General features: G+C 34.6%; 44 protein-coding genes (1 of these 44 running past the window's edge). 14 read left to right on the forward strand and 30 right to left on the reverse strand.

The window, feature by feature from the left end:
* Positions 1 to 306: 306 nt before the first annotated feature.
* The 3 genes from ABYT26_RS06370 to kduI all read right to left on the reverse strand — a co-directional run bounded on the left by ABYT26_RS06370 (position 307) and on the right by kduI (position 3,385).
* A complete protein-coding gene (locus ABYT26_RS06370) occupies positions 307 to 1,575 on the reverse strand; it encodes a DUF4861 domain-containing protein (RefSeq protein ID WP_372752058.1) in 1,269 nt (422 codons plus the stop codon).
* 136 nt (positions 1,576 to 1,711) lie between these two features.
* Positions 1,712 to 2,503: a gluconate 5-dehydrogenase gene (locus tag ABYT26_RS06375; protein WP_372752059.1), complete on the reverse strand. Its 792-nt coding sequence runs from the start codon at positions 2,501 to 2,503 to the stop codon at positions 1,712 to 1,714.
* 42 nt (positions 2,504 to 2,545) lie between these two features.
* On the reverse strand, positions 2,546 to 3,385 hold the full coding sequence (kduI, locus tag ABYT26_RS06380) for a 5-dehydro-4-deoxy-D-glucuronate isomerase (RefSeq protein WP_372752060.1): 840 nt from the start codon (positions 3,383 to 3,385) through the stop codon (positions 2,546 to 2,548).
* Positions 3,386 to 3,709: 324 nt separating this feature from the next.
* On the opposite strand from kduI, the gene ABYT26_RS06385 reads away from it, so the two are divergent.
* Positions 3,710 to 4,735, forward strand: a complete 1,026-nt coding sequence (locus ABYT26_RS06385) for a LacI family DNA-binding transcriptional regulator (RefSeq protein WP_372752061.1) — start codon at positions 3,710 to 3,712, stop codon at positions 4,733 to 4,735.
* Positions 4,736 to 4,762: 27 nt separating this feature from the next.
* On the opposite strand, the gene ABYT26_RS06390 is transcribed toward ABYT26_RS06385, so the two are convergent.
* A complete protein-coding gene (locus tag ABYT26_RS06390) occupies positions 4,763 to 5,053 on the reverse strand; it encodes a tetratricopeptide repeat protein (protein ID WP_372752062.1) in 291 nt (96 codons plus the stop codon).
* A gap of 130 nt (positions 5,054 to 5,183) precedes the next feature.
* Between ABYT26_RS06390 and ABYT26_RS06395 the strand changes: the two genes are divergently transcribed.
* Positions 5,184 to 5,783, forward strand: a complete 600-nt coding sequence (locus ABYT26_RS06395) for a flavin reductase family protein (protein ID WP_372752063.1) — start codon at positions 5,184 to 5,186, stop codon at positions 5,781 to 5,783.
* A gap of 99 nt (positions 5,784 to 5,882) precedes the next feature.
* Here the strand turns inward: ABYT26_RS06395 and ABYT26_RS06400 are convergent, their stop codons facing one another.
* From ABYT26_RS06400 to ABYT26_RS06410, 3 genes are all read right to left on the reverse strand, one after another.
* Positions 5,883 to 6,344 carry a DUF4293 domain-containing protein gene (locus ABYT26_RS06400; protein ID WP_372752064.1) on the reverse strand — a complete coding sequence of 154 codons (462 nt, stop codon included), beginning with the start codon at positions 6,342 to 6,344 and terminating at the stop codon, positions 5,883 to 5,885.
* A gap of 187 nt (positions 6,345 to 6,531) precedes the next feature.
* Complete coding sequence (locus ABYT26_RS06405; RefSeq protein ID WP_372752065.1) at positions 6,532 to 8,961, reverse strand: DUF5916 domain-containing protein; 2,430 nt, start codon at positions 8,959 to 8,961, stop codon at positions 6,532 to 6,534.
* Between the two features lie 216 nt (positions 8,962 to 9,177).
* Positions 9,178 to 9,990, reverse strand: a complete 813-nt coding sequence (locus ABYT26_RS06410) for a prohibitin family protein (protein ID WP_372752066.1) — start codon at positions 9,988 to 9,990, stop codon at positions 9,178 to 9,180.
* Positions 9,991 to 10,173: 183 nt separating this feature from the next.
* Here ABYT26_RS06410 and ABYT26_RS06415 point away from each other — a divergent pair, with 183 nt between their 5' ends.
* Both ABYT26_RS06415 and ABYT26_RS06420 read left to right on the forward strand, forming a co-directional pair.
* The gene (locus ABYT26_RS06415) at positions 10,174 to 11,055 is read left to right on the forward strand and encodes a nucleoside phosphorylase (protein WP_372752067.1); all 882 of its coding nucleotides are present in this window, start codon (positions 10,174 to 10,176) and stop codon (positions 11,053 to 11,055) included.
* Positions 11,056 to 11,136: 81 nt separating this feature from the next.
* Positions 11,137 to 11,997: a transglutaminase family protein gene (locus tag ABYT26_RS06420; protein ID WP_372752068.1), complete on the forward strand. Its 861-nt coding sequence runs from the start codon at positions 11,137 to 11,139 to the stop codon at positions 11,995 to 11,997.
* Positions 11,998 to 12,049: 52 nt separating this feature from the next.
* On the opposite strand, the gene rny is transcribed toward ABYT26_RS06420, so the two are convergent.
* The 3 genes from rny to ABYT26_RS06435 form a co-directional block, all read right to left on the reverse strand.
* Positions 12,050 to 13,585, reverse strand: a complete 1,536-nt coding sequence (gene rny, locus ABYT26_RS06425; RefSeq protein WP_372752069.1) for a ribonuclease Y — start codon at positions 13,583 to 13,585, stop codon at positions 12,050 to 12,052.
* Between the two features lie 186 nt (positions 13,586 to 13,771).
* Positions 13,772 to 14,062 carry a cell division protein ZapA gene (locus ABYT26_RS06430; RefSeq protein WP_372752070.1) on the reverse strand — a complete coding sequence of 97 codons (291 nt, stop codon included), beginning with the start codon at positions 14,060 to 14,062 and terminating at the stop codon, positions 13,772 to 13,774.
* A 10-nt stretch (positions 14,063 to 14,072) separates the two neighbouring features.
* Positions 14,073 to 14,366: a hypothetical protein gene (locus ABYT26_RS06435; protein WP_372752071.1), complete on the reverse strand. Its 294-nt coding sequence runs from the start codon at positions 14,364 to 14,366 to the stop codon at positions 14,073 to 14,075.
* 139 nt (positions 14,367 to 14,505) lie between these two features.
* Here ABYT26_RS06435 and ABYT26_RS06440 point away from each other — a divergent pair, with 139 nt between their 5' ends.
* From ABYT26_RS06440 to rplS, 3 genes are all read left to right on the forward strand, one after another.
* Positions 14,506 to 16,236, forward strand: a complete 1,731-nt coding sequence (locus tag ABYT26_RS06440; RefSeq protein ID WP_372752072.1) for a M23 family metallopeptidase — start codon at positions 14,506 to 14,508, stop codon at positions 16,234 to 16,236.
* Between the two features lie 139 nt (positions 16,237 to 16,375).
* Positions 16,376 to 18,088: a dipeptidase gene (locus ABYT26_RS06445; RefSeq protein WP_372752073.1), complete on the forward strand. Its 1,713-nt coding sequence runs from the start codon at positions 16,376 to 16,378 to the stop codon at positions 18,086 to 18,088.
* Between the two features lie 262 nt (positions 18,089 to 18,350).
* Entirely contained in the window at positions 18,351 to 18,698 is a 348-nt protein-coding gene (gene rplS / locus ABYT26_RS06450; protein WP_372752074.1) for a 50S ribosomal protein L19, read from the forward strand.
* Positions 18,699 to 18,779: 81 nt separating this feature from the next.
* Here rplS and ABYT26_RS06455 read toward each other — a convergent pair whose 3' ends face one another.
* The 16 genes from ABYT26_RS06455 to folP all read right to left on the reverse strand — a co-directional run bounded on the left by ABYT26_RS06455 (position 18,780) and on the right by folP (position 41,356).
* A complete protein-coding gene (locus tag ABYT26_RS06455) occupies positions 18,780 to 20,309 on the reverse strand; it encodes a carboxypeptidase regulatory-like domain-containing protein (RefSeq protein ID WP_372752075.1) in 1,530 nt (509 codons plus the stop codon).
* 28 nt (positions 20,310 to 20,337) lie between these two features.
* On the reverse strand, positions 20,338 to 20,736 hold the full coding sequence (locus ABYT26_RS06460) for a hypothetical protein (protein ID WP_372752076.1): 399 nt from the start codon (positions 20,734 to 20,736) through the stop codon (positions 20,338 to 20,340).
* Between the two features lie 292 nt (positions 20,737 to 21,028).
* Complete coding sequence (locus ABYT26_RS06465) at positions 21,029 to 22,678, reverse strand: hypothetical protein (RefSeq protein WP_372752077.1); 1,650 nt, start codon at positions 22,676 to 22,678, stop codon at positions 21,029 to 21,031.
* 340 nt (positions 22,679 to 23,018) lie between these two features.
* Positions 23,019 to 24,650, reverse strand: a complete 1,632-nt coding sequence (locus ABYT26_RS06470; protein ID WP_372752078.1) for a hypothetical protein — start codon at positions 24,648 to 24,650, stop codon at positions 23,019 to 23,021.
* 340 nt (positions 24,651 to 24,990) lie between these two features.
* On the reverse strand, positions 24,991 to 26,460 hold the full coding sequence (locus tag ABYT26_RS06475) for a CsgG/HfaB family protein (protein ID WP_372752079.1): 1,470 nt from the start codon (positions 26,458 to 26,460) through the stop codon (positions 24,991 to 24,993).
* A gap of 26 nt (positions 26,461 to 26,486) precedes the next feature.
* Positions 26,487 to 26,900 carry a curli assembly protein CsgF gene (locus ABYT26_RS06480; protein WP_372752080.1) on the reverse strand — a complete coding sequence of 138 codons (414 nt, stop codon included), beginning with the start codon at positions 26,898 to 26,900 and terminating at the stop codon, positions 26,487 to 26,489.
* Positions 26,901 to 26,926: 26 nt separating this feature from the next.
* Complete coding sequence (locus ABYT26_RS06485) at positions 26,927 to 27,346, reverse strand: CsgE family curli-type amyloid fiber assembly protein (protein WP_372752081.1); 420 nt, start codon at positions 27,344 to 27,346, stop codon at positions 26,927 to 26,929.
* Between the two features lie 268 nt (positions 27,347 to 27,614).
* Positions 27,615 to 28,634 (reverse strand): type IX secretion system membrane protein PorP/SprF, encoded by a 1,020-nt coding sequence (locus ABYT26_RS06490; RefSeq protein ID WP_372752082.1) that lies wholly within the window; start codon positions 28,632 to 28,634, stop codon positions 27,615 to 27,617.
* A gap of 1 nt (position 28,635) precedes the next feature.
* Entirely contained in the window at positions 28,636 to 33,408 is a 4,773-nt protein-coding gene (locus tag ABYT26_RS06495; protein ID WP_372752083.1) for a gliding motility-associated C-terminal domain-containing protein, read from the reverse strand.
* Between the two features lie 203 nt (positions 33,409 to 33,611).
* Positions 33,612 to 33,800, reverse strand: a complete 189-nt coding sequence (locus ABYT26_RS06500) for a helix-turn-helix domain-containing protein (protein ID WP_372752084.1) — start codon at positions 33,798 to 33,800, stop codon at positions 33,612 to 33,614.
* 157 nt (positions 33,801 to 33,957) lie between these two features.
* Entirely contained in the window at positions 33,958 to 34,383 is a 426-nt protein-coding gene (locus ABYT26_RS06505; RefSeq protein ID WP_372752085.1) for a hypothetical protein, read from the reverse strand.
* A gap of 299 nt (positions 34,384 to 34,682) precedes the next feature.
* The gene (locus tag ABYT26_RS06510) at positions 34,683 to 36,068 is read right to left on the reverse strand and encodes a sigma-54-dependent transcriptional regulator (RefSeq protein ID WP_372752086.1); all 1,386 of its coding nucleotides are present in this window, start codon (positions 36,066 to 36,068) and stop codon (positions 34,683 to 34,685) included.
* Between the two features lie 22 nt (positions 36,069 to 36,090).
* On the reverse strand, positions 36,091 to 38,559 hold the full coding sequence (locus tag ABYT26_RS06515) for an ATP-binding protein (RefSeq protein ID WP_372752087.1): 2,469 nt from the start codon (positions 38,557 to 38,559) through the stop codon (positions 36,091 to 36,093).
* A 201-nt stretch (positions 38,560 to 38,760) separates the two neighbouring features.
* Positions 38,761 to 39,627 (reverse strand): TIGR01777 family oxidoreductase, encoded by an 867-nt coding sequence (locus ABYT26_RS06520; protein ID WP_372752088.1) that lies wholly within the window; start codon positions 39,625 to 39,627, stop codon positions 38,761 to 38,763.
* Between the two features lie 10 nt (positions 39,628 to 39,637).
* Positions 39,638 to 40,429 carry a diadenylate cyclase CdaA gene (gene cdaA, locus ABYT26_RS06525; RefSeq protein WP_372752090.1) on the reverse strand — a complete coding sequence of 264 codons (792 nt, stop codon included), beginning with the start codon at positions 40,427 to 40,429 and terminating at the stop codon, positions 39,638 to 39,640.
* A 51-nt stretch (positions 40,430 to 40,480) separates the two neighbouring features.
* The gene (gene folP / locus ABYT26_RS06530) at positions 40,481 to 41,356 is read right to left on the reverse strand and encodes a dihydropteroate synthase (protein ID WP_372752092.1); all 876 of its coding nucleotides are present in this window, start codon (positions 41,354 to 41,356) and stop codon (positions 40,481 to 40,483) included.
* A gap of 100 nt (positions 41,357 to 41,456) precedes the next feature.
* Between folP and ABYT26_RS06535 the strand changes: the two genes are divergently transcribed.
* The 5 genes from ABYT26_RS06535 to ABYT26_RS06555 all read left to right on the forward strand — a co-directional run bounded on the left by ABYT26_RS06535 (position 41,457) and on the right by ABYT26_RS06555 (position 49,655).
* Positions 41,457 to 41,999: a DUF1599 domain-containing protein gene (locus ABYT26_RS06535; RefSeq protein WP_372752094.1), complete on the forward strand. Its 543-nt coding sequence runs from the start codon at positions 41,457 to 41,459 to the stop codon at positions 41,997 to 41,999.
* 10 nt (positions 42,000 to 42,009) lie between these two features.
* Positions 42,010 to 43,266, forward strand: coding sequence for a BT_3928 family protein (locus ABYT26_RS06540; protein ID WP_372752096.1), 1,257 nt, complete (start codon positions 42,010 to 42,012; stop codon positions 43,264 to 43,266).
* Positions 43,263 to 44,018 (forward strand): triose-phosphate isomerase, encoded by a 756-nt coding sequence (gene tpiA, locus ABYT26_RS06545; RefSeq protein ID WP_372752098.1) that lies wholly within the window; start codon positions 43,263 to 43,265, stop codon positions 44,016 to 44,018. Before ABYT26_RS06540 ends, tpiA begins: the two co-directional genes overlap by 4 nt.
* A 195-nt stretch (positions 44,019 to 44,213) precedes the next feature.
* Positions 44,214 to 45,056: a 50S ribosomal protein L11 methyltransferase gene (gene prmA, locus ABYT26_RS06550; RefSeq protein WP_372752100.1), complete on the forward strand. Its 843-nt coding sequence runs from the start codon at positions 44,214 to 44,216 to the stop codon at positions 45,054 to 45,056.
* 129 nt (positions 45,057 to 45,185) lie between these two features.
* Positions 45,186 to 49,655, forward strand: a complete 4,470-nt coding sequence (locus ABYT26_RS06555) for a hypothetical protein (protein WP_372752101.1) — start codon at positions 45,186 to 45,188, stop codon at positions 49,653 to 49,655.
* Positions 49,656 to 49,702: 47 nt separating this feature from the next.
* Here the strand turns inward: ABYT26_RS06555 and ABYT26_RS06560 are convergent, their stop codons facing one another.
* Positions 49,703 to 49,903: a YwbE family protein gene (locus ABYT26_RS06560; protein ID WP_372752103.1), complete on the reverse strand. Its 201-nt coding sequence runs from the start codon at positions 49,901 to 49,903 to the stop codon at positions 49,703 to 49,705.
* Between the two features lie 314 nt (positions 49,904 to 50,217).
* Between ABYT26_RS06560 and ppk1 the strand changes: the two genes are divergently transcribed.
* Positions 50,218 to 52,329, forward strand: coding sequence for a polyphosphate kinase 1 (ppk1, locus tag ABYT26_RS06565; RefSeq protein WP_372752105.1), 2,112 nt, complete (start codon positions 50,218 to 50,220; stop codon positions 52,327 to 52,329).
* A gap of 33 nt (positions 52,330 to 52,362) precedes the next feature.
* Entirely contained in the window at positions 52,363 to 52,872 is a 510-nt protein-coding gene (locus ABYT26_RS06570) for a histidine phosphatase family protein (RefSeq protein ID WP_372752107.1), read from the forward strand.
* Between the two features lie 27 nt (positions 52,873 to 52,899).
* Here the strand turns inward: ABYT26_RS06570 and ABYT26_RS06575 are convergent, their stop codons facing one another.
* From ABYT26_RS06575 to ABYT26_RS06585, 3 genes are all read right to left on the reverse strand, one after another.
* Positions 52,900 to 55,263, reverse strand: coding sequence for a DNA topoisomerase 3 (locus ABYT26_RS06575; protein ID WP_372752109.1), 2,364 nt, complete (start codon positions 55,261 to 55,263; stop codon positions 52,900 to 52,902).
* A gap of 92 nt (positions 55,264 to 55,355) precedes the next feature.
* A complete protein-coding gene (locus tag ABYT26_RS06580) occupies positions 55,356 to 55,760 on the reverse strand; it encodes a response regulator (protein WP_372752111.1) in 405 nt (134 codons plus the stop codon).
* 59 nt (positions 55,761 to 55,819) lie between these two features.
* Positions 55,820 to 57,671, reverse strand: partial view of a BamA/TamA family outer membrane protein gene (locus ABYT26_RS06585; RefSeq protein WP_372752113.1) — the 3' portion only. The gene runs 1,778 nt beyond the window's last position; 1,852 of the gene's 3,630 nt are visible here — the last part of the coding sequence; its start codon lies off the right edge, out of view — the gene reads right to left on this strand; its stop codon occupies positions 55,820 to 55,822.

The raw sequence follows: 57,671 nt of genomic DNA on the forward strand, positions 1-57,671 counted from the left end.
ATTGTACAAGAATAGAAGATATTAAAAATCTTAATCATCTCACCCTAAAATAAGATAATAAAAAGAAGCATACAGTAAATGATAAAACAGAACAACTAGCTAGTCTTCCATCAAAATTCTAATCTTTTTTTTCTGGGATAAACTTTGACTAACCAAATCAATGTATAACAAACAAGTACTCGCGCAACTTGGAATCCAAAGCTAGATGTTCGTGCTAAAATTATATAATCCTTTTGCTTTACAGTGCAAAATACATAGAAAGCACGTTCTTTAACAGAGACTTGCCTTCTATTTTCTGTAAAAATATTATTTAATTTCAATCTGAATCGGCGAACTTAATTCGTCGGCCTGATTCTTTATTAAATCTTCGAAATTTTTCTGATCGGCCCACTTTTCATTTTCAAGTTCCCATGCGGCAAAAAAGTAATGTCGAACACTTGAATTATCACTGATTTTCTGACTCACAAAATGAGTTTGTCCAACGGGTTGATTGTAACGGCTACCCGATATAATCTCTTCACTTAAGACTGGAGCATCACCAGTTCCAAGTTTAGAATTGGCAGGCAATAAAATTCCCATGCCTAAATAATCGTCGTTTAAAGATTGTACATCGTGAGTAGCAACGGCCTCGAAATCCTTATTCGCCGAAAATGAGAAAGCTTTTTTATCTTTCAAATAACTTGTTACAATTCCAATAGCCAATTGCGAATCCTGATCTAATCCCATGATAGTAACATCACTTTGAAACCAATATTTTCCTGGCCAAATGGAAATTCTTTCCTGTGCAGATAGCTCTTTATCCTCAACCTTCCAACCACGATAGTTAAGATCAAAAACAGAACGAACCGGACCTTTAGCAACCAACTGGTATTCGAACTCCTTTGTAGAACCTAATCGATACAAGGAATCGTTCTGAAATAGAGCCAAACCACCAGATCCTAGAGAAGGACCAACATGTAAAACATCCATTCCCCACGAACTTAACTCATGGTAACTTCCACTTTCAATAGTTCCTATTTTATCCATAAGCATATCAGGAATTAATTTTCCGAATAAATCTTTTGCATTTCGACAATCAAAATAGTCACGAAAACCCATCACATCATTTTCCCAAGCTACACTTTCCGATTGATAGGCCATAGGAATTCCAACAAAACCTTCTGGTGAAAATGCATGATCTGTTGCTTTAAAACCTGTTTCCATATTTCCAAGTCCCAAATGAACATTTGTGCGTATTTCAAATTTTGGCTTCTCATTAGAACCTACAAAATGAACGTTTAATTTTTTCACTTCCTTAGCTGCAAAATCACAAACGAACACTAATTCATCCCAAATACCATCCTTATCTAAATCATCTGCCTGAGAAGCAATCAAACTTCCTTTTTCATCGGTAACAAGAGGTACTTTCTCAAGTGGAACTTCACCTACCAATTTTTCAACATCTGCTCTTTGCAGTAGAATAGGAGCATCTTTTCGAGCCCGATCCATATCATTCTTAACCACAAGCATTGGAGACGAGCTACAAGCACCTAAAAAAAAAGTGAATACAGCAAGTATAAAACAATATCTTTTCATATACTTAATTTTAAATCGTACAAATGAACTAACAGAATAAAAAAATAGGAAGAGATTAAATAACGCACAAGCACTATTCCAATTGGGCTACTCTTCCTATATTCCTTCCTATCACTATTTACTAATCTAACTAAACTTATTTTTCATTGGATGGTTTTCCGATAGTAGCTAAAATACCACCATCTACATAAACCACATGTCCATTTACAAAATCGGATGCTTTTGAAGCAAGAAATACAGCTGTACCACCTAAATCTTCAGGATCACCCCAACGAGCAGCTGGCGTAAGGTTGATAATAAATTCATTAAATGGGTGACCATCAACACGAATAGGTTCTGTTTGTGATGTAGCAAAATACCCAGGACCAATGCCATTGGTTTGAATATTGTATTTACCCCACTCTGTAGCCATATTTTTTGTCAACATTTTCAAACCACCTTTAGCTGCTGCATAAGCACTCACACTATTACGGCCCAATTCACTCATCATAGAGCAAATATTAATGATTTTACCTTCTCGACGTTCAATCATTCTACGGCCAACATATTTGGCCATAATGAAAGGTCCAACCAAATCAACGTCTATCACTTGACGATAATCACTAACTTCCATATCTTCCATAGCAACACGCTTAATAATTCCGGCATTATTCACCAAAATATTAATGGCTCCCACTTCTTCTTCTATTTTGGCTACATTAGCAATTACCTGATCCTCATTGGTTACATCAAAAACATAACCTTTAGCATCGATACCTTTACTCGCATAATCGGCAATTGCTCGATCCATATTTTTCTTGGAACTTCCGTTCACGACCAACTGAGCTCCTGCTTCGGCCAAAGCTGTAGCCATAGCCATTCCTAATCCGTGAGTAGCACCAGTTACTAGCGCAACCTTACCCTCTAATTTAAACAGATCTAATATCATGGTTTTAAATATATTATGTTCAAATACAACAATTCTATTTTCTTAACGCATCTCATCTGGCTGGCAAACATCCATATCGCCATAGTTTAGGTTCTCACCAGCCATACCCCAAATAAATGTATAGTTACTAGTTCCTGCAGCAGAATGAATCGACCATGTAGGAGATAGTACTGCTTCCTCATTTCCCATCCAAATGTGTCTTGTTTCTTTCGGATCGCCCATGAAATGACAAACAGCCTGTCCTTTGGGCACTTCAAAATAAAAATAAGCTTCCATACGTCGACTATGGGTGTGCACTGGCATAGTATTCCATACACTTCCCGGATGCAATTCGGTCATTCCCATTTGCAATTGATTGGTTTTGATTGTGTCTGAAACTATTAATTTGCGTAAAGTTCTTCGATTGGAATTTTCAGCCTCACCTAACTCAATTACAATAGCTTCTTCCCTTCCTACTTTTACAATTGGGAATACCTCATGAGCTGGAGCCGAATTCAAGTAGTAGTGAGCAGGTTGAACAGCATCAGCACTCGCAAAAACAATCTCCTTGCTCCCTTTTCCAACGTATAAAGCTTCTCTGTACTCCAATTCATAAATTACGCCATCAACGCTAACACTTCCTTTTCCACCTACATTAACAATTCCAAGTTCTCTTCGTTCTAGAAAATAATCGGCTTTCAAAGGATCAATTGATTCTAAATGTAATGATTGTTTGGTAGGAACCACACCGCCTACAATTAATCGATCGTATTGCGAATAAGTAAGTTTAATCTGTCCTTCTTCCATTAAGTTCTGAATGAGAAATTCGTCTCTTAATCTTGTAGTGTCATAATTTTTTGCATCTGCTGGATGCGTAGCATATCTTTCTTCGTATTTAATCATGGCTTTATTTTTTTTTAATAATATATTACCTTTTAATTGAATATTTGATCCTTACAAAATTTCAATTTAACTACTGCAAAGTAATAAAATGTAATTGATTTGTGCAATCGATTGTCTGTTTTTTTATCACGAAATTAATAAATTAAGAAGAATACTAGATGATACTCTTCCACCAACCACAGTCACAACGCTGTATTTCAATTAAATTTACAAAGAATAAACCCCACGCAATTGAGCAATCGATTGCTTTTTATTTCAATTTACCCCTCCTATTCTAAAAAAAATATGCATCTTTGCATGGAATTAATTCGTTGATAACAAAATATGAAAAAAGAGAGTAATATAACCATTCATGATATCGCAAAAGCCTTAAAAATATCGGGTTCAACAGTTTCTAGAGCTCTCAACGATAATTCCAGAATTAGCGATAAAACCAAAAAAGCAGTTCATGAAATGGCTAAGAAACTGGGTTATCGACCCAATGCCTTAGCATCTAATTTGCGCACCAGTTGCACAAATACAATAGGAGTAATTATTCCCCGAATTAGCCGTTACTTCTTTTCTTCGGCCATTTCTGGAATTGAAGAACTTGCCCGATCAAAGGGTTACAACGTTATTATTTGTCAATCGAACGACCAAGAAGCAAGGGAATCGGATTGCGTGCAGGCGCTTTTTGCCAGTCGTGTAGATGGAGTTATTTCATCAATAGCTATTAATACAGAAAATTTTGAGCACTACAAAACATTTACCGATCGGAACATTCCTTTGGTATTTTTCGATCGCGTATGTGACGAATTAGAAACTAGCCAGGTTGTAGTAGATGACTTTAAAGGAGGCTTTTTAGCTGCCGAACATTTAATTTCTAAAGGCTGCAAGAGAATCGCACACATTAGTGGCCCTCAGCATCTTAATATTTACATAAATCGTCTACAAGGATATTTAAAAGCACTAAGAAAACACAGCATTGAGATTGATGAGAATCTTATTACAGAAAGCCTTTTAACACGTGAAGAGGGTAAAGCTTGTGCAAAAAAACTACTAGATTCTCCTCACCGACCTGATGCCATTTTTGCTGCCAACGATACCACTGCTCTGAGTATCATTCTTTATGCCAAAGAAATTGGCCTTCGCATTCCTGAAGATTTAGCTGTAGTTGGGTTTAGCAACGAACCATTCTCCGAATTTGTAAGTCCATCCATCACTACAATTGAGCAATCGGGTTTTGATGTAGGCACAAAAGCAACCGAACTTCTCATTGATATTATTACTAAAAGAACTGGAAATCATCAGGAAACCATAGTTCTTCCCATTAAATTAATTGAAAGAGAATCAAGCAACCGACTTCAATAAATAACTTAACATATTAATTCCTTACGCTCAAGGATTAATCATATCTTTATTGTAGTAATTTAAAATCGAGAGAATCATTTGAACTTTTACATTGGCTTTTTTATGCTCTTCATCCAAATCAGTAACTCGAATATAAGCACTTAATGCTTCAGGCAATTCACCTAATTGATGATGCATTTCTCCTTGTCTGAATAATGCTTCTACATTTTCCTTATCAGCGTCCACAATTTGTTGATATTTAGCCAATGCAGCACGAAACTCTCCTAATCCTTCCAACCGAAATGCTTCAGCTTTTGTTTTCTCTACATCTATAGTCATTATCGTATAATATTTATCGATTGTTGTGAAAAACAAATGTAGGTAATTTTCGGATCCAATAGAATAAATAACGTAGTTTGGATGCAAAAAGAATGAGATATTTGTATTTTTAAGGCCTAAACTTACACCTATGACAAAACAAAACTGGAGACCAGGAACTATGCTTTATCCCTTGCCTGCTGTAATGGTAAGCTGCGGAAGCACTCCTGAAAATTACAACATTATTACAATTGCCTGGACAGGGACGATCTGTTCCGATCCAGCCATGTGCTATATTTCTATCCGCAAAAACCGACACTCCTACAATATCATAAAAGAAAGTGGAGAATTTGTCATCAACCTAACGACTAAAGATTTGGCCTATGCCACCGATTGGTGCGGCGTAAAATCGGGTAAAGATTTCGACAAGTTTAAAGAGATGAATTTAACTCCTGGAAAATCAAAAGAAATATCTGCACCTATTATCGAAGAATCGCCATTGAGTATCGAATGCAAACTCACACAAATCGTAGAACTAGGCTCACACGATATGTTTATGGCTGAAGTAGTAAATGTGCAAGCTGATGAGCGATTTATTAATGAAAAAGGAGAATTTTCATTAGCTAAATCGGGTTCCATTGCCTATTCTCATGGTCATTACTTCGAATTGGGCAAATTGGTAGGGCGATTCGGCTACTCAGTAATGAAAAAGAAAACCAAGGAAAAAATTAATAAGAAAAATAAAGGTTAAAATACAAATAGAGTTATAAGACTAATGGCTATATTGAAATCTAATTAAACACAAAAAAACCGGCTTAAAAAGCCGGTTTTTATTTTATTTTTTAATTCCTTATCGAATTCTATCCATCGAACGAATTAATGCTTCATCTTTTCCAATTTCACGAATTGCCAAATAACACAAAACCAATGCTACCAATGGGAATGCATTGATAATACTATAATCAGTGATTGCAGCTAATTCTTTTGTCTGAGAACTGATACTATAGTAAATTAAACCCATTGCACCAATCATGCAAATCATATTAAATACTGTTAATCGTACCTGCAGCATTCTTTTCTTAAATAAGAAAATACTCACAAGACTGATTAATGCAATAATACTCAACAAAATTGCCACTGGCATGGCATTAAAAACAGCCTGCTCACCCTCTTGCAGTGCTGGTATTCCACGGTATAAGAATTGGTAAACTGTGCCTGACGCATCCACCAACTCGGCCAAAGGAAAAAAGAACATAATTGCTATCAAAACAAAACTCCCAAACAGGTATAAAGACTGAATTCTTTGTATCATCGTATATTTAGTTTTTTGTTGCAAATTTAATCTTAAATACAAAATCAGCAAATTTTCATCTGCTGCTTTTTACCACTTTTACATTCTTACAACTACACTCACTTGCCGAAAACTCATTTTCATTACTGAATTCCAATATCAAAAATCATTTTTTTCTGCAAACTAATGGATAAGTCAACCATTTGAATTAGATTTTTCCTTTCAAGGACATATAATCGATATAATAAATCACTTTAACAGATAAACTGTTAAACTGCACTTCATCAAACATATCTTTCAAATTTCTCATGAAGCGATGTGCAATTTCATCCTCCTCATGATAGATCGTATTTTTCCATACCACCGCCAATTCACTTCCAGGAGCAAATCTCCAGCTGTAAAGCATATCAACACTAAAACGATTAAAATTAACATCGTTATTTTCGCTATAATCCGTATCTGATAATCGACCATCTGCTTGCAAACGATAAAAACTATTATATTCAGCTTTTGCCCAATAATGCCTAATTTTTAAACTTAACGAACTTTTGTTGTTAAAAATATAACTTCCCGATAATTTATTTTCCAAATAGGTCCTGTTCCTGTCTCCTATGTATACAACCGATTCCTCGTCAATTTCTTCATCATCAACATAACCCAAATCATTTAACTGTCTGCCCCAATCCAATTCAAAATCCATTACAAATCGATCGTTAAAACGATAACGAGGCTCTATTTCAATTTCAAACTCTTTTAAATGATCGTTGGATAATCTTTTTCCATACTCACCACTAATATCAATAGCAAAATCCTTTCTGTAATCAGATGACAGCCAAACACCCGAGAAAGCCGACGAACCTTTTCTCAACTTCATTCCATCCACCCTAGGCTCATCCCAATCGTATTGATGCAAGGGTACAAAATTGCCATAAATACCAATAGCAAAATAACTCTTAAATTTTAACCAGGCATTGTAATAAATCGTAAAATTGGAAAATCTCTTTGGTAAATATCGTGCCTCATGATTCAATTGGACATTACCATTACGCTCCAAAATATTCCCCTTAGGATCAGAATTATTGTAGTAAAAGTTAAGATCATTATTAATTACATTGTTGCGACTTAAATACCCCATGTCGTTAGGATTGTATTGATCGGAGATCATTCGGTGATAAAAATTCCAATTTAACTTACCTTTGATACGCCCAAACTCCAATTCATGGTAATGACCAATTTCATCCGATTCATTCCTCTCGTATCGTTGCGAAAGCATTCCTTTTCCCTTCAAACTGTAGGACCGATCGCCATTACGAACTTCAAATTCAGCTCCACTTACATTGGCCACATAATCCCAATTTGGCACATACATATTTGTATTAAAAAGACTAACATACGATTCATTTTTTAAACTCTGATCGAAAACCAACATATTATAATTGGAAAAAGCCTGGGTTTTCACTTTCCTGTTTTCATTCAAAACAGTATCCTGAATATGAGCATAAGTATTTTTGGTCATAGCATTAAACACACCTATTCCCAAACCATTTGCATCCCTTCCCGAAACCTTAGTTGCATTAATGATTTGTGTCTCTAATGGATTTTCGGTAATCTTCTCATTCTCTTCCAATTGATCTTCAACATCACCTAAAAGCATAGGCTCACCACCAATTCTTCTCGAATAAAATATCTCTCCCCTATCAAATAATTCCGTTGCCTCCGTAAAAAACTGTCTATTCTCATCAAATTTTACTTCGTAAGGTGATAAATTCAAAACTTCATCATCAGACTGTACCTGACCAAAATCAGGAACCAACATCATATCTAAAGTATAACTCTCATTGATCCCATATTTAACATCCATTCCTCCCCGATAGCTCACATCAACCGAGGACTCATCTGTAGATTTATTGAAATAAGCCGAAAAATAGGGAGTAAAAGATAAGCGAACCGGCGGATTCACATTTTCAATTCCTAATAAAACCCCACTTTGATTCACCCAACCAGCTTCTTCCTTATCAATAAAATTCCAAGTGCTTTTTTCCCTAACCGACTGAATATTTCGAATGATATTAATTCCCCATAACTGTATATCTTTAGCAGGAAAACGAAGAGCAGAATAGGGAATTTCTATTTCTACACTCCATCCAAATTTGTTTATCCTTGCAGCACTATTCCAAACAGCATCCCAGCTTGAGTCTTCATCTCCCTTCACCACCTTTGCATCCCACTGAACACCTACTGGAGTCACTATAAATTCAAATGCATCCAAACCATTATTAAAGGGATCAATCAGTAAGGATAAATAATCTGTATTATTCAGATCATCTCTTTTGCTCATTGTTTTAAAAATTTTGTTGGGATTATCATCATACATCATCACCCCTACAATTATTGCATGATCTGTATAGATAAATTTAGCTTCCGTTTTATAATGAGATGGTTCGCCATTAGCAGGTTCAAATTGAATAAAATTGCCTGCAACAGGAATCCCGTGCCACACTGTATCTGTAAGGTTTCCATCAATCACAGGTTTATTATGAACCCTGCGGGCAACAATCTCTTTTTTAGAAACCATGCCATAAGCAGAATAAAAATTGGAAAATAAAACGAAACAAATAAGAAATATCAATCTACTCATGTTGATAATCAGCTTTTAGGTAGTTGAGCAAAAAATATAGTTTACATCAATCGTGCTAACACAATTCATGCCACTTACAAATATCGTTTAATTCACAAACACTTGCCAATTTAAATTAAAAGTAATACTGAACCCTGATGGAACAGACTTGTTCAAATACGGACATAAAAAAAAACCGCTTGATCTCTCAAGCGGTTTTTATATTCTATAAATATTTTAATTATTCCCTAAAATCAATGGCATTCCATCATCACCACTGCCAATTATAACCACTTTTGAGTTTGGCGATTCAGAAAGTTTTATAGTAGCCTCAATTCCTCTCATTTTTAACAAAGCAGTAGTTAAACTACTATTAATAATCTTATTAGCTTTTGCCTCTCCTTCGGCAGCAATTCTTTTTCTTTCCGCTTCACTTTTCTCTTTATCTAATCGAAACTGATAGGCGAGAGCCTCTTGTTCTTGCTGTAATTTACTTTCAATAGCAGTCTTAATTTTATCAGGAAGATTGATAGAACGAATCAATAATGCTTTCATTTGAATATTATTCTTCTTGAGAATAGTAGAAGTTTCTTGGATGATCGCATCTTCTACTTCTTTTCTTCGAGTTGAATAAATTTCTTCAGCATTGTATCTACCTGCAACCTGTCTAACCGATGATCGAACCTCAGGGATTACCAATTGGTTGATGTAGTCTTTACCAAAAATCTCGTGCAAATATCCAATTTTATTGTAAACTGGATTAAATCGAACAGAAACATCAATATTTACAGATAAACCACTCTTATCTAATACATCCATGGTTTCTTCACTTTTCTGTTCACGTACTACATAAATAAACATTTTATTCCAAGGGGCAATGATATGAAAACCGGGCTGATCTACATTTTCTTTATCTAATCCTCCAGAAAATTTACGGAATATTACTCCTCGCTCTCCAGGTTCAAGAGTAACAAACATACTCGAACCTGACAAGACCAAAATAACGGCTATAATTCCTAGAATAACTATAAAATAGGGTTGTTTCTTCATGATTTTGCATTTATATAAATTAAATTTCATTTAAAGATAATATAATATTATTAAATCGACGAGCTTCTCTCTTCGCGAAATTTAAAATTTAATCTAAGTATAAAAATAAAGCAATTACTTCGTTTGCGAATTATTTATTTTTATATACTTTAGGCTTCTTGCTCTTGTAAATTTTAAAAAATTATGGAAAAAATTAAATCTTCAGAATTAATCATTAATCCTGATGGAAGTGTTTTTCACTTACACCTTAAACCAGAACATCTTGCCGATACTGTTATATTGGTAGGTGACCCTGGACGCGTTGAACTTGTAGCTAGTTTTTTTGACCATGTAGAATTCACTATTTCAAATAGAGAGTTTGTTACTAAAACTGGAACTTACCAAGGAAAACGATTTTCGGTACTTTCCACTGGAATTGGAACCGATAATATAGATATTGTTGTTAATGAACTTGATGCTTTAGTAAATATTGATTTGGAGAAACGGACTCCTAATAAGGAACACAAAAGCTTAAACCTGGTTCGAATAGGAACCTCAGGAGCATTACAAGGCAATATTCTTGTCGACTCATTTCTTCTATCAAACAAATCGATCGGCTTCGACGGAATGTTAAACTTTTATGCTGATAGAGATTCTGTGTCCGACCTAGAATTTGAAGAAGCTTTTAAACGCTTTGTTGATTGGGATCAAAAGCTAGCATCGCCTTATGTTGTGCCAGCCTCAGAAAAGCTAGTAAACATTCTAGATGGAGAAGATATGACCAAAGGAGTTACCATTTCGGCCAATGGATTTTACGGTCCGCAAGGAAGGGTTCTTCGCCTACAAACTCTTGACCCTAGCCTAAACGACAAAATTGAAAAGTTCGAACACAAAGGAGAAAAAATCACCAATTACGAAATGGAGAGCTCTGCAATATTCGGACTGTCAGCCATGCTAGGACATGAATCGGCAGCAGTTTGCGCAATTATAGCAAATAGAATCAACAAAGACGCAAGTAAAGATTATCACCCAACGATTAAAAAGTTAATCAAGACTGTTTTAGATCGACTAAGCAAATCTAAATAATCTTCATTATGAGTCACACAACCCACAAGATTGGTTTTTCTTGTGGGTTTTACTATATTTAATGATAACAAAAACATTGATATGAATGAGAATAAATTAGCAGCTCTATTATCCTTATTGGCTGATCCTGATAAAGAAATTCAAAAACATATTGAACAAGAATTAATAGAGTTACCTGTAAACATCATCCCACAACTAGAGGATTACTGGCTAGAATCTAAAAGCCCTCTTTTCCAGGAACGCCTGGAGATAATCATTAATAAGATCCGGTTTAATAATGTAAAAAGAGAACTTATCAACTGGAGCAAATCAGAAAACCCAAAGCTGATAGACGGTGCAATACTAGTAAACAAAAGCTATAATCCGAATATTTTAATTGATTCGATTCGAAAAAGTATCGACAAAATAAAACAGGATGTACAACTAGAATTAAACGATCAACTCACACCTCTCGAAAAAATTAAAATCCTAAATAATTTTTTCTTCAACATTTACAACTATCAAGCCATTTCACCCAATCAATTAAGTAATTGGGACGGCGATATAGGCACAGTGCTATCGCAAAAACATGGTAATTATATAATCATATCAATTATTTACGCTGGCATTGCACAAGAACTAAATATTCCGATTTACGGAATCAACCTCCCAGGAAGCATACTTCTATGCTACAAAGATGATTCGAACAAGCAGATGAATCAAAAAAACACCGACTCCATTGTATTTTATATTAACCCTGTAGATAAGGGATCAGTTTTTAGTAGAGACGATTTACAACACATTATGGAGGTTAAAAACATCGAGGCTAAAAGTAAATATTACAAATCAACCTCAAACACAAGCATGATTAAAAGATTGGTTAAACATGATATTAGCGTGTATAAAAAACTGAATTTAGATAGTTTTATTCCAAACTTTAAAGATTTATTTAAATCTTTATAATTAAAAAGCCCGTTTCTTGCGAAACGGGCTTTTTACTATCAAAACTATTAAATTACTTGGCGTAATTAATAGCTCTTGTTTCTCTGATTACAGTAATCTTCACCTGTCCTGGATAAGTCATCTCATCCTGAATTTTCTGAGCAATATCCAAAGATAATGTTTCAGCTTCTTTATCAGTAACCTTATCGCTACCAACAATTACACGTAATTCTCTACCCGCCTGTATTGCATAAGTTTTAAGTACACCTGGATGCGATAGAGCTAAGTTTTCAAGATCTTTCAATCTCTTAATATAAGATTCTACAATTTCACGTCGAGCTCCAGGACGAGCTCCAGAAATCGCATCACAAGCCTGAATAATAGGAGAAATCATCGATGTCATCTCTATCTCATCATGATGCGCTCCAATTGCATTACAGATATCAGGTTTTTCCTTGAACTTCTCAGCTAATTTCATTCCTAAAATTGCGTGTGGCAATTCTGGCTCTTCATCAGGCACTTTACCTATATCGTGCAACAGACCAGCACGCTTCGCTCTTTTGGCATTCAAACCAAGTTCAGTAGCCATTATCGCACAAAGATTAGCAGTTTCACGCGAGTGCTGCAATAGGTTTTGCCCATAAGAAGAACGATACTTCATTTTACCTACCAAACGAATCAACTCAGGATGCAAACCATGAACACCCAAATCGATAGCAGTACGTTTTCCTGTTTCAATAATTTCCTCTTCAATTTGCTTGCGAACTTTAATTACCACTTCCTCAATTCGAGCAGGGTGAATACGACCATCAGTTACTAACTGATGCAAAGCTAATCGAGCAATTTCACGTCTTACCGGATCAAAACCCGAAAGAACAATTGCCTCAGGTGTATCATCTACAATAATTTCAATTCCCGTTGCAGCCTCTAAAGCACGAATATTTCGACCTTCTCGTCCAATAATTCTACCTTTTATCTCATCCGATTCAATATGGAAAATGGTTACTGAGTTTTCGATTGCTGTTTCTGTAGCTACTCGCTGAATGGTTTTTACAACCACTTTTTTAGCTTCCATATTAGCAGTCATTTTCGCCTCTTCCATAATCTCATTCACATACGACATGGCTTCGGTTTTAGCAACATCTCGCATTGAATCGATCAATTGAGTTTTGGCCTCATCTCCTGATAATCCGGAAATTTTTTCCAACTGTTCAATTTGCTGTCTTTTTGCCTTCTCTAATTCATCCGATTTTCTTTCTACTAAATCGATCTGTACCGATAAATTTTCGCGAACAACATCAACTTCTTTCTTTTTTCTTTGAAATTCGTCGATTCGTTGAGTTAAAGCATTTTCTCTTTGCTTAAATTTTGTTTCAGCCGAAAGCAATTTATTATTTCTTGAATTAATTTGTTTTTCATGTTCGGTTTTCAACTGAAAAAATTTCTCTTTTGCTTGCAGGATCTTATCTTTTTTAATTACCTCTGCCTCCGATTGCGCATCCCTAATTATTGAGCTACTCTTGGTTTTAAGAGCTTTTTGCAAAACAAAGTAAGAAACAACGCCACCACCAACAAATGCAATGGACCCTACTATTATTATTTCAATCATATCATAGAATATTAAGTCAATATTAGTATATATATAACGTAACCCGCACCATCACTCAGGCCTACAACAATTTCGATTTTCAGCTATTAACTTTATCCTAGGATAAAAGAAAAACAAACATAAAACCGTTACTGTTACTAGCTCAAGAAATAATGCGGGCTACTACTTTCTTTATTAGAATGTAAATTATTCTTTATCTAAAAATTCCCTCAACGACTGCTCCATGGCCTTCACCTCTTCTAAAACTGGTGAAACATCCGTTTTATTTTCCGCCTCAATAACCTTTATCACATATTGCAACGAGGCCATAGCCAGAAAATCCTGAGTATCTTTATCTTTATATCTTTGTTTGTATTGCAACACCTTTTCATTAATCATTTTTGCAGCTTTTCGGATCACTTCTTCCTGAGTTCGATCTATCTTTAAAGGATAAAACCGATCTGCCACATTAATTCTTATTGAAAGTTTTTCGTCCATAAACAAATTTCTACCTGTTTAAAAGAGCAATACATTTATCAATCTCCCGCACAATTCGGTTAATCTTAACCTTAGCATCTTTCGAATCGCTACTATTAGCAGCTAAGGTTTTTGCTAACTTTAATGTATTGTATTGATGGTCGATTTCGTCCTTTTCTCTTACCAAAATTTCAATCCTTTCCATGAGTTCCAATTTTTCATGTAACAAAGATTCCTTTTCTTGCTTCGATTTTTGGTACAACAAAATTAGTTCTGAAATTTGCTCTTTCAAACTATTTATTATTTCGTTTGTATCTCGATCCATCGTTAAAATTTTTCTTTTACAAAATTAACATTGCTGAGAAGATTATCAAATATATTAGTTTGTATTTTGTAAATCATTTTAGAAAAAATAGGTTTTTTTGTACTTTTGAGAATCCATTCACAAATCCAGTATTTATAATATGAAGATAACCAGAACATCCACCTATATTCCTCTTATTTTACTATTTTTTTTATTTTCTAAACAGGTCCATTCACAGAATCAGGAATTTCCACAAAACTATTTTCGCTCCCCTGTAGATTTCCAAATGACCTTATCAGGAAATTTTGCCGAATTACGAAATAATCATTTTCATTCAGGAATTGATATCCGAACTTTTACAACAGGCAAAAAGGTTTATGCCATAGCTAACGGTTTTGTAAGTAGAATAAAAATATCGGCTGGTGGTTACGGAAATGCTATATACATCGATCATCCGAATGGTTACACCTCAGTTTACGCGCATCTTGATCATTTCAATAATGAAATTGAAGAATTTGTACAATCCTATCAGTACAAAAACAATTCTTTTGAATTTGATTTACAACTTGAGCAAAATCAAATTCCAATTAAGAAAGGATCTATTATCGCCTTTTCAGGAAACACGGGTTCTTCAGCAGGTCCTCATTTGCATTTCGAAATTCGTAACACAAAATCCGAACATCCTTTAAATCCACTTCTTTTTGGTTTCAAAATCAAGGACACAAAAGCTCCCAAAATTGTAAATTTATACATCTACCCTCTCGATACAGCAAGCAATGTAAATGGCATTAACAGCAGGCAGCAGTTTCCGGTTACCTACTATAACAATGCTTACCATTTAAAAGGTGATCCAAAAATAAAACTTCTCGGAAATATTGGGTTCGCATTACAAACAAACGATTATATGGATAACACTTGGGGAAAGTGTGGAATATTCGATCTGAAAATGACAATAAACGATACTTTAATTTCAAACTTTTCTTTTAAAGAGTTTTCCTTTGATGAATCTATTTACATCAATAGCCACATTGATTATGAGCTGAGTAAAACAGAAAAAAAACGAATTCATAAAAGTTATCGTGAACCCAATAACCAATTAAGTATCTATTCGAAAATGGCAAATAATGGCATTTATTACTTTTCGAAAAACAGCAATTACAAAATCGATTTTTTGGTTTCCGACGCCAACAAAAACACCAGTAAACTAAGATTTTATGCAAAAGGTAACGAAGTTGAAAAACACTTTCCTCCTGCTAAGTTCGATGTTCTAATGGATTATAAAAAGGAGAATATTTTCAAGAAAAATGACTTGGAAGTGAAATTTCCAATAAATAGTTTCTATTCTGTAATTCCATTTACCTATTCAATGGAACCATCCTCCAATTTTCTATCCGATGTTCACCACATACATAATGAAAATATACCCGTTAATGAATATTACACTCTTTCAATAAAGCCAAAGTTTATTCCCAAAGGAAAATCAGACCAACTTTTTATCGCCCGGATAAATAAATCAGGAAACATAACATACGAAGGTGGAGTTTATTTCGATTCTACACTAAAAACTAAAACCAGATATTTTGGAAATTTTGCCGTAGATATCGACACTATTCCCCCAGTTATTAAAGCTAGAACTAACTTTAAACTAAAAAGCTTATCAGGTCAAAAATCCATTCGATTTACCATTACCGATGATTTAACAGGAATTAATTCTTACGAAGGCTTTATCGATGATAAATGGGTCTTGTTTAAATACGATGCCAAAAACAATCTCTTGTATTATAATTTTGATCGAAAAAGATTAGTTCCCAACAAAGACCACAAATTATTAATCAAGATAAGTGACAAGGTTCAAAACGAAACAGTATTTACAACTCATTTTTTTTGGTAGATTAACAAAAACACCTACAAAACAGATAAATAAAGGTTCTGCACATTTAAATATTACTGCAAAACTTATTCCATTTTTTCCTATTTTTGTACGACTATAAACGATTTACGACAGAATTAATACATTTAAAATAGTTAACATGAAAAAGATTTTTTTAGCTACTGCTCTCCTTTTATTAGTGTCAGTTTTTTCGACACCAAACGCCAGAGCATGTACAAATTACTTAATAACTCGTGGAGCCTCGGTTGATGGATCGAATATGATTACCTACGCTGCGGATTCCCATGTATTATATGGTGAACTCTATTTCCGTCCAGCTACCGATTGGGCCGAAGGAACAATGATCGATGTTTACGAATGGGATACTGGAAAATACCTAGGGGAAATTCCTCAGGTTCCACATACTTATTCTGTTGTTGGGAATATGAACGAATTTCAAGTTGCCATTGGAGAAACCACTTATGGCGGACGTGCGGAATTAGGATCGCAAGATGGTGCCATTATCGATTATGGTAGCCTTATGTATCTTACCCTTCAAAGAGCTCAAAGTGCTCGTGAAGCAATTAAAGTGATGACCGATCTTGTTGAGACATTCGGATACTACAGCTCTGGAGAATCTTTTTCTATATCAGATGCCAACGAAGTTTGGATATTAGAAATGATTGGCAAAGGAAATGGCGAAAAAGGTGCCGTTTGGGTTGCTCGTATGATTCCCGACGGATATGTTAGTGGCCATGCAAATCAGGCAAGAATCACTACTTTCCCCTTAGAAGGAAAAACTTCTATTTCTTCAGATAAAATGGACAAAATTTTTAATTCTGAAATCACAAATGTTTATGCTAAAGATGTAATCTCTTTTGCAAAAGAAAAAGGATTCTACCCTAAAGATGGTAAAAATAAAGATTTCAGTTTTTCAGACACCTACGCTCCTGTTGACTTTGGTGCTGCCAGATTTTGTGAAATTAGAGTTTGGTCTTTCTTTAATGATGTAAAAGAAGGCATGGATCAATATTTTGATTACTGCAAAGGAAATGTGGAACACGACGATAAAGGTTACGCAACCAATAGAATGCCTTTATGGGTTAAGCCTGATCAAAAAATAAAAGTAACCGAAGTGATGGATTTTATGAGGAATCACTTGGAAGGAACAGAATTAGATATGGCCGAAGACTTTGGAGCTGGCCCTTATGGAAATCCATACAGATGGCGACCTCTTACCTGGAAAGTTGATGGGGTCAGTTACTGCAATGAACGCGCTACAGCAACACAACAAACTGGTTTTTCATTTGTAGCTCAAAGTAGAAATTGGCTACCCAATTCTGTAGGAGGAATAAACTGGTTTGGTGTTGATGATGCTGCATCAACAGTATACTTCCCTGTATATTGCGGAACCACAAGAGTTCCAGAATCATTTGCTGTTGGCAATGGTAAAATGATGGATTTTACCAATAAATCTGCTTTTTGGGTGTTTAATCAGGTAAGTAATTTTGCCTATACTCGCTATAATGCCATTCATCCAGAAATCGCAGCTAAGCAAAAAACTTTAGAGTCGAAATACCTATCTTTTACAAATATTATTGATATCGCTGCAGAAGGAATGATCAAAAAGGACAAACTAGCAGCTATAGAGTTTTTAACTGATTTTTCATGCAATCAAGGAAATAACCTTGTGAAAGAATGGAGAGACTTTTATGGATACCTTTTCGCAAAATATATGGATGGTAACATTAAAGAAAAAGATGGAAACAAACAAAATCCTAAAATAACACAACCAGGATACAGCAAAGAATTCTACAAAACTATCGTAAAAACGACTGGAGACAAATTAAAAGTTGTTGGAGAAGCTCACTAACAGAACGATACACACCGAACAAAAGGAATCCGAAGATTCCTTTTGTTCTTTTACAGCTAATTGAATAAATATACTAGGCAAAAACATGCTTAAACTGTATGTGCTCATTTTAAAAATAACATTCAACTTTAAAAATTTACTCAATTAGAATGTTTATCTAAGTTTTTTTTATTAATTTTGCCGCGAATTCGTGCGTAATCTCTGACATGGTAATAGGTAAATATGTTTACATTGCGTTCGTGAACTTTAACAAATTAAAACAATGGATTTAATTAAAATTGCAGAAGAGGCTTTCGCTACAGGTATTCAAAATCCTGAATTTAAAGCAGGAGATACTATTAGTGTTTCTTACAAAATTAAAGAGGGAAACAAAGAAAGAATCCAGATTTTTAGAGGTGTTGTAATCCAAATTAAAGGTACTGGCACAACTAAAACTTTCACAATCAGAAAAATGTCTGGTAACATAGGTGTTGAAAGAATTATTCCACTTAGTTCTCCATTAATCGATAAAATCGAAGTGAACAAAAGAGGTCGTGTTAGAAGAGCTAGAATTTTCTATCTACGCGAACTTACTGGTAAAAAGGCTAGAATTAAAGAAAGAAGATTTTAATCTACCTTTTCCTAAAAACACAAAAGCTTTCCATTTCGGAAGGCTTTTTTTTTGCACTAAACATTCCAAAAAATAATAAACTTACGGATTATACACATCTGGCATTTCTCCATTTGAAATAATTTGCTCTCGATTCTCTCCATCGGTATCCATCACCCAGATACTTTTAGTCCCTTCGTCATCGTTATCTACATTCATGAACACAATTTTTCCTCCTGTTTCGGTGAATCTGGCCTGAAGGTCATTTGTACCATCTGTTTTATCATCGCCTGACAAATCTGTTAGGTTCGTTCCATCAACATCTATACTGTAAATTTTAGCGTTTAATTGCCTTCCATCATCATCTTGAAATAGTGTATCTAAAGAAAAAATAACTTTACTTCCATTCGGAGAAAAATGTGGACTGGAAATTGTTCCTGCCAAATTATCCACCAATAAAAACAAATTACTTCCATCGGAATCCATCAAATATATCTCATTATCATATGGCTTCTCTCCCTGGGTTAAAACCGCAATTTTTTCCTGAGATGCATTGTTGTAATGATCACTCCAATCGCACGATTTAAATTGCCTGTTCACTGGAGCCGAAGCAATTTTCTTTTCACCACTTCCATCAGAATCAATTTTGTAAAGAGATCCATAATGACCATAAAGCAATTGATCTCCCTCTGGCGACCAAACAAAACCAGATCCATCGGTATGATAACTAGCCAGAGGTTTATCATTTGTTACCTTAACTACATTTCCACCTTTAGTATCCATGGTGTATAAGTGGTAATCTCCTGATTTATTAGAAGTGTAGGCAATCCATTGCTCATTGGGCGAAATTCTGGGAGACACCTCATTTGCGCCACCGGAAGTTAATCGAACAAGATGATTATCTGCTAAATCCCAGGAATAGATATCTAAACTTTCTAATGTATCTTTTACGAATAGATAGCCATTTTGAGGAAAATCCTCAGTGCTAAAACGCCATTCCCGCCCTTCGGTTTCATATCTAGCTCTATTACTTACATTAACCTTCCAACGATAAGTTGTTTCAAAATTTAAATCAGAAGCAATAAAGGTAGTATCTGTAATTGCTTCTGCAATAGTATCACCGGTCACACTTCCTTCTTCATAAATAATTACATCATAAAACAAAGTATCTCCTGTATCAGTTTCACCATCATTCCAAACGAGTTCAACATTTATTTCTTGATCCGTAGATGCATCTGCTGGTGAAGAATAGATTGGTTCATCTGGGCTTTCGCTATCGGCATCATCCACTTCCATAACCAATTCCATAACAACTTCTTTTCCTTCACGAACTGTAATACTCGTAGTAACGGTACTGTAATCCTCTTTTTTCGCACTTACTGTATAATCGCCTACCTCAACTTCATCAAAATAAAAATAACCATCAGAATCTGTAGTTACTGATGTTGTTCCTGGACTAGTAGTTAAACTAACTCCTTTCATAGGTAAACCACCCTCATCATCTGAAGCATTTACCGTTCCACTAATAGAACCGTACAAATCAGGATCAATTGTAGATTCATTACATGAAATAAGAAGTAGAGCCAAAAAAAATGCAATAAAAAATCTGTTTTGCAGGTAGAATGATCTCATAATTATTGTCAATTTTAGTTATATTAAATTAATAATTATATCGATGAAAAACAACAGAATCCTTGGCAACCAAAAGACTATCATGATAAATAAACAAACTGGCGATTAATTCATCATCTTTTTTAAGATTCATTCTTGATTCGGAAAGGCAGCATATCTTATGACTTAATGCAATAAAAGAACCTTTTTGAATGGTATTAGAATCACCCGATCTTCCTTCCTTTTTAACTTTAAGAACATAATTAAGGGGTAATGCTTTCTCTCCACTATTCTCAAGTTTGGCTTTTAGAGACAAATCATGAATTTCCCCTTCGATTTCAATCCAAGCTTTTACTGATACTTGTCCTAACACTTTGGCTTCATGGGTAAAAAACAGCACTCCTAGTATTGTTAATAATTTTAAAATTTGTTTTAATTCATTCTTCATCCACTAATAAAATTATTTAATATTTATATGATAGTCAACATAAGCTCTGTTAAATTACTATAATAACTTAAAATTAAAGTAACTTTTCTCTAAATTATCTTAAAAAAGAAGACTGTGAGTGGAACTACATGCGTTTCAATCATAGCTTGCTATGTAAACCTCATTTTAGTCTGTATTTTATTCAAACATTCTATTCATGGTTTATTCATTTATTAACAATTGTCCTGTTTTCATGCTCATAAAAAAATCCCGACTAAGCGGGATTTTTATTATACTTAAACTACTTCTATGATCAAGGAGCAATTACTTCAAAAACTGTTCCTGTATCTCCTTGCTGAGTTTTAGCTGAGTTATCATTACCGTTTTGAATTACTAAACCATAATGATCTTGACCTATTTGCTCAAGGAAAGAGTAATTATCATCACCATACTGATAAGTTAAAGCGACATTATTATCTCCTTCTTGCTCAATGTAAGCTTCGTTTCTTTCACCATACATCTGTCCAATAACAGCTATATTGCTATCACCTTCTTGAAGAATATCTGCCAAACTCTCTTCCTGTCCAAATTGGAATACCCATCCTCGGTTCCAATCTCCTACTTGTTCAACAGATGCACTTGAATAGGATCCACCAAATTGTCCAACAAATGCGAAGTTATACTCCCCATCTTGATTAATATTTGCTGTATTTTCCTCTCCACCAATTTGATCAATGACTGCCAAGTTTCCATAATAGGCTTGTTCTATTGTAGCTTCGTTTCCTAAACCAGCAACCTGAGAAATATAAGCTCTTTGAACAGTACCATATTGCATTACAGTTGCCTCATCTCCTTCGCCATATTTTTGAGTTACATCAGCAAAGTTTGCTAAACCATCCTGCATCACACTAACTGTACCATCAACTTCGTCGATTTGCTCAACAAATGCCCAGTTGTGCATACCTATCTGATCAGTGGTAGACATGTTTCCACTTCCACCTAATTGAAGTGTACGAGCTGCATTTGCCCATCCAGATTGGTAAATTGAAGCATCATTGAATGATCCTCCCATTTGTAAAGTGGAAGCTCTGTTTAACATCCCATATTGGTGAATAAATGCCATATTTGCATAACCACCTCTTTGCATTACATTAGCATGATTAAAACGTCCTTGCTGAGAGATCATTGCAGTATTATACTCACCAAATAATTGAGTAGTTCTGGCCATATTTCTAAGTCCCCACTGATCAACATAAGCCAAATTACCAACACCACGTCTTTGATAAGTACTCGCTCTATTCATTCTTCCCATTTGAATAATATCAGCAGTAGCATAAATAGATAGATGCTGATTTACAGAAGCAAAATTACGTCTTCCCATTTGATCAACAAAAGCGCTACTTAATGCACCCATTTGCCATACATTACTATTATTAAATCTTCCCATCTGCATTACACTTGCATAGTTGTTATGGAAAACTTGATAAATTGTAGATAAGTTTGCCAATCCAAATTGCCAAACATCTGCAGAATTTGCAAAATCAAATTGTGTAATGTAAGACATATTAAAACGTCCTTGCTGCATCACACTAGCTGAATTTAACCATCCATTTTGCCAAATACTAGATACATTGTGCAATCCTAACTGATCTACATAAGCAATATGTTCATCGCCAATTTGATTGATGTAAGATACATTCAAGATTCCTTCTTGCAACACTGTAGCACTATTAAAATCACCCAATTGCATAATGTAAGAGCGATTGTCATCACCTAACTGATATACATCAGCAAAGTTCATTTCACCATCCTGATCAATATCACTATGGTTTATGTTACCAATCTGCATTACTGTGGCTTCGTTATCATCCCCCAATTGGTTAACATCCGAATTGTTTATCTGTGAAAATGCAGAAGAAACTGCAAAAACCACAGCAACAAATAAAAATAAAAATCTTTTCATGGTTGTTTTTTTTAAGGTTTAAAGTGAATTAATTTTTAAAATATATAGTATAGATTTGAGAGTTTAGAGGAGTTTAAATACTGACCTCATCCCATCATTTCGTCTCTCTAGCTAATTTAAGAAAAGCCTTTCCAACCATCCATATTTTTACACAAACGTTTGCAATTTGATGATAAATCCTATTCTTTCATTAGCTAATGTTTATTTAAACTAAAAAAGAATAAGTAATATTAAACAAAAGTTTAAGGAGTATTAAAATCGGAAAATAAAAAAGCCACCAAAATCAGACTAAAAATCTAATTTTGATGGCTTTATAACTTATAAAACCATTAATATACACCTAGTATCCGTTGGATTGGGTAATGGTAGCCGAATTACCATTGCCATATTGAGTAACAATGGAAGTTTGACCATTGCCTTCCTGATAAACATTTACGTAATTATCACTACCAATTTGTGTTGTGTAAGATGTATTATCTGTACCAACCTGATACGTGTAGGCTGCATTATTTTCACCATCAGCCTGAATTGAGACAGCTATATTATCGTATCCATACTGCTCAATTATTGCATAACTATCATCAACATTGTACTGACCTATTTCAGCAACATTTCCGTCGCCAAGCTGAACAATTCCAGAAAATGTATTACTTGTTTGGTATTGCTCAATGTAAGCATAATTATCCTCACCAATTTGAGCTACTCCTGCAAAACTTTCATAATTATCAACCTGAATAATTTCAGCATAATTAGATACTCCCTCTTGACCAATATAGGCATATGTATCCGAACCATCAATCTGGCTAATATATGCCTCATTCAAACTACCATATTGCTCAACTTCCGTAACATTAAATGATCCGTCTAGCTGCTCTACATAGGCCTGATTGTATTTGCCTTCCTGATTAATATCTACAGTATTCCAATAACCATCAACTTGAGCTACTTCTGCTCCATTCATTTTACCATATTGACTAACAAAAGCCCAATTAAGAGATCCACCATACTGATAGATATAGGCAGAATTAGCTTTACCTTGTTGATTGATGTCAGCCCAATTTCCTATTCCTCCGTATTGTTCAGTAACTGAAAAATTTGAATTGCCTTTTTGAGAAATAGTAGACTCATTGTTTAGTCCTCCCGATTGGATTGCATAGGCTTCATTAAATTTACCATGCTGATTAATACTAGCACTGTTCATTGAACCACCAACTTGATAGGTATAAGCATAATTCATTTTGCCATGTTGCATGATTAATGAAGAATTAGACGATCCCAAATATTGATCTGAAAATGCAGTATTCATCTTACCATATTGAGCAATTTCAGAAGAATTATAATCTCCTAACCACTGATCAATAGCAGCATAATTACCAAATCCATTCTGGCTTACTAATGCATAATTCATGAAAGTAGCTTCCTGAAGAATGGATGCGGTATTCAATTTTCCACATTGACTAATTGTTGCCTCATCGTACATTCCGGCCCATTGCATAATATTAGCCACATTAGAAAAACCCTGTTGGAAAACGCTAGCTGTTTCTGAATCGCTAAAAAATTGGTTAATAATGGATAGATTTAAATTGCCAACTTGAGTAAGGTAGGCAGCGTTATAATCTCCCAAAAACTGCGTAATATAAGAATAGTTCGTTCCTAACTGATCTACATCAGCAAGGTTATAGTTTCCTACTTGCAAAGCTATTGATAAATTGGTCTCTGCTTGAGTAGCATAATACTCGTTTCCAACACCATATTCCTCAACAAATGAACTATTTAGATAACCAGACTGCTGTACACCAACGATATTCTGATTACCATTTTGATAGACATCACTAATATTTGAGACTCCAACCTGCTCAATTGTTGCTTCATTATCGTTCCCTAGTTGATTGACACTGGATTCATTAACTTGAGCATGAGTTATAAGTCCAGTGCCCCAAAAGACTAAAAGAACAAATAAATACTTTTTCATGGTTTGAAGGTTTAAAGTGAATAAATCAGACCAAACTGAATCAAAAGTTTTTAACTAAATTTACTTAATTGGTTGATATGAATTTGAACTTTGACCCAGCAAGCCTATATTAAATGTAAATAGATCTATTAAATATATTGTATAAGATTACATCAATCATTGATTTTGAATGATGAATACATTTAAGAATATAGACGAAAATATTCCAAGCGAACCATATAACATAAAAAGTTAACTATTATTAAACTACTCTCTTTTACTATCGAATTATTTAAACCTAATGATATATTACTACTTTAAACAAACATAAAAACAGTAAAATCCGATCTTAACAATCAATTTATTTTTCAGTTGATTCAACAGATATTGATTCCTCTTTCTTCTTTATTTTTTCTTTTCTATTTTTCTTTTTCTTATTAACATCCCAAATTTTATCGAAATAGAAATTCAATCCGACTTTTCCCTCCCAAAAATAATCGTTATAATTCCCTAATTTTTTACCATCAATCTCATCGTTAAATATATAATGATTTATTATGGAAAAATTCAACCCAATATGCTCATTAAAAAGAAATTCGCAACCAGCCCCATATAAAATCTGAGGATGAATAGAATTTGATAAATCAATCGTATAAATTGATTTTTCCTGCTCTGAAAAAAAACCAAAACCACCTTCAACATAGGGTGTCCAATCCTTATAAGGTAACAATCGGTATTTTGCAGAAACATCTAAAGAATTAAATGTTTTTTGAAAATTACTCGTTGTAGCTAAATCTCCTCTAGCAAAATTAAGTCCAAATTGAAGACTAGCCTGTGTATCATATAGTAAAGAGACACCACCCATAACTTCCATTTCTGTATGAGAATAATCGCCCATATATAACCAAGAACCAGCATTAACTCCTAATCCAAACTTGTGTCTTCTGGGTGTTATTAATTGGTCGAAAAAATCGGATCCATCATTTTCTTCTTTTTCTTCAGCGTAACTTGTAATAACATTAGAATTAATTTCCTCTGGATTTTTCAAATCCCATAAACCGTCAATAACTCCTTCAATAACCAAAGACTCGACAGCCTTCTCAATAGCCTCTTTAACAGCCATCTCGGAAGGTTCATTGTAAGTAAAACCAGTCTCTGCCTCAAGCAAACGCTTAAATTTAACATATCTAAAAACACTTGCATCCAATTCCTGAGAAAGAATCATTTTTGAGGTATAAACAGTTTTTAAAATTCTTCCATTACTGGTAGATATTGCTCGCAAATAAACGGTCACTCTATCTTGTCGATACTGACCATAAGCACCTGCACCAAAATATTTTAAACCTGCACCACCAGTAAGAACATTAGCATCATAACTAATAACGCCTCCTTCCAAAACCAATCCAGCAAACAGGAGAGGTGGCAACAATTGAGTATTTTCATTTTTACCTGTATAATTTGCCCTACTTGACCGTATGATTCTTCTTTCATTAAGTAAATTAGACAAGCCCTCTCTCTCGATTGGAATAAACCAACCCGATTCTTCAATTGCCTTTAGCAAGATAGACGTAGTACCCTGTGTGACAGCAGTTGACCAATTCGAGCCACTATCAGAAGGTTTATACTGTCCTGTTTGATCCCGGAATTTATAGACTGCTGCAACAATCTTTTCTTTTGGTTCGGGCAAACTAGAAAGATTTTTTTTTGCTGGTGTTTCTGCACCAATTTCTGCTCTCTGTTCACTAAGTGGTTGATTAAAAAGAGGTACACAGCCATTAAATATGGAGAACAATATAATTAAACTACTAGAATAGAGTATATATTTATACATACTGAGAAAATTAATTGATCAGATTACTAATAACTTGGAATAACAACATTGGTATAATCACCTGTTGTGATATCCTGAACATTAACGGTTATTCCACTTGCATCTTCAGAAATATCTACTTGATAACTCCCTAGGTTATATGATCCTGCCCCAATAGAACTATCATCACCAAAAATAGAATTAACCAACTGACTGGATAACTGGTTCAGAATCTGCCTATTTAAATTATCTTGAAAATCATCCAATGCATCAGAATCAAGAGCATCATCCGAACTTGGATCCTCGAGACGGTTTTGATTTGTTGCAGAACTTAGCAACCAATTATAATTATACTGCTCACCACCAAAAGATGAATTTATTGGTTTATATACAAAATCCTGAGCTTGGGATTCAATTGGCAATACGAAGCTTAAAAGCAACGTAATAAATACAATTTTCATACAATTCATGACTTTTAGGTTTAAAGTTAAAATATTCCCGATCCTTGCTGATCTTCATCCTCAAGTTGAGCCTTCATTTTTTCATAATTATTTAAATATTGTGCAGCCCTATTATTAGCATATTCAGTCATTTGTTTTAACACTTCATATCGTGGTTGAACTCGTTGCTTAAAAATCTCATCTTCATTAACTAAGACTGTAATCTGAGTCGCTAATCCAGGCAAAACCATTTCTTTAATTGTAATGACGTAATTCTTTGCTGTTTCAGGGGCAATCCAAACAGAGAAAAACATATCATAGAAATCACGTCCTACTTTGGTTCTTGTTTCATCCATAACCAAACCATCAATTTCCATTTCAGGACCATCATTCTCATAATTTGTATTTTTTTCAATAATCTCATCAAGCGTTTCCTGAAGAATTTTTAAGGTTTGAATAGAGTCCATCTCATTTTGGGTATTCTGACCTTGCGCTTTAATTATACAGGCAGAACACAGAAAAATGCAAACTAAAACGAAATTTTTACAAAAACTCATCATCAAAAATTCCTTAAAACATAAGACTATCGCTATATAAATATATCATTTCTAAATTTAATATCATAATATTTAAAAGGTATTAGACTTCTCTTAAGAAAGCTTAACCTTTGTTAACTAGTTAATTAAACTTAAACTTTTAGGCTACATACAATTGATATACCCAACACAATATTTGTTAAAATTTAGGACATCGAATTGCACGTATTCTTCTGTTTTTTCTATAATAATAACTTCCCGAACAAGAAGATTTGGCTTTTCCCAACAAATAAGTTAATGATATTTCGTGAGCTCCAGAATTTGTTTTCACCAAATTTGAAACCACATAATCGTACGAATAGCCTATTCTAACCTTTTCTACTTGATAGCCAAGTAGAACAATAAAAGCATCGAAATCGAAAGAAAGATTATGGCGAAACCAGCCCCCAACCACCCAATTTTCTCTAGACAAATACATTCCGTAGTTAATCTGCTCAAAATCTTGCTGTCTCTGATATAAGACATTAGGCGAAAGGGTAAAATTACTCTTCATTAATCCACGAGAATACCCAAAAGGTATGTTTGCTCCTGCATGAACGGTGTACTTACGCGGAAGTATTGCAGCATCTTGGGTTGAAACAAAAGCTTCATTTGGTTCTGAAAGATGATCAATAACTCCTCCAAAATAGAAACTTTTATAATTAACAATAACTCCCATGGAAAAATCCCAATACGAATTACTTAATTTACCTGGCTGAACTTCTAGAGAAGGATATAATACCCCATAGAGAGGATCAATCATATCAGAAAAAACGAAAGATTCCCAATTGAGTCTCCGCTGAATAAAGCTAACTTTAAAACCTGCATTCACTGATAAATCTCGATTTATATCAAGGGAATATGAGTACATCGCAGAAGCAGTTGTTGTTTTAATGGCACCTTGTCCTTGATTATCCTGCAAAAGCAAAATACCTACTCCTCCATTCATCACGTCAACAAATTGATCGTAGGAAACACTGTAAGTAACAAACGGACGATTATTTTGTGGCCATTGATTTCGATAAGATAAACCAACGACCGGAACATATTCAGATCCAGCGAATGCAGGGTTAAGATACAATCGATTGGCATAGAATTGTGAAAACTCAACATCCTGCCCTTTAACCTGAGTCGTTAAAAGCAAACAAGCAATGATGTATAAAAGTTTCCATTTTCTCATGTCATCGAATTAAAGATACATTACCATCTTTACGAGCCTTTCCTTTAACAAGTAGGATCCAAACATAGACTCCCATTTTCACGTTTTTTCCTTTATAAGTTCCATCCCAACCGCGTCCTAAATCGGTAAATTCATAAATTAATTCGCCCCAGCGATTGTACACAAACATTTCTATTTCTTCTCCTGCTATATCTCCTGTTATTATCGGCCCAAAAGTGTCGTTCACTCCATCACCATTAGGTGTGAAGGCATTGGGAACAAAAATTCGATATCTATCCACGGAAATGAAAATTGAATCGACACTAATACAGCCATTAAAGTCGGTATATTGCAACTCATACATTCCTTCTTCATATGCTGTGTAAGTTGAATTAGTAGATCCATCTTGCCAAAGATAAGTTCCAGGTAAAAAGCGATTTTCGATGACTGGTGATAATATTTTAGATTCACCATAAAGAATAGTTGTATCCCTTCCCAAATCAAGAACTGGTTTTTCATGAATAATGAAATTCACTAATGAAGAATTTGAACATCCATTTTCAATTTTAGCATAAAAGCTATCATTAGAAGAAATAGTTGTTTCCAATGGATTTGGAACCGGAGTAAGCAAATCAATATCCTGATACCAACTTACAATATATGAGCTATTGTTTGTTACTTGATCATTGAGAACCGTTAAATCATAAGCAGCATATATTCCTTCTCCAGAATTATCTTCGCATAAATCAATTGTTAGATCATTTGCTTCTGGAAGAGAATTCACCACGAAATTTAATCGTCCTATACTTTCACATCCATTTTGATTAACTGCAAGTGCATAATATGAACTTTGGTTAGAAACCGTAACATCCGAAGAATTTGTTACAGGAATGATTAACTGATCATCTTCAAACCACTGCAAACTAGCAAGTGAATCGGTGCAAACTTCTGAATTAAAATCGGTTAAATTCACACCACTTACCGAAGAGGAAGCGAAGGATTGCTCGCAAAGATCTTCACTAACATTTAAAGTTTGAGGTAAGGTGGTGATATTGAATGTTAATTCAGCAAAATTCTCACATGTTCCATCCCAAACGCGTGCGTAAAATACATCGCCATTGGAAACCAAAACATTCTGAACATTGGAAACAGGATTGGAATAGTTGGAATCGAAGTACCATAACAAACTACTACTTGCTGATGATGATATATTGGCTTTGTATTCGTTTAAATTTATTCTGCTATGCTCTCCAGTATTAAAAACATCTTCGCACAATGTGATGGTATCGTTTTTCGCATCAGGAATAGAATTGATGGTAAAATCAACTTGAGCAACATTACTTTCTGTTCCAAAGCTAACCCGAACGAAAAAACTATCCCCATCGGAAACTGTTGTATTCATTGGACTTACAACTGAACTTGTTAAAGCTGCATCGTAAAACCAATCTTTAACTGTTCCTGGATCACTATTAACCGAATTCTCTAATTGCGACAAATCATAGGAAGTTATGGATGCAGTACCCAAGATATCTTCACATAATTGAACCTGCAAATCATTTGCCTCGGGTAAATTTCTTACGGTAAAAGTTAAAATAGCTGAAGACTGACAATTTCCATCGTCAACCAAAGCATAAAACGCATCGCCCGAAACTAGGCTTACATTATCAGGAGTTACAACTAAATTGGTAAGCAATGCATCCTGATACCATAATACGGTGAGACCTGAAGCACTTGCAATAACTGAATTGTAAGTTGATAAATTGATGCCTGAAGATACACCACTACCAAAACTATCTTCCCAAACTTCAACATTTTGATCGGAAACTACCGGCAAGGAAAGCACACTATAAGTTGCCACAGCAATATTTGTATTAAATGCGTCGCTTACTGCGGCAAAAAAACGATCACCATCACCAGTGCTTACACTTGTGGGATCGGGAATTAAGTTTACAGGCGTGCCATTCGGCTCTGTTGGCCAATCGAAATACCAGGCAAAGGAATCGCCATTGCCTTCATTAATTTGAGTTTCGTTTGCACTTAAATCGACAATGGCAGTTCCTGATCCCATGATATCTTCGCAGACTTCTGGAAAAACATCCTTAGCTACCGGAGTGTTTACCACAGAAAAATCAACAGTTGCCACATTAGAACAAAGTCCATTGGAAACAAGTACGTAGAAAATATCACCATCTGCTACATCCTGACTAGTTGGATCGGCAACTAAATTGGTGAGACTGGAATCATAATACCATTCAAGTGAATTTGATTCTCCTCCTAATATAGCATCATTATAAAAGCTCAAATCAACACCCAAAGAGATCATTGAACCTACAACGTCCTCAAATTCAACAATGCTTTGATTATTTGCTATGGGTAAAGCTACTAATGAATAGATTACTGTAGCACTATTGGATTCTGCTCCTTCCTGAACCAAAACATAATAAGCCTGCCCATCAACTACAGTTACACTTGATGGATTCGACACTAAACTTGTTAATGCTGCATCTTCATACCAACTAACACTACTCAAAGTACCACCATTTATAGCACTATCATTCAATGGCAAATTAACATTCGAGGCAACTCCTCCTCCATATACATCTTCACAAATATCAAGATCTAAATCATTTGCTATCGGAGTAGACCGCACTGTAAATTGCAAGCTTCCCACATTGTTACAAAGCCCATTATCGATGTACGCATAGTAAGTATCCTGATCATTTACAAAAATATTGGTTGGATCTGTAACAGAATTTGAGAGAGAAGCATCAGAAAACCATGCAACATTATTAGATCCTGCAACCTGAGTATCATAATCGGTCAAATTAATACCAGCAACACTTCCCGAGCCAAAAGTATCTTCCCAAAGCTGAACCTCAATGTCATTGCCTTCGGGTAAGGTATTTATAGTATAAGTTACAGTGGCAACACTCGTATTGGTACCTATAGATACTTGTGCGTAGAACACTTCGCCATTAGAAACAACCCGACTTGTTGTATTAGTTACGGGTTGTGTTAAAGCCAAATCGTGAAACCATGCAACAGTATAGGGGTTATTATTTGTAATGGCCGATTCCAATAAAGTAAGATCGATATTAGATACATTACCTGAGTTATAATTATCTTCGCAAAGAACAATGTCTTGATCAATAGCTTGAGGTAAAGAATTAACAGTATAGGTTACCATCGCAACATTACTGCAAAATCCATCATTAACATCTACCCAAAATTGTTGTCCATTAATAACCGATACACTAGTAGGATCGGCAACCAGTGTATCTAGTGTGGCATCGGAATACCATACAAAAGTTGAACCAGAGGTACTATTTATAGCACTCTCCAGTAAAGTTAAATCTATTCCGCTAGCAATTTCAGAACCTTGAGTATCTTCCCATACCGATTCAGACTGATCCGTAACAACTGGCAAAGAACGAATGATAACAGATTGACTAATCGTATCCGATCCTCCAGAAATTAAATTCACTTGTAAGGAAACTGTAAAAGTATCGGCGGTAGCATAAACATGGTTCACTGTAAAGGGACTTGTGGTTGATGTTTCTGAATTTCCATCTCCAAAATCCCAGCTTGCATCTGCTATATTAGATAAATCTGATACAATCGTGAATTCTGTATCATCTCCTAAACAATCATACTGATATGCAAACTCTAAAGTAAAGATACTAGTGACAAAATTAGGCAGACCTAAACGAGAGCGTCTCCCAGATAAATTTTGGGAATCAGCAACAAAATCAACTCCTGTTCCGGCCACATCTGGACTATTTAGCACATCTAAATTTAAGCTCCCAGTAGTTCCATTTGTGCCAATCTTGGCCATATATATTCTATTATCCGGAGCCAATTGCAAAGCGCCATAAAGCCATGAACCACTTCCTACTAACTGACTGGATGCATTGATAGTGGTTTCATCATTAGAGGATATATTAAATTGATACAATTCACCATCCAAAAACAGACTGACATATAAAAATTCTCCAGACGGGGAAAATTCGATTCCGTAAGGTGTAGTATAATTATTCAGCTGAATTGGATTTGAGACTACACCTGAAGAGGTATTAAAATCGAACAATTCTACCAAATTCTGAGTATAAATTGCCAAAGCTAATTTGCTTCCACTCGGAGAGATTTTCATATACCCAATTGCTGAATTTTGATCAGAATTATGCAGCACCCCAACGGTACTAATAACAGGAGTAGAAAGTCCAGAAGCTGAGAATTGATAGGCATAAAAATCACGAGTATCCCAAGCATGCATCAGAATCCAGTAATCGGTTCCATTGGCATGTGCAACTGCGGTTACTTTTTCACAAACCTCATCGGCATAGATTACCGAATTTTTTACAGTAACAGCTCCTAATCCTCCATCTTGAGACATGTCTACCTCAGAATAATTAAAGCCATTTCGCAGAGCATTTTGATGAGCATCGACAGTAAATATATAATAGATAATAGAACTTCCTGGTTGTTGTACAATTATAGATGATTGAGTTGCTGAAGCATTTCCATCTAAACCTGTACCATTAGTCATTACATCATGATTTTTATTGTAAACGGTCACACCATCGGTATAAAATAGCAAATCTCCTTGGGCAGTGCAAACCGTAGCACATCCCTCATCGGTATCTAAACTACCATCAGTTAAAGCAACAACAGGATCAACATTAAAATCTAATCCAGCATTATCACCAAAGTACCAGATACCTGCCTGACCTTGGCCAAAAATTACATTTGAGGACAAAATAAAATAAATGAGCAATATGCGAACTAAAATTTTCATAAAACAAGCGACTAAATCAGAAGAAAATAAATTCAGTTTAATAATTCTTAAACATTGATTATCTTGCCATTACATACAATTTACAAAATAAATCCTATCCATTAACTAGCATCATGGATATATAAATAAAAATCAGGTAATTTTCCACGAGTGATGAACAATTACCTGATTTTTACTATGAATTAAACGGTACTTTTAAAAGTTTAACTGAGGCCTAAATAATCGAAGAGTTTTGACTTAACTGTAGTCGTTAAAGGTCGTTTTCCATTAAGAATATAAGACAAATACACATCCGTAATACCAATTATTTTGGCCACTTTCTTCTTTTTGTCATCTAGAATTCTGAGTCGGTCTTTAATTCTAACTAAATCGTTCTGCACTTCGTTCTTCATAATTTCAGTTTTATAGTTTAACAATTGAGATTAAGGTTACTTCTGGCTTAATTTGAAGCGAAAACAGATGAGAATTCATCTGTTTCACACTTCAAACTAAATTTTTGTAAATTTTATCAATTTACATGGTTGGTTAAAAAGTGAATAGAGCTAAATATTAGTTCGGACTATAATAAATTCCTGAACCAATAGCCTTTTTTAATTCAAATAAACGAAGTTGTTTCTGCAACAACTCGTAATTAGTATGAAGCGCTTTCCGGTGTTCCAATTTCGAAATCTGAATTTCTCGATCAACCGTAATTACAACTTTGGTTTCTTTAAAATTATCGTTAATGTATTTTAGCATATCGATATTGGCCATAGCCTTCAATGGAATAATTACTAAATCAATTGATATTTGATTTAATATAATTTCAATCTCAGTGGGATCGTCAGCAAAAAACGCCCTAGCCTCTAGATTCTCAATGTACTCCTTCAGCTCATCGATTAGAGATCTGTTTTCTTTTACAAATAGAATATTCATAGGTTCTTCTGATGAAGGAAGAATTTTTATTGAGTTTCCTTCCAATATTAACACATCCATTATTCCTTGATTTATGCAATTACACACTTAACCAATCAATCAATATGCCACAAGACCTATCCAATTCTTTTACAGCACAATAAACAAAACATTCCATTATTTAATAGCCCAAATAATCCTCCGTATTCGGATAAGGACACCTAAAGAAGCTAACACAATTCACGTAACCAACTGATACACTTAACACCAGTAATTCATTAAGCAAATATATCCATTATCGGATATTGTGAAAATCGGATATAGAGAAGGAGACAAAGAAATTCAAATGATTCGATTGAATCTAAAAAGGAATAAGTATGCTATATTTCTATTTTATATTTTTTTATTCTTCTATCAAGGGATTGCCAAGTTATATTAAGAAGACCAGCTGCTCTGGATTTATTATTATTTGATCGTTCAAGTGCTTTTTTTATACAATTCATTTCAACCCGTTCGAGGTCTAAATTTTCATCACTTACCCTATTACTCTTCCGATTATCATCTTTAAGGCTACTAAGCTGAAAATGGGATGAATTTAGCCGATTGGTATCACAAATAATCACGGCTCGTTCCACCATATTTTTTAGCTCTCTAACATTACCTGGGAACTCATATTCCAAAAGACGCCTAATAACAGCTCCATCAATTTCAGAAATATTTTTACCCATCATGCGATTAAAATACTTCACAAAATAATCCAATAGTAAGGGAATATCTTCTTTTCTATTCCGCAATGGTTCTAATTGAATAATAAACGAACTAATTCGATGGTATAAATCGAGACGAAATCCTTTTTCAGAATGCAATCTATCAATGTCTTGATTTGTTGCTGCAATAATTCTGGTATCGAAAGGAATTTCGACATTAGAGCCCACTTTCATTATTTTACGATCTTCCAGAACCCTCAAAAATTTGGTTTGAAGATTAAGTTGCATATCTCCAATTTCATCTAAAAACAGCGTTCCTTTATTGGCAGCCTCGAACCATCCAACCTTTGCATCGACAGCTCCTGTAAACGCACCTTTTGTGTGCCCAAAAAATTCACTTTCGAACAGAGACTCTGGAATTGCACTGCAATTAACAGCATAAAAACAGTTCTCTTTTCGACTACTGAGGTAATGAATTGCACGAGCCACAAGTTCTTTTCCAGTTCCACTTTCGCCAGTAATCAACACCGATGTATTATCTGTTTTGGCTACTTTACCAATGATATTGATCAAATTCTTCATTTGAGGACTTTCACCAATAATTTCATACCCCATGGCTTTATAAAACTCTTCAGAAATTATAGAATAATTTCGTTTTACTTCAATCAAGCTCTTATTCAAATGAATAAATTTCTTAGTTCGTTCTATTGCACTTTCAACATCACGTAAACGAAAGGGTTTGGTAAAGAAATCGGATGCTCCCAATCGCATTGAATGAATTACAGAATCCATTTCACTATATCCGCTAATCATTATTACTTCAATTTCCGGATATTCTTTTTTTACTTTCTCCAAAACATCTAAGCCGCTCATTTCTGGAAGATTAACATCTACAATAGCGATATCAATCTCATTTGCGCTCATCAAATCAAAGGCTTCGGAAGGACTCCCAGCCTTGAGCACACTGAAATTAGGATCAACTAGAAATTCACCCAATTCATCTCGAACCAACTTCTCATCATCTAAAATTAATATACTCAAACTATTTAAAGATGCCATCCCAATTAAACTTTACGTGTGATTAATGGTTTTCTAACTTCAGTGTTTTTGCAGATATCTGCTTTTCACAAGGAAATACTAATTTCATTTCGGTAAATTCATTTTTTGTACTCTGCACGGCAATTTGTCCATTCATTCTCTGTACAATTCCTTTACTTATATAAAGACCTAAACCTGAACCTATTCCCGACTGCTTAGTGGTGAAAAAAGGTTCAAAAACATAATTCAAATTTTCGGTATCAATACCTATCCCATTGTCTTTGACTACAATTACAATATTTTCTTTAACCAAGTCAGTAGTTATCTTTATCCATGCTGATTTTTCCTCACCATCAGAATGCGTATATTTATAATCAATTGATTCGTAGGCATTATTTAATATATCCATCATTACTTTTTGGAGTTTGTACTTATTCCCCCTCACATATAAATCGTTATTATTGGTTTTAAAGGAAATTTCAACAGATCGTCTCCTGTGCTGTTTCTTTATCAAATTAATTGTTTCATTAACAAGCGATTTCACATTAATAACTTCCTGTACATCTTCCTTTTGTGATGAATTGTAGATCCCCACTTGTGATAAACACTTTTTAATTCGATCGATATCAGCAAATACTTGCGAACATTTTTCACGGATATACTCTTCATCAATTTTCTTCATCGACAAACGCAACAGTAGGTTATCCATTATCATTGAAATACCCGCTAAAGGCTGATTAATCTCATTTACCATCGAACTAGCCATTTTGCCAAGAGATTCTAGCTCAGACTTTTTCAACAATAATTGCCGATGAAAATCATTAACTTTCAACTCTTTTTCGACCTTTTCTTTTAATTTTTTTGTTTTGTTCGCAAATTCTTTTTCTTGTCGCTTGAACCCTGTAATAATATCCTTATAATTTGTTGACTCTTTTTCAAGCTCTTTATTATCAACAATTTCCATCAATATTCCACGCACTCCATTTTCATTGTTTACAATACATGAATGCGCAGCTAAAACTATCCTTTTTAAAGTTTTCTTTTTAGTCTCAATAGAAACTAATTCAAAAGCAAAGCCTTTACTTAGGCCAATTAAATTCAACAATTTTTCAACTTTAATTTTCTCATCCTTTCGAAAAAACTTCACAAAATCAACGTTTTTTTCGTTTCTCAGGTCTTGACACTCTAAAAAGTCACAAGCATAATCATTTACGTAACTGATCTGATTTTTAGAGTTAAGTTCAAAAATGGCCTTCTCTTTATAAACATCATGTTCCAGACTTAAACTTTCTTTAAAAGTGAATTCCATATCCTTTTCCTTAGAAATATCAGACGCCAATCCGTACAAATTGAACACTTTACACTCCAGATTATATTCAGAATATATTTCCAGTTTAAAATATTTCATCTCACCATTGCTATAGGTATAACGGTGTTCAAATTCTAATTTCTGATTTTTTTTAGGCAGGTTCAACAAAAGACGCTCGATGGCTTCACGATCGTCAGGATGAGTTTTCAACTTTATTTCTTCAAAAACATTATCGATTTGTGAAGACTTTATTTCATAGAGTCGCAAGAACTCATCCGAACCACGAATAAGCTTAGAATACGAATCCCATTCAAAACTTCCTATTTGAGCTCTTTTTTGAAGTTTTCTAGATAAATCCTCTTTCTTAATTAAGGAATCTTTAATTTGTTTTTTTTCCGTTACATCTCTTCCTATGGCCAAATAATAAGTATCTCCAAATTCTAATTCCTTACAAATAATCCACTCCAGATAAATAATCTGACCTTTTGGATTTGAAATCTGGCCTTCAATCTTTATACTATTCTCTCTACCGTTTAGTTTTTCAACTCCCTGTTTCAACTGATTCAGTAAAATTGGACTAACAGAAGCTACATGATCTTGGGCTATTCCACTCAAGGGATAGTCAAAAAAATTGGTAAGTGTTTTGTTTGCAAATTCTATTTTATAGGAGCTGTTAATTTTTACAATAAGTTCTGATTGAGCTTCCAAAATAGATCGATAGCTTGAAGCTAAATTTCGTAAATGCCCTTCTATTAATTCTTTTTCAGATAAAGCTACTTGCAATTTTTCATTCTTAGCTTCAATCAGTTTCCGACTGCAATACAGATCCAAAAAAACAGTCACCTTATTGAGTAAAATTTTAGCATCAAAGGGCTTCATCACAAAATCAACCCAACCGCAATTGTAGCCTTTAGATTCACTCGTAGCATCAAAAAAACTGGCTGTTGAAAAAATTATAGGACATAACTTATTAAGCTTTCCACTTCTGATTTTTTGAGCAAGCAAAAAGCCATCCTTTTGTGGCAGCTGTAAATCTAAAATAACAAGGGCATATTCTTTCTTTTCAATATATTGTATGTCATTTATAGGAGATTGCACTAAATCCAGATTCACGTTCAATTCGCCTAACAGCGCTTTTAGCAAGTCTAAATTTTTGGCACAATCATCAACAATCAACAATTGGGGAGTAAAATCCAATTCCATAGGCTTTGAGTTAATTTTGGTTGGATTTAAAAGAAAAATGTCACGTGATAAGACGATAATTCTTTCAAATCTAGGCTGTTTAACCAAAATTAAAACTATTGCAGAAGAAAATCAACTATTTTATGATTAAACGGAGCATAACTGCTTTAGGGATAGATACACAAACGACCAATTATCCAAGAACGACTATCGAAATTTAGATTAACTTGATCTCAAAAGGGAATAAATAGTGCTTTTAATATTCTGACTATCAAACACAAAGCCCTCATCAATAAGCCTTTCTGGCATTACTTTCTGTCCTGATAAAAGAACTATAGCACCTTCTCCGAAAATTAGTTTAAGAACAAAGGCTGGGACATGAAAAAACGCAGGACGATTCAAACAAGCGCTCAATTCTTTGGTATAATTAGCATTTGTAATTAAATCTGGTGCAACCAAATTATAAACTCCATGACTATTTTCGTTCGTAATTGCATGCAAATAAGCTTTTTGCAAATCGTTGATATGAACAAATGGAAAGGGCTGATTTCCATTACCTAATTTTCCGCCCAAAGCTAGTTTAAACAAAGGCAAAGCTTTGGCAAGTGCGCCTCCTTTATCGCTTAAGACAACACCTAATCGAAAAATTACAGTTCTAACACCATGTGTTTCTGTCTCAAGAGCTGCTTTCTCCCAATCCTGACATAGTTTGCCTAAAAAATCATTGGCAAAATTCACACTGCTTTCTTCGTGAATATTTTCGGTATCGTAAATCCCAACGGCTGAAGTTGAAATGAAGAGATTTGGTTTTATTTTCAGCAAACCAATAGCTGCACTCAGATTTTCGGTGCTAAGAATTCGGCTATCTCGAAGTATTTTTTTATTTTTCTTATTCCATCGGCAAATAATTGGAGCTCCCGACAAATGAATAATAATCTCACAATTTTGAATAAAATCGGCAAGGTTCTCAGGTTTACCAAACAACAATTTCCTTGGTATTGAAAGTATATTGGCATTCTGTTCACGCTTTAACATTTGGCGCAAATGCGATCCAACTAAACCAGAAACTCCGCTAATACCAATTTTCATTTGTCAATTTTTAAATAATGAAACCTGAAAAATCACCCTCCAAAAATTTCCTCAACTCTGCTGGCGTAATTCGCACCTTTATGTTGCCACCCATTACGTAAGAAATATTCCCCGTTTCTTCCGAAACTGTAATTACATGAGCATCCGTTGCCTGACTCATTCCAATGGCTGCTCTGTGTCGCAAGCCTAAACTTCCAGGTATATTCATATTGTCGGTTACTGGCAATATGCAACGAGCTGCAAGCAATCTATTATTAACCCAAATAACAGCACCATCATGAAGAGGTGAATTTTTAAAAAATAAGGTCTCTATCAAATTTTTAGAAACTCTTGCCTTTAAGATCTGCCCTGTTTCTGCGTAAGACTGTAAATCTGTGTTTTTTCCAATTACAATTAAAGCCCCAGTTCTAGTTTTCGCCATGTGTTCACAGGCACTTATAATCGATCGAATTTCAATATCGGGAATCACTCTTTCATCGATAGAAAACCAGTTACTCAAGGTAATCTTCTGACTCACATTATACTTGGAACCAAGCATAAGAAGAAATCGTCGGACTTCTGGCTGAAATACTATTATTAATGCAATTACACCAACACCAATGAACTGCCCTAGAATATTACTAAGCAATTCCATATTTAAAGCACGTACCAACAGCCACATTAGGTAAAAAAGAGACAGTCCTACAAAAATATTGATAGCAACAGTTCCTTTAACTAACATGTATACCTGATACAATAAAAAGGCTACAAATAATATGTCAATAATATCAAAAAATCCAAGTGTAATGAATGCAGTGGTCATTGTTTTCTATTAAATTCTATTGTAACAAAATTACAATTTTATTGGACATATTTACTCCTTAAAGGATTTGATCTTAGAATAGAGCTGAACACATTCAAAAGCTTCTTTCACATCATGAGTTCGCAAAACGGCAGCTCCCTTTTGTAAAGCAGCCATATGCAAAGCTGTAGTCCCATTTAAACTGGACGAAGGATCTCCACCTAAAAACTTATATATCATCGACTTACGAGAGATTCCAGCAAGTATTGGCAATTGAAACGCATTAAAATCCTGCAACTTAGATAAAATTTCATAATTATGATCCAATGTCTTTCCGAATCCAAATCCAGGATCGAGAATAATGTCTGTGGCTCCTAAATCGTTTAATTTTTTAATTCTGGATCTAAAAAAACTAAGCACTTCTTTCATTAGATCTACATAAACCGGATTTTGCTGCATTGTTTGAGGTTGTCCCTGAATGTGCATCATAATGTAAGGAATCTTGAGTTCTCCAATAAGTGCAAACATATTGTCATCCATGGTTCCTCCAGAAATATCGTTGATGATACAAGGACCAAATTCCGCTACCACTTTTCTTGCAACCTCCGACCGAAAAGTGTCAATGGATAAAATTGCACTGGGAAACTCTTTACAAATAAATTCGAGAGCAGGAAGCATTCGCTCAAGCTCCTCTCTTTCTGTCACAATTGCTGCTCCTGGCCTTGTAGAATATGCTCCAAGATCTATTATTTTTGCTCCTTCTGAAATAATTTGCTCCGATCTTTTCAAAATAGAAGTTTTATCCAGATAGGAACCTCCATCGTAAAATGAGTCTGGAGTAAGGTTCAGAATCCCCATTACAATGGGTTTTTCAAAATTAATTGATTTATCACCACACTTAATGGAATAATTATCGCTGTTAAAACAATTAGTTTTATAATTTTGCATTACCATTTTTTTTTGAACAAATTCCGAAGCAAAAGTAAAACAAAATACCAAGGCTTAAGCTAGATTTTATCTTTTACAAGGAATATTTCTAAAACAAATTATGAATAAAACAGACCAACAGTACAATTCGATTATAAAAATCTGTACCGAAATTTTCACTAAAAAAATGCACGATTATGGAACTGCCTGGCGAATTCTTCGTCCGAGTTCCATAACCGATCAGATATACATAAAAGCTCAACGAATTAGAAGTATCGAAACCAAAGGGGTAAGCAAAATCGAAGACAACATTCGCGATGAATTTATCGGCATTGTGAATTATGCCATCATGGGAATTATACAACTAGATCTTGGTCCTTCAGAGGAGGAACTTCCTAACGAAAAAGCTCTTGACTTGTACTCAAATCTCTTTCTTCAGGCTAAAAAGTTGATGGAAGCAAAAAATCACGATTACGATGAAGCCTGGAGAAGCATGAGAGTAAGCTCCTATACCGATCTCATATTGATGAAAATTAATCGAACCAAGCAAATTGAAGATTTAAAAGGTAAAACCTTAATATCGGAAGGCATTGACGCCAACTATTTTGATATGATTAATTACGCCGTTTTTGGTCTTATTAAAATTGAATTCGAAAACGCTTAAGCTTTGTAAAATGAAGAGAATCGCCCAAATTACTTTTCGCCTCTTTGTAGGATTGACTTTTATTTTCTCTGGATTCGTAAAAGCCATTGATCCTTTGGGTTCAACCTATAAATTCACCGATTATTTTCTAGCCTTTGGCATGGATAGCCTAAAAGAAATTGCTTTTCCTTTAGCAATTCTTCTGTCTACTCTTGAATTTACAGTAGGAATGTCGCTGGTTTTCAACAGCCGAAAAAATATTTTTGTATGGATTGCCCTTCTTTTCATGCTCTTTTTCACGCCTCTTACCTTGGTTTTAGCCTTAACCAATCCGGTGAGCGATTGTGGATGCTTTGGAGATGCCTGGGTGCTAACCAATTGGGAAACATTCTGGAAAAACATTCTAATTCTTGCTTGTACATTATTCATTTTTTGGAAACGAAAAAATGACGAAAATAAAAACCCAATTTGGGAACAGAACCTGCTCTTAGCATTTGCAATTCTTGTGGCTGGAACCCTTTCGTTTTACTCATATCGTCATTTACCAATTATCGACTTCAGACCCTACCACATTGGTGCCAACATTGGCGAAGGAATGAGAATTCCCGAAGATGCACCTTCGGATGAATACAAAAGTCTTTTTACTTATGAAAAAGATGGTATTACAAAGGAGTTTGACGAAACCAATTACCCATGGCAAGATACAACTTGGAAATTTGTTAATTCTGAGCAAATAAAAATAAAAGAAGGTTACACTCCACCAATTCATGATTTCTCCATTTCAAATGATAAAAATGGAGATATTACCGATATGGTTTTAAATCACGAAGGCTATACCTTTTTATTTGTATCAAAGGAACTTTCTAAAATTAATGATGTTACAATAAATAAAGTTATAAATTTGGCTCTATACTCTTTGAATTACGATGTTCAGTTTGTTGCGATAACAGCATCAGGTAAACAAGAAATAGAAGACTTCACTTTAGAATATGAATTGCCATTTGAGTTTTACAATACCGATGAAATTCAATTAAAAACAATTGTTCGTTCCAATCCAGGCTTAGTGCTGCTAAAAAAAGGAACTATAATAGACAAATGGCATTTTAGAGATTTTCCTGATGCAAATCTTATTCAAGGAGATCTTGCAGCCAGTTCAATCACTAAACATCAAACAATAAATATCAAACTATTAATAATAAGTATAACATCCACATTGCTTTTGCTTCTTGTTCTTTTCCGATTGATTAGAATTCGATTTGCAAGAGAAAAAAACAGATTACGATTATGAGAAAAAAAATTGTTGCAGGAAACTGGAAAATGAATAATACCCTTGAAGAAGGTGTTAAATTGGCGGGACAAATCAATGATTTAGTTGAAAAAACAGATCTTAATGGTGTTGATGTTGTTATTGGAACTCCATTCATTCACCTTGCAGAAGTAAACAAACTTGTTGGTGATAAAATTGGTGTAGCAGCTCAAAACTGTGCTGACGAAGTAAGCGGTGCTTACACAGGAGAGGTTTCAGCTTCTATGATCAAATCAACAGGAAGCAAATATGTAATTTTAGGTCACTCTGAGCGCAGAGAATATTATGGCGAAACCAGTGCTAAATTGGTAAAAAAAGTAAAACTAAGTCTCGAAAATGGATTAACTCCAATTTTCTGTTTTGGTGAAGTTTTAGAAGAACGTCAATCAGAAAAACATTTTGACGTTGTAAAAAGTCAGATTGCTGAAGGATTATTCAACTTATCAGCTGAAGATTTCGGAAAAATCATCTTAGCTTACGAACCAGTTTGGGCAATTGGAACTGGTGTTACTGCTTCTTCAGCTCAGGCTCAAGAAATGCATGCTTTTATTCGTAAAACATTAGTAGCTCAATATGGTCAAGAAGTAGCCGACAACACATCTATTCTTTATGGTGGAAGTTGCAAGCCTTCAAATGCTAAAGAATTATTCGAAAACCCAGATGTTGACGGAGGCTTAATTGGTGGAGCTTCGTTAAATGCTGAAGATTTCATGGGTATTATTACTGCTTTTTAATCGCGGTACCACACATACAAAAAGCCGATACTTATGTGTCGGCTTTTATTTTTTGATTCAAAAAATTACAGATACTCAGCATCGTAAGAAACATTTTGAGAAGCTAAAACCGATAGGATTAAGTCATTAGTATGAATTAACTTTCCTTTGAGGATGTTTTTTTGAGTATCAACTTACAAGTTTAAGAGCAACACAATGGATTATATCGAACTAAAATGCCAAATAAAACCCTTCTCCGAAGAGATCGCAGAAATAGTCATTGCCGAATTAGGTGAATTGGATTACGAAAGTTTTACACAAAGCGATGATGCCGTAGAAGCATACATAAAGGCTCCTTTATTCGACATGAATGCAGTTGAGCAACTAAGTATAAACCATTTGCCAAACGCTCCTTTTTCACTGACTTATTCGCACAAAACTCATGAAGCGAAAGACTGGAACGCAGTTTGGGAATCTAATTTTAAACCCGTAATTATTTCCAATAAAGTGGTGATAAGAGCTTCTTTTCACACCAACTTACCCAAAGTTCCCTACGACATTGTTATCGATCCTAAAATGTCATTTGGGACAGGACACCATTCTACAACTTCATTAATGATACAAAGCATTTTGGAATCAGATTTAGAAGGAAAAACAGTATTAGATATGGGATGTGGAACTAGCTTACTAGCTATTTTAGCATCGAAACGAAAAGCCAAAAAAGTTGATGCAATTGACATTGACGAATGGCCTTACAAAAATTCCCTTGAAAACATTAAAAACAATAAGGCTGAAAATGTTTCGGTTTTTCTTGGCGATGCAGCTTTACTGAAAGACAAAAAATACGATCTTATTTTAGCCAACATCAACAGAAACATCCTTCTTAACGATATGAAACATTACGTAAATTGTCTTCCAAAAGGAGGAGAATTAATCATGAGTGGTTTCTATACTGAAGATTTAAAGTACATTCAAGAGGAAGCTGAAAAAAACAACTTGCAATATATCAGTCATAAAGTTGATTTAAACTGGGTGGCTGTTCGTTTTCAGAAAAAGTAAAATATTACACACTTGCCGGTTTCTGCACCTCAAAAATGAGCATACAGAACCGGTATTTTTCTTTTCATAGTTCGGTAAATTTGTTAAATTGTCGAGGCAAATAATTCCCCACATGAAACTACATTTACAATGAATAAGCTTCTTTTCTTTCTGATTCTGGTTTTAGGAGTAACAATTCCCAAAAAAACAGTTCTGGCTCAAAGTATAAAATCATTTTCCCATGATTCTATTGTCTTTCAGGATGAATTTTTACAATTCATGGATCATCCAAGCAAGAAACAAGAAAGTAAAGAATTTGCAGAAAAGTTTCCTCTATTTTGGTTTTCATCGGATATGACCAGCGAAAAAAGAAAGACTATTTTCCAGATATGCGACCTCTTTTTAGCAAAAAAAGCCAGATCATTTCCTGATTTTTATAACTATTTTGAAACGCTAATGCTCTTTCAAAATCAAAATAGAAGTCAAGAGGATTTTAACAATTGGGAGAAAGGACTACTTCAACAAATCAACAACAAAAAGATTAAGCTAAACGCAATTAAAGATTTTCTAATTCAAACTCAAAAACTCCTAACAGACACAATAGTAAATGAATCATACGCTACAAAATGGGAATGTAAGAATGCCAAATTTAAGTACGTTTTCGACAAAGAACTAAGCATTCAATTCGATCAGGCCGATCTTTACTGTCTGGCTCAGCGAGACACTTCATGCATTCACAATACCAATGGAATTTATTTTCCTTTTAAGAAAATTTGGTCGGGAAACAAAGGTATAGTCAACTGGAAAAGAGCCGGAAAAAGTGAGACCGAAGAATATGCTACCTTTGATTCTTATACAATTAATACAGAAAAGACCTCCTTCCAAATCGATACTGTTAACTACTACAATAAAGAACTCTTTATAGATAAGATTCAGGGTAGTCTTTCTGAAAAAATGAATTCTGTGCGAAGTCCTTCTCTGGCCATTTATCCACGTTTTGAATCTTTTGAAAAAGAAATCGAAATTAAAAATCTTTTCGAAAATCTGGATTACAAAGGAGGAATTGCCATACATGGTGCCAAATTTATAGGTAAAGGAAGTCCCGAACATCCATCAGTAATCGAATTATCCAGACATGATACCCTATTCTTACGTGCCCGTTCGGAACATTTTTCATTTCATAACAATCGAATCATTGGAAAGGATACCCAAATTGAAATTCTTATCGATACGTGTGGGATCTATCATCCTGGGCTGCTCTTTCAATATTTTTCAGAAAAAAAAGAAGTCAATTTAATTCGAGATGGTGAAGGTGTTTCACAAAGTCCCTATTTCAACACCTTTCACAATTTAATTATGGATTTTGGAATGTTAATTTGGAACATGGATGAAAACCTGATGCATTTTGGAAGCATGAAAGGTGCAAACAATCGGCAAGCTCACTTCGAATCGATGAACTATTTCAGCATCAATCGTTACATGAAAATCCAAGGTATGGATCAGGAGAATCCACTTGTTTCCTTACGCAAATATGCCGATTATTCCTATGTGAACACGTTTACAGCCATGGAATATGCCAATTTTATAAAAAAACCCATCAGTCAAGTTCGCCAGCAAATAATTGGTTTATCCTTTCAAGGATTTGTCTCTTACAACAGAAATACCGATGAAATAACCCTACAAAAACGACTTACCGATTACATTAAATCAGGAATGGGTCGTCAAGATTATGATGTTATCCGTTTTGCCACTCAAACTGAAAACAATGAAGATGATGCCACTCTCCGAATGGGAAGTTACAATTTGGATATCAATGGAGTAAGGCACATTGCTGTAAGTGATTCGCAAAATGTTGTTATCTTCCCAAAACATCAAAAAATCACTTTAAAAAGAAATCGTGATTTCCAATTCGACGGAAAAATAATGGCCGGATTACTCGATATGTATGGCCAGAATTTTCATTTTTCCTACGAAAAATTTAAAATCGACCTCGATCTAATCGATTCTCTTCAAATTAACATTGTAAATGACTCTTTATCCTCCTATGGAAAACGATACACCACTCAACTAGGAAGTGTACTAGAAAAAATAACCGGCGATCTACTCATCGATGATCCAAATAATAAATCGGGACTAAAACACTACGACGAATACCCAATTTTTAATAGTTCGGATTCCTGCTTTGTATACTACGATAGCAAAGACATACAGGACGGAGTGTACGAAAAAGACAAATTCTATTTTAAAGTAGATCCATACACCATCAATAACATCAACGATTTTAAAAAGGAAGACATCTCCTTAAAAGGAATATTTGTTTCCGATAGCATATTCCCCGACTTTAACGAAACACTATGCATAACCGATAACAACACATTAGGATTTGCTCATGTTACTCCACAAAAAGGACTTCCCGTTTATGGGAAAGGCAATTTTGTTGATACCATTCAACTATCCCACGATGGTTTAATTGGGAAAGGGAGCTTAAATTACCTCACCTCTACCACAAAATCGAACAAATTCATTTTCAGACCTGAAATAATGACCACCCAAGCCGAAAGTTTTGAACTAAAAGAATTGGCTGCACAAATGAATAATCCGCAAGTAAACGGAGAGAAAATTTTTGCAACATGGTACCCTTATAAAGACGAGCTTTACGTGAAAAGTACAGCTTTACCAATCGATATGTATAAAAAATTAGCAAGTCTGTCAGGAACCTTAAAAATTACTCCTACGAAAATTACTGGTATGGGAGATATGGAGTTGGTAAATGCTGAAATTGAGTCTGACTATTTTACCTACGCATCACATAGAATAACTGCTGATACGGCAAGTTTTAAGCTAAAAAATACAGATATGGAAGGATATGCTTTCGTAAGTAAAGATGTAAATGCAGAAATTAACTTTAACAGGAGATTTGGACAATTTACTAGTACCGCAGAAGCAAGTAGTAGCGATTTTCCATGGAATAAATACATGGCCTACGTAAATAGTTTTGGTTGGGAAATGGATAAACAAGAACTACTATTCGGAAAAGAAGATGAGAATGTATTGGCTTCCTTATGGGATGAAAATCAAATGGAAACATTACCTAAAGATGACTATACCGAATTCATATCAACAGGCATAAAACAAGATTCTCTGCATTTTAATTCCCCAATGGCGCGCTACAACTCCATCGATCATACCATAAGTGCAAAATATGTGAAAAACCTAACCATTGCTGATGCAAACATATTTCCCGCTCAGGGAAATGTAACCATCGAAAAAGAAGGACTCATGCAAAGCTTGCGAAACTCGAAAGTGATTGCTGATACACTGAATTCTTTTCACCATATATTTAATGCTACCATTAATGTTCACAGCAGGAATTCCTATTCTGGTTCTGGAAGCTACACCTATATTGATGCAAATAAAAATGAACAAGAAATATTTTTTGATGTTATTGATGTTGACAGTACTGGACAAAGCATTGCTTTGGGAAATCTACCTGAAGAAAAATCCTTTAGTTTGAGTCCTAATTTTGATTACAAAGGAAAAGTAAGAATGGAAGCACGTGAAAAATCACTCTTTTTCCAAGGTCAAACAAAAATTCACAACCAATGCGAAAACATAGGTGACAATTGGCTTGATTTTACTTCACAAATCGACCCAAATGAAATTTACATTCCTGTTGATTTGTATGTTACCAACGACGAGAGTTTGAAACTGTACAATAGCTTTTTCCTAACCAATGATTCCATTCACATCTACTCTTCTTTCCTATCGCGTAGAATATTCTACACCGATAATGTTTTGTTAGAAGCCAATGGATTTCTAAGCTACCAACCAAACATAAATGCCTATCAGATTGCTCCCAAAGATAAATTGAAAGATATGGATGCAACGGGTAACATATTGTCTTTTTATCAAGGTAATTGCAACATGAAGGGAGAAGGTAAAATTGATTTAGGTGCCGAATTGGGGCAAATAAAGCAGATTTCAGCTGGAGCTATTGAACACGATTTATCAAGTAATATTGTCACTTTGGATTTAATTTTAGGAATCGATTTCTTTATGAATGATCAGGCCATGAAAATTATGGAAAATGCTTTTATGCAAGCCAATTTAAAACACACAAATCTCAACAAGCAAAACTACACCCGAAAATTAGCAGAGATTATGGGGCGAAAAAAAGCAGAATTATACATGCAGGAAATAGATAAGGATGGTATTTTCAAAAATTTACCCAAAGAATTGCAACACACTCTTTATTTCAACAATCTGGATTTTATTTGGAATAAAGAAAGCAAAGCATATGAATCTATTGGAGAAATTGGCATTGGAAATATCAACGACAAACAAATTAGTAAAAATGTAACCGGCAAAATTGAGTTGGATAAAAAACGAAGCGGGAACCGATTAACCATCTATCTGGAAATTGACAAAGCTACGTGGTTTTATTTTGAATACTACCACGGCGTGCTATTTGTTCGATCATCAGAAGAAGAGTTCAATACAATTATTCATGAAACTAAAGAGGACAAACGAGAATTTAAAGACCCCTTAAAGAAAAATCCTTATTCGTACATTATTTGTCCTCGTTCGCAAAAAACAAAATTTCTGAAACAATTTAATTAATACAATAAAAAAACAGACTTGCAATAAACTGCAAGTCTGTTTTTTTATTATCCTTCAATAATTTCTTGGACTCGACCAACCTGACCATCTTCCAAACGCACTTTAATTCCATGAGGATGTAGATGTGAATTCGTTAACAAATCTTTCACAATTCCTTCTGTTAATTTTCCCGATCGCTGGTCTTCTTTCAACACAATCTTTACGGCCAATCCGGGATGAACATCCGCTCTCTTTGTTCCGTCTTTCATTCTTATTCCATTTAAAAAATATTTTTTCAATCTTAACTTAACGCATAAAAGTAAATTCTTTTTACGTATTATCATACTTATATCATATTAATTAACTAAAATTAGCTTAACAAAAAAATAATAACCTATAAAAATTTGATTAATACAACAGCTTTTTTCCCTCTAAATAAAAGCTAATTTTATAGGTGAAAGAATAATTTTAGCAGGGAGATTTTCACAAAAAACCCTTGTATTTGCTCACATTAGATAGCTCTGAAAAGAAAAAATTGCTTAATTTTATCTGAATAGATAAACAAGTCATAGCAAATCATTATATGCCAAAATATCAGTTCCTTAATCGAGATTTAAGTTGGTTATCCTTTAATAAACGAATTATAGAAGAAGCTTCGGATGCTAACTTGCCTCTGTATGAGCGAATCAAATTCTTAGCCATATACTCCTCAAACCTTGATGAATTCTATCGTGTAAGAGTAGGAACTTACAAACGATTTACCGAACTACCTGCAGAAGACAAAAAAAGCCTTAGAGAAAATCCAGACATTATTTTAAAAAATATTAATGCCGAAGTTGATCGACAACAGCATGAATTCGGGCAAATTTTCACTAACCAGATTATTCCTGAATTAGAAAAAAATGACATCATTTTGATACAAGATGAGGAATTGTGCGAAGAACACCATCAATTTGTGAAAGACTTCTTTCTTGACAATTTGTTACCACATGTTCAACCAATACTTCTGCTAAGAAAACAAATTCAGCCTTTTCTTCAGAACAATGTTATATATATTGCTGTTAAATTATTTAAAAAAAACAGCAAAAAAGAAGAAGAAAGCACTCCAACAACTCGACGTTCACGATATGCCATTATAAAAGTTCCCAGCCATCGTTTCCCTCGATTTATTGAACTACCTAAAAAAGGTGGCAAACATTTTATCATGTTTTTGGATGACATCATAAAATTACGAATGAAAATTTTGTTTCCAGGTTACAAAATTGATTCCAGCTATAGCTTTAAACTAAGCCGAGATGCCGATTTACTCATTGAAGACGAATATTCTGGCAACCTTATAAAAATGATCGAAAACAGTTTAAAAAAGAGAGAAACTGGTATGCCTTCACGATTTTTATATGATGAAGCCATACCTAAAGATTTTCTGAAATTCCTAAAAGGATCATTTAATCTGTTAAATAACGACATGGTGAAAGGGGCTCGTTACCACAATTTTCAAGATTTCTTTGGCTTCCCAAATCCTAAACAGCCTAAACTGGAAAAGGAATCATTCCATCCGTTAAAAGCAGAAGAACTCGATGGCAAAAATTCCATTTTTAAATCCATTCGAATAAAAGACAGAATTCTTCACTTCCCTTATCAGTCCTACGAGTATGTAATTCGTTTTTTAAACGAAGCTGCAGTAGATCCAAAAGTGGAAGAAATTAAAGCTACACAATACCGAGTAGCCGATAATTCGGCAGTGGTAAATGCTTTAATCAATGCCGCTTTAAATGGCAAAAAAGTAACAGTATTTGTAGAAGTTAAAGCACGTTTCGATGAAGAAGCCAACCTTAAATCGGCACGAGAAATGCGTAAGGCAGGTGTAACTATTATCGACAGTATTCCAGGTTTAAAAGTTCATGCAAAACTAGCTTTGGTAATGCGTAAAGGAGACAAAAAAGACTATGCCTTTTTAAGCACTGGAAATTTCAACGAAAACACTGCGAAAGTTTATGCCGATCATGGTTTGTTTACTTCCGATGAAGTAATTATTACAGAATTAAGACAGCTATTTGATTATCTAGAAAATCAGACTGAAGGTTATGAGTTCCATAAACTTTTAGTTGGACAATTTAACTTAAGAACTAATTTACTAAACTTAATTGATCAAGAAATAAAAAATGTAAACAACGGACACAAAGGCTACATCATACTTAAGATGAATGGACTACAGGAAAGAGATATGATAGAAAAACTGTATGAAGCCAGTGAAAAAGGAGTGAAAATTGATTTAATAATTCGCGGTATTTGTTGCTTAAAACCAAATAAAACCTATGCAAAAAACATTCGTATTATTCGCATTGTAGATCAATTTCTTGAACATGCAAGAGCTTTCTATTTCTATAATTTAGGAGAAGAAATTTTGTATTTATCGTCTGCCGATTGGATGAATCGTAATTTACATCGACGAATTGAATGTGCTTTTCCAATAACCGATAAAAAAATTAAAAAAGAACTTCTTGACATTTTAAACCTACAACTGCGGGATAATGTAAGTGCCCGAATCTTAGATTCAAAACTTAATAACTTGCCTATTACCAGAAATAAAGGCACCCGTGCCATTCAATCGCAAATTGAAACATACAAGTATTTGAACAAAAAAGAAACTGCAAAAAAATCAAAACAAAGAATATCGACCAAAAAAACAAGTTAAAATAAGACTATATTAACCAAAGACATAATTACAATGAAACGACTTATTCTTGCAAGACATGCTAAAACAGAAGTTCTTCGTTACGATATTTCCGACTATCAGCGTAAATTAGTCGAAAGAGGAATAAATGATTCTAAATTACTTGCCAACAAATTGTTTTTAAAAGGTATTATTCCCGATTTGATCATCTCAAGTCCGGCAAAAAGAGCTATCGAAACATCCTTGCTATTTGCTGCTGCTTTACAGTATCCTTCAAAATTAATTAAGCAAGTTGATGACTTGTATGATGGTTTTACAACACAAGAATTTCTTGAATTACTTGATCGCTTAGGACAGAATAACGAAACTATTATGGCTGTTGGTCACAATCCGAGCATTGAATATTTGGCTTTTAACCTAACCGAAGAATTCTACCAAAATGTGCCCACCTGCACAGTAATTGGCATCGATTTTCAAATTGATAAATGGTCTGACATAGAAGTACGAACAGGAAAACTGGCTTTTTATGAGTACCCCAAAAAATACAAACAGTCCAAACAATAAAAAGTTAACAATCAACATAAAATAATGTTATTGCTTGCCAAAAATAATGTTTCCCTGATTGTCCAATATTAATTTTCCATTCACTAAATCCTGTGTTTGTTCAGCTTTAAAACCTTTAATTAAAGCTGTTTTTCCTTGTGTAGCTAAAGATTTTATTTGAGCTTTACTTAATTTTTTCTCCATAAATACAAAAGGAATAATAAATTTGCAGCCATTGCGGTAATTAGAACAACCATAGGCCGTATTTCCCTTCAATAATGTACCTGTTTTACAAACCGGACAGTTCCACACTTCAGCTTCCTCTGCTATAAATTCGATACTAAAATCGGGAGCAAAAGCCAATTGTCCATTTTGCTTTTTCCCATCTATTTCGAATCCTTTAATTTTTGGTGTTATTTTCTTTAAAACAAGTGCTTCAACCTGCTTTTCAGTGAGCTTTTTCCCTTGATATTCGAAAGGAATGCGAATTTTGCATCCGTTTCCCCAATTAGTGCATCCCCAAGCAGTTTTCCCTTTTAGGATTTTCCCTTCCTTACATTTTGGACAAATGAGTTCCTTTTTGACTTTCGCCTTAGCCTTTGCTGATGTTTTCTTCTTCTCTTTTTCTTTAACCTCATCGATTACTTCAATCTGACTGATATTTTTTCTTGATTTTACATCCCAAACAATACCTACAACCATATTCTTCAGTTCTGCCATAAACTGATTCACCTTATAGTTCCCCAGTTCAATCTCATGAAGTTTCTTCTCCCACTGTCCGGTAAGTTCTGCTGATTTAAGCAAATCATTCTGAATGGTATCGATCAACTGCACACCAGTTACTGTAGCCTCTAATCGTTTCTTCTCTCGTCGGATGTATTTTCTTTTGAACAAAGTTTCGATAATATTCGCTCGCGTTGAAGGACGGCCAATACCATTTTCCTTCATCAAATCCCTTAACTCATCATCATCAACCTGCTTACCCGCAGTTTCCATTGCTCGCAAAAGAGTTGCTTCGGAATAGTATTTAGGAGCCTGTGTTTGTTTCTCGGCCAAATCTGGAGCATGCTCACCACTCTCTCCTTTCACAAAATCTGGCAGAATTACACCATCACCAATGTTACCATCTTTAGCATACAGAACTCTCCAACCAGGATCCAATATCTGCTTTCCAGTAGCTTTAAAATCGATAGTAGTCACCTTTCCAATAACCGTGGTGTTACTCACCTTACAATCAGGATAAAATACTGAAATAAATCTTCGGGTTACAATATCATACACCTTCTTTTCATCGTAAGTTAAACCAGAAGGAGTAACTCCTGTTGGAATTATGGCATGGTGATCGGTTACCTTCTTATCATCGAAAACCTTCTTCGATTTTTTAATTTTATGCTTTAGTAAAGGCTCTGTAAATTCACTATAGGAAGATAATTTGTTAAGAATCCCAGGTATTTTTTTATACAAATCATCGGTCAAGTAAGTGGTATCAACCCTAGGATAAGTAGTAAGTTTTTTCTCGTATAAACTTTGAATCATTCGAAGTGTGTCTTCAGCCGACAGGTTTAACTTTCTGTTGCAATCAACCTGCAAAGATGTTAAATCGTACAAACGAGGAGGTTGTTCCTTCCCACTCTTTTTCTCTACCGATACAATTTCGAATGCTTCGGATTTTATTTTATCGAGGAATTCCACCCCCTCTTCTTTTTGCGAAAATCGCCCACGAGTAGCCGAAAAACTAACTTCTCGGTACACCGTTTTTAGCTCCCAATAAGTTTGAGGTTTAAAATTTTCAATTTCTTTTTGACGATTTACAATCAAAGCCAAAGTAGGAGTTTGAACTCTTCCTATCGAAAGTACCGACTTTCCATTTGCATATTTAAGTGTATAAAGTCGAGTTGCATTAATTCCCAACAACCAATCGCCAATCGATCGGGACGAGCCCGCTGCATACAATTTATCAAAATCTTTGCTATCGCGTAAATTTTCAAAACCTTCGCGAATAGCCTCCTCTGTTAAAGAGGAAATCCAAAGTCTTTTTACAGGTACTTTGCATTTTGCCTTGTGCAATACCCATCGTTGAATCACCTCTCCCTCAATTCCAGCATCACCACAATTAATCACCTCTGTAGCGTTGGTAATCAGCTTTCTGAGTGTGTCAAATTGCTTCTGAACCCCTTTATCCGGAATTACTCGAATTCCAAATCGAGGAGGAATAATTGGTAGGTCATTTAAATGCCAATACTTCCAATTAAGATCATACTCATGAGGTTCCTTTAAGCCACACAAGTGCCCGAAAGTCCAAGAGATTTGATATCCATTACCTTCAAAATATCCATCTCTTTTACTTTTTGCACCTAATATCAATGCGATCTCACGGGCTACACTTGGTTTCTCAGCTATACAAACGATCATGGGTTATTTTTCTTATTTTATGCAAATTACTATTTCTTTCAGCTATTTATCATCCCAGGTAATAGCTGATTCATTCATCATTAAAATTCTTTTTATTTACTTCTATCCTTCTTCATCCATTTGTCAACCATGGTAAGTAAATCAATTTTCGAAACAGGTTTCAAAAGAAAATCATCCATTCCCACTTCAGACGATCTTTTAGTGTCATTAGAAAAAGCATTGGCTGTCATCGCGATTATTGGTCTTTCGAATCCATTCTCACGTAAACTCACTGTTGCCTGATATCCATCCAATATTGGCATTTGCAAATCCATGAACACCATCAAAATCTCGTCTTTATTTTGCAAATAAAAATCAATTGCTTCCTTCCCATTTCTAACCCAGACTATAGGAATTTCATCCATTTCGAGCAATCGTGATACAATTTTACCATTTACAAAGTCATCTTCGACCAACAGGATTTTGCCTTTATTATTGGCAGCGTTCTCCTCTTCCATTTTTATATTGATTTATCGCGTGTAAATATGTAGGATTATTCAATTATCATATTAAATGTTTAAAACAAATATTTAAATTCAATAGAAACAATATTATCTTCTACCGAATGACTATAATTTGCAGATATTACCATCAATTTATATGGAGCAATCCAAAATCCTCCTCCATAACCATGATGCCACTCATTGGAACTTTCATTTTTTACCCATACTCGACCAAAATCATTAAAAGCTAAAACGCCAAGTTCACCTCCTAAAAAATACGATTTAAAACGCGCCAAGCGGAGTCGAAAATCACTATTTTGAAAAACAATATCATCTCCAGCAAAACGATCCTGACGGTATCCTCTTAAATTAGATTTCAGACCCAATGTATTGGCTTGAGAGAAAGAATATCCACTCGTATTATGTGCGGCTCCAGCACGTAATGCTAGAATCGTTCTTTGCGGCCTTCCAAAACTAAGATAAAATCTCAAATCGGTCTCTACTTTATTAAAGTTATGATCGTTTTTATTTAAACCTTGAAAATATTTCCAATTTGAAGACCAATAAATTCCCCTTGCAGGAAGGACTTTATTATCTCTGGAATCCCATAAATAATTGAACGAAACGCCTACATATTCTCTCATATTAAAATCTGTGGCAGCATCCAGATTATTATAGGGATTCGTAAAATCAGTTACAAAACGATCTGGTGTGGCTTTCAATTCTAATTGCTGATAAAATACTCCAAGGCTAATGCTTTGTGTGTTGCCAAAATACTTTCTAAATTTTGGATGAACGACAAATTGAGCCATACGAATTCGATTGTATTCATCGTCATCGGATTGGATATTTTCTGTTTCATTCCCTAAACCATAATAGTAACCCTGAAAATTTGGCGTATTGTACTCAATACTCATTCCAAAATCAGTTTTTCGAAACAGTTGTTTAAACTCCCCAGAATATTTCAATTCAACAGATGGATAGGCAAATGCATAATTCACATTAAACTTATGCAGGGAGCCATAGGGTTCCTTTCTAAATCCCTGCGATTTGATATTCATGCCAGCACCCAGAATCAAACCATCATCACTCACAAAATTAAGGTTCACACCTGGACTTACCACATTATACTTAAATGATTTCCGACTGTAAGTATTCACCACTGAACTCTTTCCAAATCTTTTTTGGTAAGAACCATGGCCTTTAACACTGGTTTTTGATTTATCGTAAACAATTAGATCTTGCTTCTTAGTTGCATCCAATTTAAATTTATCTTTTCCTTTTCCTCCAACAATTCGTAGTTTGATACTTTTCTCGTTGTTTCCGTTTACTTCGAATTTATCTTTTCCGGAAAGGCCAAAAATACGTACCTCTTTGGTTTCTTCTTTGTTAAAAATTCGTTGATACAAAAGTTCCTTTTTATTTCCCTTTTTGCTCAATCTGTAGCTCTCTACTTTTAACAAACCATTTTCCAGGTTATTTATTTCAAAAAGTTCTCTATCATTCGTGCCAACAACATCAACTTCTTTGGCTAAGAAATCGTAAAACTCCTCTGCCATGGTCACTAATCGATCTCTTCGAGCCTTTAATTTCTGTATGATTTCCTCTCCTGAAATAGCATATACTTCTTTGGGTAAATCTTGAACCGATTCCTCAATAACCTCATTGCTCAAGCTTGCTTGCAAGTGCTTGGCCATTTCAATCCAATCTTTACGTTCCTTCGACTGCAAGAAATTACGGTCGAAATAACGTGCATTAAAACCCAATCCTACTACATTTTCAGGAATTGAATCGAAAGATTGAAATTTAGGCATTGCCCATTTTCTACGAATCAACCAAGGAATTGCGCCATCGCTAAAGAAAAAAGCTTGGTCGCGATCTCGTGGAATGGGTCTAGCAATTGTTTTTCCATCCTTTTTAAATGTT

Origin of the sequence: Labilibaculum sp. (assembly GCF_041595635.1) — a bacterium.
Lineage (GTDB): Bacteria > Bacteroidota > Bacteroidia > Bacteroidales > Marinifilaceae > Labilibaculum.

Coding starts and splice junctions, on each gene's coding strand:
- ABYT26_RS06370 (WP_372752058.1), bottom strand. CDS start 1,575: ATGAAAAGATATTGTTTTATACTTGCTGTATTCACTTTTTTTTTAGGT.
- ABYT26_RS06375 (WP_372752059.1), bottom strand. CDS start 2,503: ATGATATTAGATCTGTTTAAATTAGAGGGTAAGGTTGCGCTAGTAACT.
- kduI (WP_372752060.1), bottom strand. CDS start 3,385: ATGATTAAATACGAAGAAAGATATGCTACGCATCCAGCAGATGCAAAA.
- ABYT26_RS06385 (WP_372752061.1), top strand. CDS start 3,710: ATGAAAAAAGAGAGTAATATAACCATTCATGATATCGCAAAAGCCTTA.
- ABYT26_RS06390 (WP_372752062.1), bottom strand. CDS start 5,053: ATGACTATAGATGTAGAGAAAACAAAAGCTGAAGCATTTCGGTTGGAA.
- ABYT26_RS06395 (WP_372752063.1), top strand. CDS start 5,184: ATGACAAAACAAAACTGGAGACCAGGAACTATGCTTTATCCCTTGCCT.
- ABYT26_RS06400 (WP_372752064.1), bottom strand. CDS start 6,344: ATGATACAAAGAATTCAGTCTTTATACCTGTTTGGGAGTTTTGTTTTG.
- ABYT26_RS06405 (WP_372752065.1), bottom strand. CDS start 8,961: ATGAGTAGATTGATATTTCTTATTTGTTTCGTTTTATTTTCCAATTTT.
- ABYT26_RS06410 (WP_372752066.1), bottom strand. CDS start 9,990: ATGAAGAAACAACCCTATTTTATAGTTATTCTAGGAATTATAGCCGTT.
- ABYT26_RS06415 (WP_372752067.1), top strand. CDS start 10,174: ATGGAAAAAATTAAATCTTCAGAATTAATCATTAATCCTGATGGAAGT.
- ABYT26_RS06420 (WP_372752068.1), top strand. CDS start 11,137: ATGAATGAGAATAAATTAGCAGCTCTATTATCCTTATTGGCTGATCCT.
- rny (WP_372752069.1), bottom strand. CDS start 13,585: ATGATTGAAATAATAATAGTAGGGTCCATTGCATTTGTTGGTGGTGGC.
- ABYT26_RS06430 (WP_372752070.1), bottom strand. CDS start 14,062: ATGGACGAAAAACTTTCAATAAGAATTAATGTGGCAGATCGGTTTTAT.
- ABYT26_RS06435 (WP_372752071.1), bottom strand. CDS start 14,366: ATGGATCGAGATACAAACGAAATAATAAATAGTTTGAAAGAGCAAATT.
- ABYT26_RS06440 (WP_372752072.1), top strand. CDS start 14,506: ATGAAGATAACCAGAACATCCACCTATATTCCTCTTATTTTACTATTT.
- ABYT26_RS06445 (WP_372752073.1), top strand. CDS start 16,376: ATGAAAAAGATTTTTTTAGCTACTGCTCTCCTTTTATTAGTGTCAGTT.
- rplS (WP_372752074.1), top strand. CDS start 18,351: ATGGATTTAATTAAAATTGCAGAAGAGGCTTTCGCTACAGGTATTCAA.
- ABYT26_RS06455 (WP_372752075.1), bottom strand. CDS start 20,309: ATGAGATCATTCTACCTGCAAAACAGATTTTTTATTGCATTTTTTTTG.
- ABYT26_RS06460 (WP_372752076.1), bottom strand. CDS start 20,736: ATGAAGAATGAATTAAAACAAATTTTAAAATTATTAACAATACTAGGA.
- ABYT26_RS06465 (WP_372752077.1), bottom strand. CDS start 22,678: ATGAAAAGATTTTTATTTTTATTTGTTGCTGTGGTTTTTGCAGTTTCT.
- ABYT26_RS06470 (WP_372752078.1), bottom strand. CDS start 24,650: ATGAAAAAGTATTTATTTGTTCTTTTAGTCTTTTGGGGCACTGGACTT.
- ABYT26_RS06475 (WP_372752079.1), bottom strand. CDS start 26,460: ATGTATAAATATATACTCTATTCTAGTAGTTTAATTATATTGTTCTCC.
- ABYT26_RS06480 (WP_372752080.1), bottom strand. CDS start 26,900: ATGAAAATTGTATTTATTACGTTGCTTTTAAGCTTCGTATTGCCAATT.
- ABYT26_RS06485 (WP_372752081.1), bottom strand. CDS start 27,346: ATGGACTCTATTCAAACCTTAAAAATTCTTCAGGAAACGCTTGATGAG.
- ABYT26_RS06490 (WP_372752082.1), bottom strand. CDS start 28,634: ATGAGAAAATGGAAACTTTTATACATCATTGCTTGTTTGCTTTTAACG.
- ABYT26_RS06495 (WP_372752083.1), bottom strand. CDS start 33,408: ATGAAAATTTTAGTTCGCATATTGCTCATTTATTTTATTTTGTCCTCA.
- ABYT26_RS06500 (WP_372752084.1), bottom strand. CDS start 33,800: ATGAAGAACGAAGTGCAGAACGATTTAGTTAGAATTAAAGACCGACTC.
- ABYT26_RS06505 (WP_372752085.1), bottom strand. CDS start 34,383: ATGGATGTGTTAATATTGGAAGGAAACTCAATAAAAATTCTTCCTTCA.
- ABYT26_RS06510 (WP_372752086.1), bottom strand. CDS start 36,068: ATGGCATCTTTAAATAGTTTGAGTATATTAATTTTAGATGATGAGAAG.
- ABYT26_RS06515 (WP_372752087.1), bottom strand. CDS start 38,559: ATGGAATTGGATTTTACTCCCCAATTGTTGATTGTTGATGATTGTGCC.
- ABYT26_RS06520 (WP_372752088.1), bottom strand. CDS start 39,627: ATGAAAATTGGTATTAGCGGAGTTTCTGGTTTAGTTGGATCGCATTTG.
- cdaA (WP_372752090.1), bottom strand. CDS start 40,429: ATGACCACTGCATTCATTACACTTGGATTTTTTGATATTATTGACATA.
- folP (WP_372752092.1), bottom strand. CDS start 41,356: ATGCAAAATTATAAAACTAATTGTTTTAACAGCGATAATTATTCCATT.
- ABYT26_RS06535 (WP_372752094.1), top strand. CDS start 41,457: ATGAATAAAACAGACCAACAGTACAATTCGATTATAAAAATCTGTACC.
- ABYT26_RS06540 (WP_372752096.1), top strand. CDS start 42,010: ATGAAGAGAATCGCCCAAATTACTTTTCGCCTCTTTGTAGGATTGACT.
- tpiA (WP_372752098.1), top strand. CDS start 43,263: ATGAGAAAAAAAATTGTTGCAGGAAACTGGAAAATGAATAATACCCTT.
- prmA (WP_372752100.1), top strand. CDS start 44,214: ATGGATTATATCGAACTAAAATGCCAAATAAAACCCTTCTCCGAAGAG.
- ABYT26_RS06555 (WP_372752101.1), top strand. CDS start 45,186: ATGAATAAGCTTCTTTTCTTTCTGATTCTGGTTTTAGGAGTAACAATT.
- ABYT26_RS06560 (WP_372752103.1), bottom strand. CDS start 49,903: ATGAAAGACGGAACAAAGAGAGCGGATGTTCATCCCGGATTGGCCGTA.
- ppk1 (WP_372752105.1), top strand. CDS start 50,218: ATGCCAAAATATCAGTTCCTTAATCGAGATTTAAGTTGGTTATCCTTT.
- ABYT26_RS06570 (WP_372752107.1), top strand. CDS start 52,363: ATGAAACGACTTATTCTTGCAAGACATGCTAAAACAGAAGTTCTTCGT.
- ABYT26_RS06575 (WP_372752109.1), bottom strand. CDS start 55,263: ATGATCGTTTGTATAGCTGAGAAACCAAGTGTAGCCCGTGAGATCGCA.
- ABYT26_RS06580 (WP_372752111.1), bottom strand. CDS start 55,760: ATGGAAGAGGAGAACGCTGCCAATAATAAAGGCAAAATCCTGTTGGTC.